Origin of the sequence: Rhodococcoides trifolii, from assembly GCF_014635345.1 — a bacterium.
Taxonomy (GTDB): Bacteria; Actinomycetota; Actinomycetes; order Mycobacteriales; family Mycobacteriaceae; genus Rhodococcoides; species Rhodococcoides trifolii.
In genome coordinates, this window is sequence record NZ_BMCU01000001.1 from 1,302,176 (window position 1) to 1,359,846 (window position 57,671).

At 65.5% G+C, this 57,671-nt stretch carries 50 protein-coding genes (2 of these 50 running past the window's edge); 24 read left to right on the forward strand and 26 right to left on the reverse strand.

Annotated features, from left to right (window positions below):
- The 10 genes from IEW02_RS06110 to IEW02_RS06155 form a co-directional block, all read right to left on the reverse strand.
- A protein-coding gene (locus IEW02_RS06110) for a PQQ-dependent dehydrogenase, methanol/ethanol family (protein WP_188543740.1) crosses the window boundary here: on the reverse strand, positions 1-1,133 show its 5' portion. Its footprint begins 571 nt before the window's first position; the window shows 1,133 of its 1,704 coding nt (coding positions 1-1,133); it begins with the start codon at positions 1,131-1,133; its stop codon lies off the left edge, out of view.
- Positions 1,134-1,145: 12 nt separating this feature from the next.
- Positions 1,146-1,625: an MSMEG_3727 family PQQ-associated protein gene (locus IEW02_RS06115; RefSeq protein ID WP_188543741.1), complete on the reverse strand. Its 480-nt coding sequence runs from the start codon at positions 1,623-1,625 to the stop codon at positions 1,146-1,148.
- Positions 1,626-1,936: 311 nt separating this feature from the next.
- Positions 1,937-4,162, reverse strand: a complete 2,226-nt coding sequence (gene katG, locus IEW02_RS06120) for a catalase/peroxidase HPI (RefSeq protein ID WP_188543742.1) — start codon at positions 4,160-4,162, stop codon at positions 1,937-1,939.
- A gap of 28 nt (positions 4,163-4,190) precedes the next feature.
- Positions 4,191-5,570: a DNA-binding protein gene (locus IEW02_RS06125; RefSeq protein ID WP_229745797.1), complete on the reverse strand. Its 1,380-nt coding sequence runs from the start codon at positions 5,568-5,570 to the stop codon at positions 4,191-4,193.
- A 130-nt stretch (positions 5,571-5,700) separates the two neighbouring features.
- Entirely contained in the window at positions 5,701-6,894 is a 1,194-nt protein-coding gene (locus IEW02_RS06130) for a dipeptidase (protein ID WP_188543744.1), read from the reverse strand.
- 158 nt (positions 6,895-7,052) lie between these two features.
- Positions 7,053-8,309, reverse strand: a complete 1,257-nt coding sequence (locus IEW02_RS06135) for an Nramp family divalent metal transporter (RefSeq protein ID WP_188543745.1) — start codon at positions 8,307-8,309, stop codon at positions 7,053-7,055.
- A 29-nt stretch (positions 8,310-8,338) separates the two neighbouring features.
- Complete coding sequence (locus tag IEW02_RS06140; protein WP_188543746.1) at positions 8,339-9,508, reverse strand: winged helix DNA-binding domain-containing protein; 1,170 nt, start codon at positions 9,506-9,508, stop codon at positions 8,339-8,341.
- Between the two features lie 54 nt (positions 9,509-9,562).
- Positions 9,563-9,883 carry a hypothetical protein gene (locus IEW02_RS06145; protein WP_188543747.1) on the reverse strand — a complete coding sequence of 107 codons (321 nt, stop codon included), beginning with the start codon at positions 9,881-9,883 and terminating at the stop codon, positions 9,563-9,565.
- Between the two features lie 16 nt (positions 9,884-9,899).
- Positions 9,900-10,412 (reverse strand): DUF3558 domain-containing protein, encoded by a 513-nt coding sequence (locus IEW02_RS06150; protein WP_268236702.1) that lies wholly within the window; start codon positions 10,410-10,412, stop codon positions 9,900-9,902.
- A gap of 85 nt (positions 10,413-10,497) precedes the next feature.
- Positions 10,498-10,767, reverse strand: coding sequence for a type II toxin-antitoxin system Phd/YefM family antitoxin (locus IEW02_RS06155; RefSeq protein ID WP_188543749.1), 270 nt, complete (start codon positions 10,765-10,767; stop codon positions 10,498-10,500).
- Between the two features lie 161 nt (positions 10,768-10,928).
- On the opposite strand from IEW02_RS06155, the gene IEW02_RS06160 reads away from it, so the two are divergent.
- On the forward strand, positions 10,929-11,537 hold the full coding sequence (locus tag IEW02_RS06160) for a ClpP family protease (protein ID WP_188543750.1): 609 nt from the start codon (positions 10,929-10,931) through the stop codon (positions 11,535-11,537).
- Positions 11,534-12,121 (forward strand): ClpP family protease, encoded by a 588-nt coding sequence (locus tag IEW02_RS06165; protein WP_188543751.1) that lies wholly within the window; start codon positions 11,534-11,536, stop codon positions 12,119-12,121. The genes IEW02_RS06160 and IEW02_RS06165 overlap by 4 nt, the downstream gene beginning before the upstream one ends.
- Here the strand turns inward: IEW02_RS06165 and IEW02_RS06170 are convergent.
- Positions 12,118-12,420, reverse strand: a complete 303-nt coding sequence (locus IEW02_RS06170) for a helix-turn-helix domain-containing protein (RefSeq protein ID WP_188543752.1) — start codon at positions 12,418-12,420, stop codon at positions 12,118-12,120. The two genes, IEW02_RS06165 and IEW02_RS06170, sit on opposite strands and share 4 nt — an antisense overlap.
- Before the next feature lie 78 nt (positions 12,421-12,498).
- Between IEW02_RS06170 and IEW02_RS06175 the strand changes: the two genes are divergently transcribed.
- Complete coding sequence (locus tag IEW02_RS06175) at positions 12,499-13,173, forward strand: DUF2332 family protein (RefSeq protein ID WP_188543753.1); 675 nt, start codon at positions 12,499-12,501, stop codon at positions 13,171-13,173.
- Between the two features lies 1 nt (position 13,174).
- Here the strand turns inward: IEW02_RS06175 and IEW02_RS06180 are convergent, their stop codons facing one another.
- Positions 13,175-13,594 carry a DUF1810 domain-containing protein gene (locus IEW02_RS06180; protein WP_188543754.1) on the reverse strand — a complete coding sequence of 140 codons (420 nt, stop codon included), beginning with the start codon at positions 13,592-13,594 and terminating at the stop codon, positions 13,175-13,177.
- Here IEW02_RS06180 and IEW02_RS06185 point away from each other — a divergent pair.
- Both IEW02_RS06185 and IEW02_RS06190 read left to right on the forward strand, forming a co-directional pair.
- Complete coding sequence (locus IEW02_RS06185; RefSeq protein WP_188543755.1) at positions 13,593-14,078, forward strand: nucleoside deaminase; 486 nt, start codon at positions 13,593-13,595, stop codon at positions 14,076-14,078. The two genes, IEW02_RS06180 and IEW02_RS06185, sit on opposite strands and share 2 nt — an antisense overlap.
- 158 nt (positions 14,079-14,236) lie before the next feature.
- Positions 14,237-15,310 carry an alkene reductase gene (locus tag IEW02_RS06190; protein ID WP_188543756.1) on the forward strand — a complete coding sequence of 358 codons (1,074 nt, stop codon included), beginning with the start codon at positions 14,237-14,239 and terminating at the stop codon, positions 15,308-15,310.
- Between the two features lie 54 nt (positions 15,311-15,364).
- On the opposite strand, the gene IEW02_RS25070 is transcribed toward IEW02_RS06190, so the two are convergent.
- From IEW02_RS25070 to IEW02_RS06225, 6 genes are all read right to left on the reverse strand, one after another.
- Positions 15,365-17,605 (reverse strand): FGGY family carbohydrate kinase, encoded by a 2,241-nt coding sequence (locus tag IEW02_RS25070; protein WP_229745798.1) that lies wholly within the window; start codon positions 17,603-17,605, stop codon positions 15,365-15,367.
- The gene (locus IEW02_RS06205) at positions 17,602-18,612 is read right to left on the reverse strand and encodes a LacI family DNA-binding transcriptional regulator (protein ID WP_188543757.1); all 1,011 of its coding nucleotides are present in this window, start codon (positions 18,610-18,612) and stop codon (positions 17,602-17,604) included. Before IEW02_RS06205 ends, IEW02_RS25070 begins: the two co-directional genes overlap by 4 nt.
- A 67-nt stretch (positions 18,613-18,679) precedes the next feature.
- Positions 18,680-19,420 carry an SDR family NAD(P)-dependent oxidoreductase gene (locus IEW02_RS06210; protein ID WP_188543758.1) on the reverse strand — a complete coding sequence of 247 codons (741 nt, stop codon included), beginning with the start codon at positions 19,418-19,420 and terminating at the stop codon, positions 18,680-18,682.
- Positions 19,417-20,268 (reverse strand): fumarylacetoacetate hydrolase family protein, encoded by an 852-nt coding sequence (locus tag IEW02_RS06215; RefSeq protein ID WP_188543759.1) that lies wholly within the window; start codon positions 20,266-20,268, stop codon positions 19,417-19,419. Before IEW02_RS06215 ends, IEW02_RS06210 begins: the two co-directional genes overlap by 4 nt.
- 29 nt (positions 20,269-20,297) lie before the next feature.
- The gene (locus IEW02_RS06220; RefSeq protein ID WP_188543760.1) at positions 20,298-21,122 is read right to left on the reverse strand and encodes an SMP-30/gluconolactonase/LRE family protein; all 825 of its coding nucleotides are present in this window, start codon (positions 21,120-21,122) and stop codon (positions 20,298-20,300) included.
- 14 nt (positions 21,123-21,136) lie between these two features.
- On the reverse strand, positions 21,137-21,946 hold the full coding sequence (locus tag IEW02_RS06225; RefSeq protein ID WP_188543761.1) for an SDR family NAD(P)-dependent oxidoreductase: 810 nt from the start codon (positions 21,944-21,946) through the stop codon (positions 21,137-21,139).
- A 47-nt stretch (positions 21,947-21,993) separates the two neighbouring features.
- Here IEW02_RS06225 and IEW02_RS06230 point away from each other — a divergent pair, with 47 nt between their 5' ends.
- Genes IEW02_RS06230 through IEW02_RS06240 form a run of 3 tightly spaced genes read left to right on the forward strand, consistent with a single transcriptional unit; the run spans position 21,994 to position 24,953 of the window.
- Positions 21,994-22,698: a GntR family transcriptional regulator gene (locus IEW02_RS06230; protein WP_229745799.1), complete on the forward strand. Its 705-nt coding sequence runs from the start codon at positions 21,994-21,996 to the stop codon at positions 22,696-22,698.
- A gap of 13 nt (positions 22,699-22,711) precedes the next feature.
- A complete protein-coding gene (locus tag IEW02_RS06235; protein ID WP_188543762.1) occupies positions 22,712-23,746 on the forward strand; it encodes a mannonate dehydratase in 1,035 nt (344 codons plus the stop codon).
- Positions 23,747-23,771: 25 nt separating this feature from the next.
- A complete protein-coding gene (locus IEW02_RS06240) occupies positions 23,772-24,953 on the forward strand; it encodes an HAD-IA family hydrolase (protein ID WP_188543763.1) in 1,182 nt (393 codons plus the stop codon).
- Here the strand turns inward: IEW02_RS06240 and IEW02_RS06245 are convergent.
- Together IEW02_RS06245 and IEW02_RS06250 are read right to left on the reverse strand one after the other, a co-directional pair.
- A complete protein-coding gene (locus IEW02_RS06245; RefSeq protein ID WP_188543764.1) occupies positions 24,935-25,945 on the reverse strand; it encodes a LacI family DNA-binding transcriptional regulator in 1,011 nt (336 codons plus the stop codon). The two genes, IEW02_RS06240 and IEW02_RS06245, sit on opposite strands and share 19 nt — an antisense overlap.
- Positions 25,946-25,971: 26 nt before the next feature.
- The gene (locus IEW02_RS06250; protein ID WP_188543765.1) at positions 25,972-26,697 is read right to left on the reverse strand and encodes an SDR family oxidoreductase; all 726 of its coding nucleotides are present in this window, start codon (positions 26,695-26,697) and stop codon (positions 25,972-25,974) included.
- A gap of 312 nt (positions 26,698-27,009) precedes the next feature.
- Here IEW02_RS06250 and IEW02_RS06255 point away from each other — a divergent pair, with 312 nt between their 5' ends.
- From IEW02_RS06255 to IEW02_RS06275, 5 genes are all read left to right on the forward strand, one after another.
- Positions 27,010-27,780, forward strand: coding sequence for an ATP-binding cassette domain-containing protein (locus IEW02_RS06255; protein WP_188543766.1), 771 nt, complete (start codon positions 27,010-27,012; stop codon positions 27,778-27,780).
- Positions 27,777-28,874, forward strand: a complete 1,098-nt coding sequence (locus IEW02_RS06260; protein ID WP_188543767.1) for an ABC transporter permease — start codon at positions 27,777-27,779, stop codon at positions 28,872-28,874. The genes IEW02_RS06255 and IEW02_RS06260 overlap by 4 nt, the downstream gene beginning before the upstream one ends.
- A 50-nt stretch (positions 28,875-28,924) precedes the next feature.
- The gene (locus IEW02_RS06265; RefSeq protein WP_188543768.1) at positions 28,925-29,890 is read left to right on the forward strand and encodes an ABC transporter substrate-binding protein; all 966 of its coding nucleotides are present in this window, start codon (positions 28,925-28,927) and stop codon (positions 29,888-29,890) included.
- Between the two features lie 70 nt (positions 29,891-29,960).
- Positions 29,961-31,442 carry a mannitol dehydrogenase family protein gene (locus tag IEW02_RS06270; protein ID WP_188543769.1) on the forward strand — a complete coding sequence of 494 codons (1,482 nt, stop codon included), beginning with the start codon at positions 29,961-29,963 and terminating at the stop codon, positions 31,440-31,442.
- A 112-nt stretch (positions 31,443-31,554) separates the two neighbouring features.
- Complete coding sequence (locus IEW02_RS06275) at positions 31,555-32,487, forward strand: type IV toxin-antitoxin system AbiEi family antitoxin domain-containing protein (RefSeq protein ID WP_229745800.1); 933 nt, start codon at positions 31,555-31,557, stop codon at positions 32,485-32,487.
- On the opposite strand, the gene IEW02_RS06280 is transcribed toward IEW02_RS06275, so the two are convergent.
- Entirely contained in the window at positions 32,420-35,653 is a 3,234-nt protein-coding gene (locus tag IEW02_RS06280) for a DEAD/DEAH box helicase (RefSeq protein WP_188543770.1), read from the reverse strand. The genes IEW02_RS06275 and IEW02_RS06280 overlap by 68 nt on opposite strands.
- A 48-nt stretch (positions 35,654-35,701) precedes the next feature.
- On the opposite strand from IEW02_RS06280, the gene IEW02_RS06285 reads away from it, so the two are divergent.
- Positions 35,702-36,367, forward strand: a complete 666-nt coding sequence (locus IEW02_RS06285) for a response regulator transcription factor (RefSeq protein WP_188543771.1) — start codon at positions 35,702-35,704, stop codon at positions 36,365-36,367.
- Between the two features lie 20 nt (positions 36,368-36,387).
- Positions 36,388-38,121 (forward strand): ubiquinone-dependent pyruvate dehydrogenase, encoded by a 1,734-nt coding sequence (gene poxB, locus IEW02_RS06290; protein WP_188543772.1) that lies wholly within the window; start codon positions 36,388-36,390, stop codon positions 38,119-38,121.
- Here the strand turns inward: poxB and IEW02_RS06295 are convergent.
- Positions 38,118-39,017 carry a DUF5996 family protein gene (locus IEW02_RS06295; protein WP_188543773.1) on the reverse strand — a complete coding sequence of 300 codons (900 nt, stop codon included), beginning with the start codon at positions 39,015-39,017 and terminating at the stop codon, positions 38,118-38,120. The genes poxB and IEW02_RS06295 overlap by 4 nt on opposite strands.
- Before the next feature lie 41 nt (positions 39,018-39,058).
- Between IEW02_RS06295 and IEW02_RS06300 the strand changes: the two genes are divergently transcribed.
- A complete protein-coding gene (locus IEW02_RS06300) occupies positions 39,059-40,960 on the forward strand; it encodes an alpha-amylase family protein (protein ID WP_188543774.1) in 1,902 nt (633 codons plus the stop codon).
- Here IEW02_RS06300 and IEW02_RS06305 read toward each other — a convergent pair.
- Positions 40,957-41,298 carry a VOC family protein gene (locus tag IEW02_RS06305; RefSeq protein WP_188543775.1) on the reverse strand — a complete coding sequence of 114 codons (342 nt, stop codon included), beginning with the start codon at positions 41,296-41,298 and terminating at the stop codon, positions 40,957-40,959. The genes IEW02_RS06300 and IEW02_RS06305 overlap by 4 nt on opposite strands.
- Positions 41,299-41,411: 113 nt before the next feature.
- On the opposite strand from IEW02_RS06305, the gene IEW02_RS06310 reads away from it, so the two are divergent.
- The 7 genes from IEW02_RS06310 (at position 41,412) to IEW02_RS06340 (ending at position 54,408) form a co-directional block, all read left to right on the forward strand.
- A complete protein-coding gene (locus IEW02_RS06310; RefSeq protein WP_188543776.1) occupies positions 41,412-41,987 on the forward strand; it encodes a TerD family protein in 576 nt (191 codons plus the stop codon).
- A gap of 54 nt (positions 41,988-42,041) precedes the next feature.
- Positions 42,042-43,103 (forward strand): DUF475 domain-containing protein, encoded by a 1,062-nt coding sequence (locus tag IEW02_RS06315; protein ID WP_188543777.1) that lies wholly within the window; start codon positions 42,042-42,044, stop codon positions 43,101-43,103.
- Positions 43,104-43,265: 162 nt separating this feature from the next.
- Positions 43,266-46,544 (forward strand): exodeoxyribonuclease V subunit gamma, encoded by a 3,279-nt coding sequence (gene recC, locus IEW02_RS06320; protein WP_188543778.1) that lies wholly within the window; start codon positions 43,266-43,268, stop codon positions 46,542-46,544.
- Complete coding sequence (locus IEW02_RS06325) at positions 46,541-49,816, forward strand: UvrD-helicase domain-containing protein (protein WP_188543779.1); 3,276 nt, start codon at positions 46,541-46,543, stop codon at positions 49,814-49,816. The genes recC and IEW02_RS06325 overlap by 4 nt, the downstream gene beginning before the upstream one ends.
- On the forward strand, positions 49,813-51,696 hold the full coding sequence (gene recD / locus IEW02_RS06330) for an exodeoxyribonuclease V subunit alpha (RefSeq protein ID WP_188543780.1): 1,884 nt from the start codon (positions 49,813-49,815) through the stop codon (positions 51,694-51,696). The genes IEW02_RS06325 and recD overlap by 4 nt, the downstream gene beginning before the upstream one ends.
- Positions 51,697-51,856: 160 nt before the next feature.
- Entirely contained in the window at positions 51,857-53,446 is a 1,590-nt protein-coding gene (locus tag IEW02_RS06335) for a MinD/ParA family ATP-binding protein (protein ID WP_188543781.1), read from the forward strand.
- Positions 53,447-53,475: 29 nt separating this feature from the next.
- On the forward strand, positions 53,476-54,408 hold the full coding sequence (locus IEW02_RS06340) for a hypothetical protein (protein WP_188543782.1): 933 nt from the start codon (positions 53,476-53,478) through the stop codon (positions 54,406-54,408).
- A gap of 6 nt (positions 54,409-54,414) precedes the next feature.
- On the opposite strand, the gene IEW02_RS06345 is transcribed toward IEW02_RS06340, so the two are convergent.
- A complete protein-coding gene (locus IEW02_RS06345; protein WP_188543783.1) occupies positions 54,415-55,089 on the reverse strand; it encodes an Rv1157c family protein in 675 nt (224 codons plus the stop codon).
- Positions 55,090-55,179: 90 nt separating this feature from the next.
- Positions 55,180-55,674, reverse strand: a complete 495-nt coding sequence (locus tag IEW02_RS06350) for a winged helix-turn-helix transcriptional regulator (protein WP_188543784.1) — start codon at positions 55,672-55,674, stop codon at positions 55,180-55,182.
- Between the two features lie 58 nt (positions 55,675-55,732).
- On the opposite strand from IEW02_RS06350, the gene IEW02_RS06355 reads away from it, so the two are divergent.
- Positions 55,733-57,130, forward strand: coding sequence for an MFS transporter (locus IEW02_RS06355; protein WP_188543785.1), 1,398 nt, complete (start codon positions 55,733-55,735; stop codon positions 57,128-57,130).
- Here IEW02_RS06355 and IEW02_RS06360 read toward each other — a convergent pair.
- Positions 57,073-57,671 carry the 3' portion of a DUF2079 domain-containing protein gene (locus IEW02_RS06360; protein ID WP_229745801.1) on the reverse strand. The gene runs 832 nt beyond the window's last position, so 599 of the gene's 1,431 nt are visible here — the last part of the coding sequence; its start codon lies off the right edge, out of view; it ends in the stop codon at positions 57,073-57,075. The two genes, IEW02_RS06355 and IEW02_RS06360, sit on opposite strands and share 58 nt — an antisense overlap.

A 57,671-nucleotide genomic window follows, 5' to 3' on the forward strand; every position in this document is an offset into this window, starting at 1 on the left:
GGAGTGACCTTGCCGTCGCGGGTGATGACGCCCCAGTCGATGCGGTCGACGAAGGGGGTGACGTGCTGCAGTTCACCGTTGGTGCGATCCAACACGAACATGTAGCCGTTCTTGTCGAAGTGCGCCAGCAGCTTCTTGCCGTCACGCTCGAAGAGCGTCATCTCCATCGTGGAGTCGTAGTCCCACAGATCGTGCGGCGTGAACTGGTAGTGCCACTTGATCTGGCCTGTGTCGACGTCCAGCGCAACGACGCTGTCGGTGTAGAGGTTGTCGCCCTCACGAACGCCACCGTCGAAGTCGGGCGCGGGGTTGCCGGTACCGGCGTAGTACAGGTTGGTCTCGGGATCGTATGTTCCGGTGACCCAGTGGTTTCCGCCGCCACGCTGCCATGCCTCGCCGTCGTCGGGCCATGTCTCCGAGCCGGGCTCGCCGGGCTTGGGAACGGTGTAGGTGCGCCACATCTGCTCGCCGGTCTCGAGATCCCAGCAGTCGATGTGTCCACGAACGCCGAACTCGCCGCCCGCGCTACCCGTGATCAGGGTGTTCTTGATGACGAGCGGTGCGAGAGAAGCACTTTCACCCGCGCGCACATCGCCGATGGTCTTCGTCCAGACCACGGAGCCGTTGGTGGCGTCGAGCGCCAGCAGCTGGGCGTTCGGGGTCACGAAGTAGACCTTGCCGTTGGCAATCGCGCAGCCGCGGTTGACGTTGCCGCAGCACAGCGATACATCGAACGGCACTGCGTGCTTGTAGGTCCAGAGCTGCTCACCCGTCTTCGCGTCCAGGGCCCAGAACCACCCGTCCCAACCGGTGACGAACATGATGCCGTCGACGATCAAGGGGCAGTTCTCGAAGGCGTACGTCGACGCGCCGGCGATGGTGCCGGCCGTACCTGCCTGGAAGATCCAGGCGGGTCCGATGTTCGCGACGTTCTCGGCGTTGATCTGGTCCAGCAGGCTGTACCGCTGGCCGTCGTAGGCGCCGTAGTACGTGAGCCAGTTCTGCGACTCGTTGCGGGCGTCGATGAGACGCTCCGAGTTGACGTTGTCCGTCACGGCGGGTGCGACACCGGGACGGGCGCTCAACGCTCCGTGGCTGATCGCTTCGCCGGCTTCGAGATATTCGACAGTCATATCTATTCCTTCTTAAGGCCGCGGCTGGTCGGGTCGATCGAGACGGGCTTCGGGCGGGACGTCGCCGAGGACGACGATGGCGGCGGTGAGGCCACGGCCTTCGTCGTTGCCGCCGGGCGAGCTGTACCAGTAGTAGCCGGGCCCATCGAGGTTGAGGGTGGCCGTACCGCGTGAGTGATTCATCAGCCACAGGAACTTGCTGTCCCCGTTGCTGGGAAAGAGAGCGGAGTGCGTGTTCGTGTCGTCGTTGACGACCGTCAGCTTGATCTCTCCGCCGTGGGGAAGGACCAGGATCGCAGGGTCCCACGCGCACGTGTCTTCGACGATCGTGACCGTCGCTTCCATCGTGCCGTCGGGCAGCTCTTTCGCCTTGGCGATGTTGCCGGTTCCGACGACTCGACCCATGGTCGCCCGGTTCTGAGCGTCCAGGCCGAGTTCCTGTAGCAGGTCTACGCGGTCCTGGGGCAGATCGTCTTCGATCACTGTGGTCATGGGCTTGCCTCCTCTGTTCTCGTTCGATTGATCCGGTTGATGCTGTGCCACATCTCGTGACGTACTACCGCACTCGTTCGATCTGTTCGATTGTGCGAGCGCCTGTTTCGAGCTTTGCGGACACCACGAACGTTACGAACAAACGACATCCCCGTAAAGCGGGGACCGCTGGACCGTCACGCTCTCCCGTTCGCACCCCGAGAGGCACCGTTCGTGGTGACGGGTGTCACAACGGGGTGCAGCACTGGTCCGCCTCGGAACACACGAAAGCCCTCCCCGCAGCTGCGGGGAGGGCTCACGGTCGTGCGTTGTCAGCGGCCGAACATGTCCAGATTCATGACCTTGTCCCACACGCGGACGAAGTCCGCTGCGAACGTCTCACGAGCGTCGTTCGATGCATATCGTTCTGCGAGACAACGCAATTGGGACGCCGACTCGAACACCATGTCGATACGGGTTCCGGTCCACGAGAGCTCACCGGTAACGCAGTGACGGCCCTCGTACACCGCCGCGTCCGTGGTGCTCGCACCCCAGACCATGTCGGGGTCGGTCAGGTTGACGAAGAAGTCGTTCGTCAACGTCCCCGGCCGTTCGGTGAACACCCCCAGGGGGGAGTGACCGTAATTGGCACCGAGCACCCGTAGGCCACCGAGCAGCACCGTCATTTCGGGTGCAGTCAGGGTCAACTGGTTGGCGCGCTCGAGAAGCAAGGCTTCGGGCGCCCAGCGGTTGCCCTTTCCCTCGTAGTTTCGGAACGCGTCCGACTTCGGTTCGAGTGCCGCGAACCACTCCTCGTCGGTCCATTCCTGAGTCGCATCGGTACGGCCCTGCCGGAAGGGGACTTCGATCTCGTAACCGGCGTCGGCCGAGGCCTTTTCGACCGCGACGCAGCCGCCGAGAACGATCACGTCGGCCAGCGAGACCTCGGTGTCGTCGCCTCGGGACTCGTTGAACGTCTCCCGGATCTGCTCGAGTGTGTTCAGCACGGAAGAGAGCGCCTCGGGCTGATTCACATCCCAGTTCCGCTGCGGTTCGAGACGGATGCGTGCGCCGTTCGCGCCTCCACGCTTGTCGCTGTCGCGGTAGGTCGAAGCCGACGCCCATGCCGTGAACACGAGATCGGAGACGCTGAGGCCGGACTCGAGAATCAGGTCCTTCAGTGCGGCCATGCCTGCGGCACAGATGGTGTCGTGTCGAGCGGGAGGCACCGGGTCCTGCCAGATCAGCCGCTCGGCGGGGACGAGAGAGCCCAGGTACCGCTCGGCCGGGCCCATGTCGAGGTGCGTCAGCTTGAACCACGATCGAGCGAACGCGTCGGCCAGCTGGTCCGGATGCTCGAGGAATCGCAACGCGATCTCTCGGTAGGCCGGATCCTCCTGCAGCGCAAGGTCTGTGGTGAGCATCGTCGGGACATGTGTCTTGGACGGGTCGTGGGCGTCGGGCACGGTGCCCTTGCCCTCACCGCCACGCGGAATCCATTGCCACATACCGCACGGGCTGAGCGCGACGTCCCATTCGTAGGCGAACATCGTCTCGAGGAAGCTGTTGTCCCACTTGGTCGGTGTGGGGGTCCAGGTCCCGTCGAGCCCACTGCTGATGGTGTCTTCGGCCTTGCCGGTGCCGTAGCTGCTCGCCCAGCCGATGCCCTGCGCTTCGAGCGGTGCATCCTCCGGTTCCGGCCCGTGGTGAGCACCCGGTTCTGCTGCCCCGTGGGTCTTGCCGAACGTGTGTCCGCCGGCGATGAGAGCGACGGTTTCTTCGTCGTTCATCCCCATCCGGGCGAACGTCTGACGGATGTCGCGAGCGGAGGCCCGCGGGTCGGGTGTCGTCGACGGTCCTTGCGGGTCCACGTAGATCAGTCCCATGACCGACGCCGCGAGAGGCTCGTCCAGATCGCGTACGCCGCAATGGCGTTCGTCGGCGAGCCAGGTGTGCTCGGGACCCCAGTAGATCTCGTCGGCAACCCACACGTCTTCACGGCCGCCCGCGAAGCCGAACGTCTCGAGCCCCATCGACTCCAGCGCGCGGGTGCCCGCGAACACCATGAGATCAGCCCAGGAGAGCGCGGCGCCGTACTTCTGCTTGACGGGCCACAGAAGCCTGCGTGCCTTGTCGAGGTTGACGTTGTCGGGCCAGCTGTTCAACGGCGCGAACCGTTGCATGCCTGCGCTGGCGCCGCCGCGGCCGTCGCCCATCCGGTAGGTGCCTGCCGCATGCCAGGCCATGCGGAGGAGCAGCGGCCCGTAGTGGCCGTGGTCGGCGGGCCAGAATTCCTGTGAGCGCGTGAGCATTTCGTCCACGTCGCGTCCGAGTTCGTCCAGATCCACGGACTGGAACGCAGTCGCGTAGTCGAAGTCCTCACCCATCGGGTTGGCGTTGTCGCTCGGGCGAGCGAGGTACTTCAGGTCGAGTTTCGTCGGAAGGCACCCGTGCTGATCTCCACGGATGGCTTTCTTACCGCGATGCGCAATCGTTTTGCGCGCACCCAAGGTCTGCCCGTAGTTGCGGGCTACGTAGGTATCTGGACTCGCCGGCATGCGATCACCTTCTTCTTCGCGCGGGGCCTCAGACGCCCAGCGCGGCGCGCACTGCGTGCGCGTTGCGTCGGGACACCGGCACCATGGTGTTTTCGGAATCGTCCATCACGAGAACCAGTTCGCCCTTGTCGCGACGTTCGATCTCGCGAACACGGCTGAGATTGACGACGTACTGACGGTGGACACGCAGGAACCCTGCGTCGCTCAGTTCGTTGTCGAGCTTGTCCAGGCCGGGCGACGCGGCGCGCATCCTGCCCTGGTCCGTGGACAGCCAGACGTCGTTGCCGTCCGACTCGGCCAGCATCACCTCGGGAAGCCGGAGCAACACCATTCGGTTTTCCCGAACTCCCACGACGCGATGAGCGGGGTCGCTGGACACGAGCTTCGCGTCGGGTGTCGGTAGCTGCGCACCCTCGGAGACGCCGAACGTGACCACGTGGCCGACCAGGTTCCCCTGTCGGAACACTGGGCGGATTCTGATCGGCGACGGTTCGTCCGTGAGGTGGGTGAAGATCTGACTCGTGCCGACCCAGTCGGGGTCGTGGGCGGCTCGTTTGCTGGCGTACTGGACGGCAGAAATGAACGCCGGAAGCTTCGGGTTCCACCGCAGCGCGGGATCGACGGCGGGAACGTTGTTGGGGACGCCGAGCAGCACGCTGGCGGTGTCGTTGGCGATGACGACCTTGCCCGAGGCGTCGACTGCGACAACCGGTTGCGCCGACCGGCCACGGGCGTGGTTGAAGGCACCGACCAGTTCGCTGCCACCGTCACGGGCATAGACGCGGAGCCGACTCTGGGTGTGGGCGGCGGCGTTGGCCAGCCAGCCGCTTGCCGCTGCGGGCATTTCGTTGCGCCAGCACGAGATGTTCAGGCTGGCGATGGGGGTTTTGGTCACCACGTCACGCACCGCAACGCCCGCGCACGTCCAGTCGTGAAACGCCTCGCACCAGTGCTCTTCGCGCTTGATGATCAACGGATTTCGGGTTCCGAGTGCGGTCCCGATGCCGTTGGTACCGACGGCGCGTTCCGACCAGTTGAACCACGGAGCCAGGTTGGCGTCGGCGGCGATCGCGAGAGTGGCCTTGTCGCCCCACTGGGCAAGGACTCGGCCGTCGGCGTCGGCGATGATGGCGATTCCACCGAATTTGGTGACTTCGTGCACGAGGGACGCGGTACGGAAGCCCAGCTCGGCGAACACGACGTCGTTCTCGAGCGGATGGTGGTCGACCTCTTCGACAGCCACCGGGGCTTCGGACAGAAACGGGTCGACGCGGAAGTGGTCACGAGAGCGCTGCCAGGACATCGCAACCTCGGGCCGGACGTCACCGACGTCGTTGTCGCCCTTGACGAAACGCTCCCATGCGCTGTACGCAGCATTACCCGTCAGCGTGCGAGGCATCGGCTTCATGCGCTGTGTACACAACATCGAGGACCGCCTTCGGTCGTAGATTTCTTCACTGCGTCTTCTCCGACTGACGAAGCAACAGTTACGAATTGACGCTCGGGCACGCCCCGCCAGCAGACTATTGTGACCTGCATCATAGGTTTACCTGCTCCGAGCGGTTCCTGCAAACTGCCACAGGTGGACACGCCGAGTTCGAGGCCGTGTCCGATCGGCGTGTCGCATTCCGAACAGCGTCGGTAGAAAACGCGTCCGCAACGCCCTCGGCTGCTCTGAGCACGCGAAGGATGTTCGCCCCGGCGAGCTTGTCCAGCTCGGTTTCCGACCAACCTCGACCGGCGAGGGCCGCGAACAGCATCGGGTATCTCGACACGTCCTCGAGGTCTTCGGGCATCGGCTCGCCGCCCATGTAGTCGCCGCCGATACCGACATGGTCGATCCCGGCAACATCGCGGACGTGTTCGATGTGCTCCACGACCTGCGACAACGTGGCCGAAGGCTGTGGCGACCGCTCTTCGAGCTCGGCCATGAGGGCGCTGTACTCGGGAGTGCGCTTGCTGATGTTCCGGAGTGTCGCCGTGGCCGTGGCGTCCGCGTGCCAGGCCCTGACGGCCGGTGAGACGAACGCCGGCAGGAAAGTGACCATGCAGATGCCGCCGTTGTCCGCCAGTGCCGTCAGGACGTCGTCCGGGACGTTTCGTGGGTGGTCGCACAGCGCTCGGGCGGAAGAATGACTGAAGATCACCGGTGCCGAGCTCACGCGGAGTGCGTGTCGCATGACGTCGGCGGACACGTGCGAGAGGTCGACGAGCATTCCCAGCCGGTTCATCTCGCGCACGACGCTCTCGCCGAACTCGGACAGACCGTTCAACACGGGAACGTCGGTGGCCGAGTCGGCCCAGGCAACGTTCTTGTTGTGAGTCAGGGTCAAGTAGCGCACGCCGAGCGCGTACATCATCCGCAGAACGGCGAGGGACCCGTCGATGCAGTGTCCGCCCTCCATGCCCACCAGAGACGCGATCCGGTGACCCGACGATTCGACCTCGTCGGCGGTGGTTGCCAGCACCAGTTCGTCGGGGAACCGTGCGACGAACCTCCTGACCAGGTCGATTTGTTCGAGTGTCGCGGTCACCGCAGAAGGGCCGGAGTAGGTGTCCGGGGAGACGTAGACGGACCAGAACTGCCCGGAGACCCCACCGACCTTCAAGCGGGGGAGATCGGTGTGCAGTTCGGGCACCGACCCGGCGAGGTCGACGGCATCGAGGTTCGACCCGTAGTCCTGACGAATTGCCCATGCGAGATCGTTGTGGCCGTCGACGATCGCCTGCACCTTCGTACCCCCTCAACCGTCCTGTTCTCGAACTGGTTTCAGGGCCTAATTTTATTGTTCAACTATCCGTCTGAACGCGTTTCGCGCAAATCGCCGTCCGTTCCGGCTTGGTGACCGCTCGATGGAAAACCCGAGCCGCTCGTGACGGGGGTCACGCTCTAGAGGTAACTGGTGATGACCGAGTGAACCTGGTCGACGGCGAGCCAGGCGAACAAGATGGTGCAGACACCGAGAACGATGTTCGTGAACCACCCGTTGCGCCACTGCGTCGGGACGCGGTCCGAGTTCAGGAGCCTGAGCAGAGTGACGGCCAGGAACGGCATGAACACTGCGCCGAGCACGCCGTAGGCCAGCACGAGGCCGATCGGCTCGTCGAGCCACAGCAGGGCCATGGGCGGGAATGTCAGCCATACGACGTACCACTTGAAGTACTTGCCGCCGACGCGTGTGTCCTCGTGGCCTTGCGGAAGTCCCTTCATGTTGCCGATGAAGTCGGCGAACATCAGGCTCACGCCGTTCCACACACCGATGAGCGACGAGAACGACGCCGACCAGAACCCGATCAGAAAGACGTAGCCGAAGACCGTGCCGTAGCGGTCGGCGAGGACGTCCGAAAGTTGGATCAGCCCTTGATCTCCGGTGCTGATGGCGATTTGCGACGAATAGAGGAGTTCGGCACCCACGATGAGCATCGCGAGCACGAAGATGCCGGAGATCACGTAGGCCATTGCGTTGTCGATGCGCATGACCTTCATGAACTTCGGTGTGATCCAGCCTTTCTCGCGCAGCCAGTACCCGTAGGCGGCGAGCGTGATGGTGCCGCCCACGCCGCCGGCCAGTCCGAGCACATAGACGATGGAGCCGTCGGGGATGGTCGGGACGATGCCCTTCACCACCGCTGGGATGTTCGGCACGGCGACGACGGCCGCACCGATGACCGTCACGAACATGATGCCGACGAAGACCGTGATGATCTTCTCGAAGAATCCGTAGCTCCCCAGCCAGATCAGCGCGAACCCCAACAGGCCGGAAATGATGGCCACGGCTTTGAGGTTCAACGACGGAAACAGCGCGACGATGGGAAGTGCGCTCGACGACATCGCCGCTGCGCCGTACACGAATCCCCAGATCACGATGTACGGCGCGAAGTACGCCGTCGTCCATTTGCCCAGCGATCGCCAACCCTGAAAGATCGTGTTGCCCGACGCCAACGTGTACCGCCCGGCGCCTTCGACGAGAACGACTTTCATGATGACGCCGACGATGATCACCCACAGCAAGGCGTATCCGTAGCGCGACCCGGCCACCAGTGTTGCGACGAGATCGGCCGCTCCGATACCCGTTGCGGCCACGACGAGTCCGGGGCCGACGACCTTCCATTTCGGTGGGGCCGATGACTCGACGTCTTCGCTCATGGCAAACACTGTGCCCCATTCGTACTGTTCTAGGAACGACCCCGAAGTTTTTTCTCGGTCGGGGTCGGGAAGGTCGGTACGACGGGCATGCCGTCGAGTACTGCCGTCAGCCTTTCGGCCTCGGCGTCGACCGCTGTGGCTGCGGCGCTGCCGATGTCGTCGAACAGCTCGGTCAGAACCTCACCGGTCGAGCTGACGGACCACCCGCCCACGATGCGACCGTCCGACCAGACGGTCGGCCCGATGTTGCCGAACGTGTCGAACAGCTTGGGTCCGTGATCGCCGAGGTACCAGTCGCGGCGTTTCCACCCCATCGGTGTGGGGTCGAGGGACGGCAGGAGTGCAATGCCGGGTGCCTTCCTCGGAAACTGCGTGTCGGGCAGCATGATTCCAGCGCCCTCGCTGAGTTCGACGTCGACGATGTCGATCGCCGATACCGCCGAACGCGTCTGCGTCTTGTTCCACCCGGTCCACCACTGCAGATCCTCGAACGTGGCCGGCCCGAACACCTCGAGCCAGCGTCGCGCCAATTCCGTTCGCGCAGTGGCTTCGTCGAGATGGGGGACGCCGTCTGGGTACCAGTGCTCGATCGGTGCCCACGTGTGATGGCGTGACGTCCACTTGCCGCGGGGCTCGGACCGGACCATGTGGCCTTCGGCGGCGAGCATGACGAGCACCTGCGAGGTGACGTTCTGCTTGACGTCGTAGGCCTTGTCCGTGGTGGGCAGCAGCGCGGTACGCAGGCCGGGGACCGCGGCGGACAGTTCGGCGCCGGTTGCCGTTCCGAGCTCTCGCAGTTTGGCAAGTGTGTCTCGCTCGACATCGGCGAGCCACGCGTCGACGTCGTCGACCACCGGATCGGTCGGCAGGGTGGTCACCTGCTTCACCAGCCGTGCGCGCATCACCCTGGCCACTCCCACACTGGCCGCGGAGTGAATCATCGGCACGTCGTCGTTGGCCACCACGAACATGGTTCTGCGCATGCCCATCATGCGAAGGAGGCTGCGCTGCTGGTACATCGACGCCCGGATGTCGTCGACGGTGATTTTTCGTGACCTCGCGAAGATCGACAAATACACGCTGGCAGGGTCGGTGGCGTGCAACGCGAGCAGGGCCGAGACGACATCTTCCGGCCGAGTCTGCTGGGCGAGGTGAGTGCGCGTCAGTCGTGCCCGTCGCTGGGCGTCGGTGATCTTCACGGTGTCAGTGTGACGGGTTCGGGGGTTGGGGGCGATAGTCCGACGGAGGCGCGCTTATTCGGAGTTCGTGAGCCTCTCGGCGTTCTGGGCCTCGGTCTCGGCGTAGGCGCGGCCAGCGGCGAGGAAGGTTTCGTGCATTCGGTCGGCGATGTCGATGTGCTGCTGGATCACCGATGCGAAAGACCGGTCGGAGCCGACTGCAAGCTGGAGGAACTTGTTGCCGAGCAGCTGGCCGGAGGGGAGGGTGCCGAAAGCGTCGAGCCGGACGAATCTGCTTGCCTGGTACTTGAGATCCCGAAGCTTGTCGCCATACTCCCTCCACGCATCAGCGCAGGTTTCCGCGGCGCCTGGCTCGATACTCAACGGTTCTGTCATGAATGCACCCTCAGTCTTATCTCCGGAGAACGGGGTCAAGTACGTTCGCAGATCGCACCGCAACAGCGCACGGGTCTTCAGCCTTAGCGAGCCCACCCTTGGTATCGATGCTGACGACGATTGCGCCCCGTGTCCATGCGAATGCCACTTCGCAGACGTCCCGGTTTGTATCACTTTTGTCGATGTAGCTCACTGCATCACGTGCGCCGACCGGAACGGTTTGAAAATCGTAGCTTTGCGGGTTGTCCTTGATTTGCTGAAATGTATGCGTCGTGGACAAGACGGTCAGGTAGAACCAACCCGCGTCCCAGCCGCACAAATCCCAATCCTCCGCCTCCACCCCGAAGTAATCCCTCGCCACCACGTCGTCCGGATCCGCCCCCGCCGCTCGCACCGACTCTGCCGGGATCTCGCACGGGTCGAACAGTTCGAAGCTGTTCGCGTCGACCACCGGTGTTCCGGCCACGGTCTGACCACTGCATCCCGCCACGAGAGCCAGGCCCACCACCGCAACGCCTAGTCGACGCATTCCCCACCCCCTGAGAACTTGGACGCATTGGGCACCGTATCGGTTCCCCGTGTTCTGCGCATGCAGGTCACCGCGTCCTGCAGCGCTAATCGTCAGTTTCTGAAGCGACGCCCTCGAGTTCTACAGATTCGACGTCGCCGCGACGCGCCTGGTTGATGCTCTCGTAGATATGACGGGCGTTAGTCGGGCTGGAAAGCAGGTGCAAAGTGGTCAGCATGGCGCCGTGATCCGACGTCGACATCAGCACGGCATCACCCGCGTCCGACTTGATGGCAATGGGTTCCGCACCGTTCGCGGCAGCGTCGACGAGGTCTTGGAAGTGGGTCAGTGCGTCGGCGAAGGTGACTGTCTTCATATAGATCTCCTGGTCTCGAATGGGCAGTAGAACAGATTTACACAGATCTGGAAGTTCGACCAGCCTTTGAGGCCTCACCTCGAGCCCTCTGCTCTGAGCAGACCCGCTGCCCACAGCAGAACCACTGGCGCACAACACAACCCGCATTCGACACTTGGGTCATGAGCGAATCACCGCGAATGTTCCCGCCCGAACTCCGTAATCAACTACTGCGCCACCGCGTCCTTGTCCTCGACGGTGTACTCGACGACGACAACGGAACTGTCCTCACTACTCACCTCCTCACCCTTGCCGCAGAGAATCCCTCGGCCGACATCGCGCTGTGGATCCATTCGCCCGGCGGATCGGTGCCCTCCATGCTGGCCATCCGCGACGTCATGCGTCTCGTCCCGTGCGACGTGTCGACCCTGGCTCTCGGATTGGCCTGCAGCGCCGGTCAATTCCTGTTATCGTCCGGGACACCCGGCAAGCGATTCGCCCTGCCGCACTCGCGGATTCTGATGCACCAGGGATCGTCCGGGATCGGAGGATCCGCCGTCGAGGTGGAGGTGCAGGCGAACGACCTGCGGCACACGCGCGACACCGTGCTCGGTCTGATTGCAGACGACACCGGCCAGACCCGTGAGCAGATCTTCGAGGACTCGCTGCACGACCGATGGTTCACCGCCGACGCCGCCCGCGACTACGGCTTCGTCGACGCCATCGTCGACTCGTTCGATCAAGTCATGCCCGCTCGACGGGCGTCCTTCGGAATGGCGGTGGCCCGATGAGCACGTACACGATTCCCAATGTCATCACGCGAGATTCGCGGGGCGAACGCGTCGTCGACGTGTATTCGCACCTGCTCAGCGAGCGAATCGTCTACCTCGGAACCGGCATCGACGCGGGCGTTGCGAACGCGTTGATCGCGCAATTGCTGCACCTAGAGGCGGATTCTCCCGACCAAGAGATCTCGATGTACATCAACTGCGAGGGCGGCGACACCGCCGCGATGCTCGCTGTCTACGACACCATGCAGTTCATCGGATCACCGGTTGCAACAACATGTGTGGGGCAAGCGGTCGCGGCGGGAGCGGTACTGCTGGCCGCAGGAGCGCCGGGACGACGATCAGCGCTCACGCACAGCCGGGTGGTATTGCACCAGCCTGCGGCGCAGGGTCGCGGCACCATTCCGGACCTCATCCTCGCCGCCGACGAGGTGGTTCGGGTGCGCTCGGAAATGGAAGCGATTCTGGCCAAGCACACGGGCCGCGATGCGCAGACGCTCCGTCACGACACCGACCGCGACCTGGTGCTGACGGCATCGGCCGCACTCGCCTATGGCGTCGTCGATCAGGTATTGGAACGCCGCTAAGCGGCGAGAAGGGTTGCGCCACCGCGCGATAGATCCTGGTGCGCCTGGCCGGCGATCTCCGCCATGGACGTCCCCAGCGCGCCGACGACGGCCGCGAGGATCTCGCTCGACGCATCCTTGCGGCCCCGTTCGAGTTCGGACAGGTACTGCGGCGAGATGCCGGCCCGCGCTGCGGTCTCGGTCAAGGTGCTTTTCCGACTCTGCCGGCGCTCGCGCAATCGTTTGCCGACAACCTCGCGCCAGAGGGGTTCGACGGTGCGCGCTGCTCGACGTTCATCGATTCGAATGACCTCGCCCATGACCGAACCCTAGCCCCGACGCCCCGAACTGGTCGGCCGTTCTGCTCACAGCAGAGACACGGCGCCTAGGGTCATCGGGTGCCCACGTCGAAGAAGGTCCGCGCCGTGTCGGGTCGCCATTCCGTGCTGTATCCGGCCATCGTCGAGGCGGCGCGACGGGTCGACGCGACCGCGGTGGGATTGATCGACGTCGAATGCGGCGCGGGTCTGAATTTGATCGTCGACCGTGTCGGCATCTCGTACGGCAGCGGACACACGTTGGGCGACATGGCCTCTCCCGTTCAGGTGTCGGCTCGGGTCGTCGGCGAGCGTTCTGTGCCCAGCGGTTCGATTCCGCCGGTGGTTGCTCGAATCGGTGTGGACTCTGACCCGGTCGACACCGGCGGATACCCGTCCGCCGAGGCAGAGCTGCTCGCGTCGACTCCTCATCTTCTGTTGCGCTCCAGCGTGTCCGATGCGATCGGCAGGGTGCCGGTCGATGCGATACCGATCGTGACGACGACGTGGGCGCTGTCGCGGTTGTCGCGTGAGCACCGGCTGCGTTTCCTCGAGGAACTGCGGGGGGCGAGTCGCCCGCTGGCGTGGGTGTCGGCAGAGGGAGTCGGCGTCGCCCCTGATGTTCCGACGCTCGGAGACCGTCCGGCATCCGGTCACAGCATCATCGGGGTGGCCGTCGTCGATGACGGAATGGTGCACGCAGAGGCAGTGGGTCGGTGCTGGTCGAAGGGCGCTGTGCTGTCCTGGCTGGTCTGAGTCAGGTATCGAGAAGTTCGAGCGTCCGGGAATCGGGACCGTCGTAGAACTTGGCGATGACGTCGTCGAGCAGCGTCTCGTTCTCGGCTACCTGCGCGAACAGCGTCATGGATGAGCGCAGTTTGAGGTCGTCTGGTGAGCCGAGAATCGCCGAAATATTGGTGCTCGTGCTGTCCAACAACGCCTGGCTGCACTCCCGTAAGCGAGCTCCCAGAATCGGATGTGCAAGGTACGCAACCGCTTCTGCTTTGTTTGCGATGGCGAAGAATTGGGATGTCGCCGTCATCCCGAGGCCGGCGATCTGCGGGAAGACGAACCACATCCAGTGGCTTCGCTTGCGCTCGGCTTTCAGCTCCGCGAGGGCCGTCTCGTAGACGGTCTCCTGCGCGTCGGTGAATCGGGTGATGTCGACGTCGGTCATGGCACTCTCATCGTATGGAGCAGAGCAGTTGAGCACCACCGACCACCTGGCCCGCAGTATCGAGCTCGCGGCGGAAGCGGGCGGGCATGGAAACCGCCCGTATGGCGCGGTCATCGTTGCGGCGTCCGGCGATATCCTGGCCGAGGGCCGCAACGAGGTCGCTGCGACCGGTGACGTGACCGCCCACGCCGAGCTGATGGCGATTCAGCAGCTCACGGCCGGTCAGCTCGCGGGTGCAACTGTGTACGCCAGTGGCGAGCCCTGCCCGATGTGTGCGGCGGCGTGCGTGTGGGCAGGTGTCGCTCGAATCGTCTTTGCGGCGTCGGCGTCGGCGTGCGCCGCGGTTCTGTCGGAGGGGCCGCGGATCGAGCTGTCGTGTGCGGATGTTGCCGGCGCCTACGTCGAGGTCGAAGGCCCCGCCCGGGAGAGCGACGCGGTGGAGGCGATGCGGGCGTCGATCCTTACGCCAACTGAGCAGACGTAGGCCGACGCTGTAGCGCACGCGTACGTCTGGCCAGTGCGCGTACTGATCGGCGACCTCCACCGACGTGATCAACCTCTCGATCCGGAATAGCTCGACCCGTCCTGGAAGTTACCGACAGTAATTGTCCAAACTTCAATGACGGAAAGAGTTCGAACCACATGAAGTTGTTTACCCCGTTGGAGCTCGGTGACCTGAAGCTGGCGAACAGGCTGGTCATGGCGCCACTGACCCGTACACGATCCGGCCAGGACGGAATTCCCGGCCCGCTCGTCGTCGAGCACTACCGTCAGCGTGCGTCGCTCGGACTGATCGTGACCGAGGGGACGTATCCCACTCACGCAGGTCAGGGCTTCCCCGGACAGCCAGGACTCGTCACCCCCGAGCAGATCGAGGGATGGCGGAACGTCGCGGAGGCAGTGCACGCCGAGGGCGGATTGATCGTCGCCCAGGTCATGCATGCGGGACGGGTGACGCACGAGGCGACGACGGGTGGCCGCGAGGTCGTCGGTCCGAGCGCCATCGCCATCGAGGGCGAGACTCACACGTACGAGGGCAAGAAGCCGTACCCGGTGCCGCATGCGCTGAGCGCAGACGAGCTGCAGACGGTGATCGCGGACTTCGTGCAGGCGTCGAAGAACGCGATCGACGCAGGCTTGGACGGTGTCGAGATCCATTCCGCGAACGGTTACCTCCTTCACGAGTTCCTTTCGCCGGCCTCCAACGTTCGCGACGACACGTACGGTGGCTCGCCCGAGAACCGTGCGCGACTCGTGGCCGAAGTGGTCGAGGCGGTAGTGGCGGAACTCGGCGCAGGACGCGTCGGCATTCGCATTTCCCCCGAACACAACATTCAGGACGCGCTGGAGACGGACCGAGACGACGTGCGGGCGACGTATCGCGCGCTGGTCGACCGGATCGCGCCGCTGGGACTCGCGTACCTCAGTGTGCTGCACAAGGATCCGAAGGGCGCACTGGTGCAGGACCTGCGCCAGGCCTTCGGCGGTCCTTTCCTGGTGAACAGTGGCTTCGGTGAGATCACCACCCGTGACGAAGCAGTGGCTCTCGCGGAAGACGGGATCGGCGACGCAATCGTCGTCGGACGTCCCGCGATCGCAAACCCGGACTTGGCATACCGGTGGCGTGAAGATCTGCCGCTGAACGCGCCGGACCAGAACACGTTCTACACCGACGGCGCAAAGGGTTACACGGATTACCCTGCCCTGCAGCACTGACGGATGACGACGCGACGGCCCGCACCACCACAGGGTGCGGGCCGTCTGCGTTTGTCAGCCGTTGACTGCTGCGCGCAGTTCGTTCAACCGCGGCAGTGCACGGTTCGTCAGCAGGTCTTCACGCGTCTCGGCGGAGACCGCCATGCTGTCCTTCCAGAGTGACCGACCGGCCATGGCGCCGCTGGCACCGTTGGCGACCGCGGTGCGGACCTGCTCGATGAAGGTTTCGTGATCGACGCCTGCGGAGAGGACGGCCCACGGAACACCCTGTGCCGCTTTGGTGACCGCGGCGCAGGCGTCGGCGGAACCCGGGTACGGAAGCTTGAGCACCTTGGCGCCGCATTCGACGGAGATCTGCGTTGCGTCGGCGATCAGGGTGGGGAAGACGGCCTTGTAGTCCTCGTCCGGTTCGCCCTCGAGCTTGTACGTGAGGATTTCGACGATCAGCAGCAGACCCTCGTCGGTGCACGCCTTGACGAGTTCGCGGATCTCGTCGCCGACGCGGGAATCGATGGTTTGCTTGTCCGAACGCATGTACCACAGCATTTTTGCCGCGGACCCACCGAGATCGCGCACCTTGCGCGGGGTCATACCCTCGACGAAACGAGTGAAGCGGATGCCGTCGACTTCCTCGAAACCGGAGGCGTCCATGCCGACGACCAGGGCGGTGTCACGCGAGAGGACGTCCTCGTCGACGATCTGGGGGAGCGCAACCTCGGGATCGAGAAGGATTGCGGGTGCGTGGTTTCCGAGGAAGCGAACCAGATCGGCCTTGGCGTCGGCGAGCTGCTCCTTGGTGATCGAGCCCGGTCCGTCGACGGCGTCGGTCATGACGGCCTTCATTCCGTTGCGCTGGTCGCCGGCAACGATGAGCATGTTGCCCTCGTCGGTGGAAATTGCGGCCATTCCGCGGCGTTCGAGAGTGGTGAGCTCGTTCATGGTCTTCTCCTGTTGTTGTGGTGCGGGTTCGGGGGTGAGTAGCCGTGCAGCGAAAAGGGCTGCACCGTAGGCGGTGTCCTGGGATCGGGTGGAAACGGAGACGTCCGGCAGTACAGCTGCGCGGGTGTCGCGGACGCTGGCCATGTCGGCCCAGCCGCCAGTCAGAAGGGTGCTGCGCGCCGCCGGCACTTCGGCGTCGAGAGCCTCGATGAGCCGGGCGATCTCGTCGTTGCCGTGCAGCAGGATGGCGCGGAACAGTTCGGCGGAGTCGACGCCGTCGGTGCGGATCGTCACGGAGAGCACACCGTCGTCGTTGCGCGCGCCGGTGATCTCGACGCCGCCGTCGGAAATGGAGTCGACGGGCAACGCGGCGATTCGGGCGTCGAGAGCGTCACGGCCGGCGCGGTCATGAATGTCGCTGAGCTGGAGTGCACGCCGCATCAGCAATCCGGTTTTCACTCCGGCGACCAGAACATGTTGTCCCGGAACGACATGACGGACCGCATTGATGAGGTGATCGGCGAGCCGGGTCCGTGCAGCACGGTTCAGGGGAGCGTCGACGACGCGCAGCAGGACCTCGGCGGTGCCCATCGACACGTGGTACCGGTCGTTCGGAATCGCACCGCCGGAGACAGCCGAGACCAAGTGGTCATGGCCGGCGACGGTCAGCCGTGCACCGGACACCGACTCGGGAAGCGCAGGGGCGGTGGCGCATCCTAGGTCGGCGCCCGCAGCGACGAGGGGCGGTAGGAAGTCGGGACCGACGCCGATGTAGTCGAGCATCTCGGTCCACGGCTCGCCCGAGTCCTGATCGAGCAACCCGGTGCGTGAACTGAGCGACAGTTCGCTGACGGCGTCGCCGCCGAGTGAGAGCACGACGAACTCGGGCAGGTTGAACCAGCGGAGACCAGCGAGGTCGAGTCCGGTGTCGCGAAGGTGGAGGATTTTGACCACCGACACCTGCACCCCGACGGGAAGTCCTGTCACCCCGGCGAACTCGTCCGTGAGCGAGGAGGGGAGCGCGTCGACTTGCTCTTGCCCCCGCGGGTCGAACCACGCGAACGCCGGTGCGGTGACAACGTTGTCTCCTGAGACAAGGAAACCGGTTTCGCCCATGCCGGACACCGCGATGGCGTCGATGCGCGACCCCTCCGGAAGCTCGGCCGCCACATCGTCGAGCAATGCAGAGATGGTGGCGAGCAGGTCGGCGGCCAACAGGTCGGTCGTGCCGCCCGCGCCGTGACGCCACGGCGTCGGCCGCTGCTCGATCAGCACTTCCTCGCCGTGCGCATCGGTCACGAGGACCTTGACACCGGTGCTGCCGAGGTCAAGTCCCGCAACGTATCTGGGGCTCACAGTGATTCTCGTTTCGTGGGAGTGATGGTGTGTGAATCTCGTTCCATCAGAACGGTGGGTGCAACTTGTTCGGTGACGTCGAGGTAGGGGTCGTCGAAGCGGTGGACCAGTCGGTCGAAGGCCAGGTTGCCGATGCGATACGGGTCCTGGTCGATGCACGTGACCGACGGTGTGACGGCCCCGGCGAGAGCGAAGCTGCCGAACGACACCAAGGCGACATCGGTCCGGTTCAGCTCGTGAAGCAGCGACACCACGGCGGTGGCGTGACGCGCGTTCGCGACGAAGAACGCCGTCGGTGGATCGGGAAGCAGAAGCAGGCGCGTCACCACCGGGCGCACGGCGTCGGCCGCGTGTGACACGGACGGGAACAATTGTGGGTCCGGTGTGACGCCGGCTTGGTTGAGAACCTGCAGATACGCATCCCGCCTGAGCCGAGCGGTCTGCAGTCGATCGTCGAAGCCCACCAGCGCAATCCGACTGTGCCCGCTCTCGACCAGTTTCGAGACGGCCTGCCGAGCTGCACCGAAATCGTCGACGATCACCGAGTCGAATCCGGAAATCGCGCGGTCGATCGTCACGGTCGGCAAGGTCCGGCGTCGCGGTTCGAGGAAGTCGCGGTGGTCACCGACAGGCGCCAGGATGATGCCCCGAACGTGTTGGCCGGCCATGCGTTCGAGCTGATCGCGTTCACGGTCCGCGTCGAAACCGGTGCTGCCGACGATGACCGCCAGACCGTGCTCGAGTGCGCGGTCCTCTACCGCGCTCACGAGCGATGCGAAGAACACGTCGTCGATCGAGTCGACGACGATGCCGATCGTATTGCCCGATCCGGACTTGAGGGAGCGAGCAGCCGAGTTGGGTACGTAGTTCAGTTCGATCACCGCGGCCTCGACCCGCTCACGAAGCTCGGGGAGGACCGTGTCGACGCCGTTGACGACGCGGGACACGGTCTTGAAGCTGACGCCGGCCAAGGCCGCGACGTCTTTGATGCTTGCTCGCTCTGACACTGACTTCTTACTGCTTGGGGGCGTGAGACAACGTTGTCTCCAATGATCCAGGCAAGCCCCGCCAGTGTCAAGACCCGACCCTGATTCCGCTCATCCCCCCGTCGACCGCGAGCATCGTTCCGGTCGTCGATCCCGCCGCAGGACTCGCCAGGTACGCGATGGCCGCAGCGACCTCGGCCGGAGTGACGAGTCGACCCATCGGTTGACGTCCGCGCAGAGCGGCAGCCGCCTCTCGGGCGTCGGGCGCAGCGTCCAGCAGTCGCTCGACCCACGGCGTATCGGCGGTGCCCGGGGTGACACCGTTGACCCGGATGCCCTCCTTGACGTGATCGGCCGCCATCGCCAGCGTGAGGGCCTGCACTGCGCCCTTGCTCGCGGAGTACAGGGCGCGCTGCGGCACACCGACGTTGGCGACCACCGAGCAGGTGTTGACGATTGCCGCGTGCGGCGACCGGCGCAGCTCGCCCAGAAGTGCACGGGTGACGAGCGCGATGCTCAGCACGTTCACCCGCATGACCGTGATCCACTCGTCCTCGTCGTTGGCCGAGACGTCGCCCACCGCACCGATTCCGGCGTTGTTGACGAGGATGTCCACGCCGCCCAGGAACTCGACGGCGCGAGCAGTTGCGGGACTGATCGATGTCGCATCGCCGACGTCGCAGGGGATGTCGCCGTCCACGTCTCCGGTGTTGGACAGGTCGAGCGACGCCACCCGGGCTCCACGAGATCGAAGCAGTTCCACGGTGGCAGCTCCGATTCCGCTCGCCCCACCGGTCACCACCGCGCGTAATCCGTCGAAGTCGTTCATCGCGGGCCGACCACGTTCTGGCGCTGGTGTCCGAGTCCGTCGATCGACAACTCCATCACGTCGCCCGGTTGCAGCCACACCGGCGGTTTCATGCCGAGTCCGACGCCGGGCGGAGTGCCGGTGTTGATCAGGTCGCCGGGCTCGAGCACCATGAACTGGCTCAGATAGTGCACGATCACGTGCGGATCGAAGATCATCGTCGACGTGGATCCAGTCTGACGACGAATTCCGTTCACGTCCAACGACATCGACAGGTTCGTGGTGTCGATCTCGTCCTCGGTGGCCAGCCACGGACCCGCCGGGTTGAACGTCTCGGCGGATTTTCCTTTGCACCACTGGCCGCCGCGCTCCATCTGGAACGCTCGCTCGCTGACGTCGTTCACGAGTACGTAGCCCGCAATCGAGGCACGCGCCTCCTCGACGGAGTCCAGGTAGCTGGTTCGGCGTCCGATCACGATACCGAGCTCGATCTCCCAGTCCGGTTTGGTGGACCCGCGCGGAATTCGCACGTCGTCGTCGGGGCCGACCAGGGTGTTCGGCGACTTGGTGAACAGGATGGGCTCGTCCGGCACCGGCTGCCCGGTCTCGGCGGCGTGATCGCTGTAATTAAGCCCGATGCAGAGGATCTGGTGAGGTCGAGCGATCGGGGCACCGATTCGCTCGCCTCGGAACGGGAGCACTTCGTTCCGACGCTCGGCGACGAGGTCGCGCAAGCTGTCGAGGCCGCCATCGGCGAAAAATTGCTCGTCGAAGTCACGGAACGTGTCGGAGACGTCGATGTAGTTGTCCTCGTCGACGCGGACCACGGGGCTTTCGGCACCGACCGGTCCAATGCGCATCAGTTTCATCGGGTGTCACTTTCTGTTCGTGGTGTGGTTCATCCGGCGTAGCGAGCGACGGGAACACCGCGCGCGCCGAGTTCGTGGACGGCCAGAACGGAGCCGTCGATTCGTGAGGGGGACTGCAGTCCGTCACGGGCCGACGTGACGATCAGGACGTCGAGCTCCGGCCCGGCAAAGGCGCACGAACTGGGTTGCTGCACTGGCACATCGATACGGCTCAGCTCGACCCCCGCGGGCGACAGCCGGCGCACCGAGCCGCCTCCCCACATCGCGACCCAGATACAGCCGTCCTCGTCGATGCAGAGACCGTCGGGTAGTCCGTCGGCATCCTCGAAGCGGGCAAGAGTGCGCTGGTTGTCGACAGCTCCCGTGTCGAGATCGAAATCCCATGCGTGCACGGTGTGTTCGACACTGTCGACAAGGTAGAACGTGTCGTTCGCCGGACTCCAGCCGAGACCGTTGGGAAGCGAGAAACCCGTGGCCGCCGTGCGCACGCCGAGCTCCGAGTCGAGGACGTGCAGAACGCCGGCTCCCGCCGAGAACTGTTGGTGGCAACTGCCGGCCCACAGCCGCCCCCGCGCATCGCATTTGGCATCGTTCATGCGGTGGTCTCTCGGAAGGATCGGGTGCGTGACCTCGAGTTCGTCGCCCACGACAGTGCCGAAACCCTCGCCGATGGCGACCACGTAACCGGGTCCGGACGAGCGCGGAATCGCGGCGCCGACGGTGGTCGGAACATGAGTCGTCGTGGTGTGGCCGTCGGTCCGGTGGATGAGCCCGCGGGGGATGTCCACCCAGTGCAGGATTGCCTCGCGCTCGTCCCAGAACGGACCTTCGCCCACCTGAGCGTCGGCGTCCACGAACTCGACGATTCTCACCGATCGGCCAGCGACACAGCGAGTCTCGCGGTCAGTCCGCCGTCCACGGGCAACGAGATCCCGGTGATGAAGCTGGACCGTTCGCTCGCAAGATAAGCCACGGCGTCACCGATCTCTGATGCGCGTGCGACGCGGCCCAGTGGGTGCGCTGCGCCCCATTGGTCGACGACGGCCTGCTCGCCGGCATCCGTTCCGTCCGAGAACTGCCGTGCGCTGGCGCGCAGCATCGGGGTGTCGACCGACGCGGGGCAGACGGCATTGGCCCGGATGCCGTGCACTGCTTCGTCGACGGCAATCGAGCGGACCAGGGCATTGAGCGCGGCCTTGCTCGTCGAGTAGGCGGCAACGTCGGATTGACAGGCGAAACCCTGAACCGACGACACGAGCACGATCGAACCGCCGCGCCTCGAACGGAGGTGCGGAACAGCGTATTTGACAGCGAGGAACGCTCCGGTCAGGTTGACGTCGAAAGTGCGTTTCCAGGCTGCGAGATCGGTGTCGGCGGCGCTGCCGTACGTCTGGATCCCGGCTGCGCAGACGAGCACGTCCAGTCCGCCGAAGTGGTCGGCGGACTGATTCACGAACGTGCTCAGTCCCACCTCGTCGGTCACGTCGACGGTGCTGCCGTGCACACGGTCCGCTCCGTACGCAACCTCGAGACTCTCGACGCAGGATCGGGTCACGTCGTCGCCGACGCCGCACACTGCAACGGACGCTCCGGCGGCGAGCAGGGCTTCTGCACTCGCACGGCCGATTCCGCTGGTTCCGCCGACCACGAGAGCGACCTTGTTCACCATCTCCGCCATGGTTCGAATACTTGCATACAAGTTGTGACCTGTGCAACTATAAACCGGTGAACACCGACGCGGAGCTCGAGCTTCCCGCGATCCGTCGAGACGCGAGTAGAGCGCGTACCTCCGATCTCGTCTTCGACGAACTGATGGCGGCAATCCGGGACCTGCGGCTGGCGCCCGGTCGAGAACTGTCGGAGAGTGCGCTGACGTCTCGGTTCGGCGTCAGTCGAACGCCGGTACGCGAAGCGCTGGCACGACTGGTGTCGGCCGGGCTTGTGCACGTGATTCCACAGGTGGGGACACAGGTTGCGCGTATCAGTGCGGCCGGTGTGCTCGAATCACAGTTCGTCAGAGAACATCTCGAACTCGGAGCGTTCGAGGCGGCCTGTGCCCGAGACGGCGTCACCACGGACCGGCTGGAGTATTTGCTCGACGAGCAGAACACAGCTTTTCAGGCGGGCGACGACGAGATGTTCTTCGCCAGTGACGAGCAGCTGCATCGGACGATCTTCGAATTGGCAGGATTTCCCGGTGCGTGGGAAGTGTGCCAAAGCTCGAAGGTCGACCTCGATCGACTGCGTCGACTCACACTCCCCGAGCGCGACACGACCCGAGATCTGATCGCCGAGCACACCGCCATCGTCGACGCGCTCCGGGACGGTCGGGCGTCGGACGGGCGAGACACCATCTGCGTTCACTTGCGCCGCGCTGCGGCCGAACTGCCGCGGCTTCGGCGCGAACATCCCCACTACTTTCAAGCGTAACGGAGCAGATTCCATGGCCATCCGCCTCTCACTCGGGCACATCGACGAGTTCGACGACACCGTCGCACAATTCGCCGTTCAGCTCGGTTTGCCGAGCGTTCAGTTCCACACCCCCAGCAACCTGGCGGGAGACACGCCGTACTGGGGAGTCCCGGAGCTCCGTGCGCTGCGCGAGCGGTGCGATCGTGCGGGTCTCGCAATCGAAGGGTTGGAAAACGTTCCAGCCGAACAATTCTGGAAGATCCAGCGCGGAGTCGACGGTCGAGACGAGCAGATCGAGAACTACCATCGGACCATTCGGAACATGGCCGCCACCGGCTACTCGCTCCTCGGCTTCAATTTTCTTCCGACCTACGTCTGGCGCACCGACATGAATGCAGTCGGACGGGGTGGGGCCGGCGTGACGTCGTTCGATGCAGCGGATGCGCATCGAGGGAACGCGTTGGCCGGGTACAAACTGTCGTCGGCTCCGCCCATCGAGGAGGTCATCGACGCCGACCGGATGTGGGAGAACTACCAGTACTTCCTCGACGCCGTACTGCCGGTGGCCGAGGAAGTCGGGATGCGGCTCGCGCTGCATCCGGACGATCCACCGGTACGCGACGCCCTCGGCGGCGCCGAACGAATCTTCATCACGCCGGCGGCGATCGCAGAGGCAGCACGGCGCGCCGGCGGGAGTCCGTCGTGGGGACTGAACTTCTGTCTCGGAACGGTGTCCGAGATGGGTGGTGAACCCGCGATAAACGAGGTGATCGATCTTCTGGGGCCGAAGGGGCAGATCTTCTACGTTCACTTCCGGGATGTGTCCGGGACTGTGCCCAGATTCTCCGAATGCTTCCTGGGCGAGGGGAACTTCGATCCTGCGCGGGTCATCAGGCGTCTGGCGTCGGTCGGGTTCGACGGTTTCATGATCGACGACCATGTGCCGGCGATGGTGGGCGACATCGCGACGTGGGGTGACACGTCTCCTGAGGCCTACTGCAGCCGAGGCCGTGCGTATGCGATCGGCTACTTGCAAGGGGTGCTCAACGCGATCTCCGGTGACTGACAACGTTGTCTTGTATCCTTCGTCTATGCAGAGCACTGTCGAATCGGCGTCCACCATCGTCGTTGCCGGTGTCGCGGGCAGCGGAAAGAGCACGCTCGGAAAGGCATTGGCGCGCAGACTGAGGCGACCGTTGCTCGATCTCGACACCGCGACCAACCCACTGCTCGAGCGCCTCGAAGGGCCGCAGTGGAATACTGCCGGTCCGCGAACCGAGCTGATCCGCGACGGTCGGTACGCGGCACTGCGATCTATTGCCCGAGAGCTGATCGACCTCGATCAGTCTCCGATCCTGGTAGCGCCGTTCACCCGCGAACTCGCCGGCGGCGACGACTGGAATGCTCTGACCGAACTGGGAGATATCGCGGTCGTCTACGTCGATGGAAGCCCGGAACTGCTGCACTGCAGGCGGACTGCACGTGGTGAATCGCGGGACGCGCACCGCGCTCCCGACGCACCGGCGCCGGTTCCGACCGTTCCCCACCTGCGCGTCGATGCCACCCTGAGCACGGACCAGCAGCTTTTCCGCGTGCTTCGGCATTTGGGCATCGTTGCCCCGATCGACCGCGGCAACGACATCTTCGCCGCAACCTTCGACGCAGTCATGTTCGACCTCGACGGCACTTTGGTCGACTCGACCGCTGCGGTGCACCGCAGTTGGGACCGGTTGGCGCGCGAATTCGGTTTCGACCTCGACGCGATCGGACATGGCATGCCCGCTGCGGCATCACTGGCACTGGTGCTGGATCCGGATCGAGCAGCGGCAGCACTGGTACGCATGACCGAGCTCGAGACCACCGACGTCTCCGATATCGTTCCGATTCCAGGCGCGATCGAATTGCTGAACTCGTTGCCGGACACCGCGAAAGCTGTTGTCACATCAGGTTCACCGCCCATCGCCCACGCCCGGATGGCGGCAGGTGGCGTCCCGGTACCAACGCGGGTCGTCACGTCGGCCGACATCACCAGGGGAAAGCCTGATCCCGAGCCATTTCTGCTGGGAGCGGCGAAGTTGGGTGTCGACCCGACGCGGTGCTTGGTGATCGAGGACGCGCCTGCCGGAGTCACGGCCGCGAAGGCAGCGGGATGCACAGTGCTGGCGGTGGGTGGGACGTCGGGTCCCGAGGGTCTCGACGCGGATCTCTACGTCGAATCGCTGTCGCCGCTTCGGTTCGAGAAGGCGGGGGACGGCTATCGTCTGGTGCTGTGATGCTCTGTCGGAGAGCATGACTCGCGCACGACGAGGTCGACCGAAAGCACATTTCGTCGACGGTACCGGCGGTTGGGGTTCTCGATCCGCCCGATGATCCGCTCGATTGCCTGCCTGCCCAGTTCGGCCGGGTTCTGATCGATCACGGTGACCGGCGGGCAGACGGCGTCGGCGAGTGGAAAGTCTCCGAAGCCGACGAATGCCAAGTGGGACAGCTTCATCTGCTGAAGGACGGGCACGCACGACATCGACACTCTTGCGTTCGACAGGAAGAGGGCAGTCGGCGGATCGTCCAACGCCATGAGTCGACGCAGCGCCGCCGCGGCGTCGTCGCGGCTGAGAACGCCGAGAACGACCAGTGATTCGTCGAAGTCGATGCGGCCGCGCTCCAGTGCGTCGCGATACCCTTCCAGCCGGTTTCGGCTCGTCGGGATGGACGCACTGTCTCCGATGATGGCAATGCGCGTGTGCCCCAGCTCCATCAGGTGCTCGGTGGCCATGACCGCACCACTGAGGTCGTCGTCGACAAAGCTGTCCGCGGTGAGGCCGTCGGGCGCCCGGTCGACGAACACGGTCGGGGTTCTGTCGATCCAGCGCTTGAGGTAACCGTGGTCGGTTCCGATCGGCGCGATGATCAGCCCGCTCAACTGTCGTCGAAGCAAGGACTCGACCAGCGACTGTTCCTGGCTGCCGTCGTGACCCAGGCTGGTCACGAAGACCGCCATGTCCTCCTCGCGGGCACGGACCTCGATCGCGCGGGCGATGGACGCGAAGAAGGGGTCGTCGATGTCGGGAATGGCGACGCCGATCGCCGCCGATTGACCGGTGCGGAAGGACGTCGCCATCGTGTTCGGGACGTAGTTCAGCGACTCCAATGCGGCGGTGACGCGAGCCCGGGTCGCGGGATCGACGTGTGGGTCGTCGTTGTAGACCCGTGACACCGTCTTCGCGCTCACCCTGGCCAGGGCGGCCACGTCTTGCATGGTGGTCATCTGTTCACTTCCCTACCGGTCGGCAGTCACGCGCAGGTGTAGCCACCGTCGATGGGCAACGAGACTCCCGTGATCATCGATGCATCGTCGCTGAGCAGGAATGCGATCGGCGCGGCGATTTCGTTCTCCGTGGCCCATCGTCCCAGAGGCATCTGCTTGAGGAAGGGCTCCTCGATCTCGGGACGTCCCCAGTAGAACGCGGACATCTCCGTCATGACGACGGTCGGGTTCACGCTGTTGACGCGAATACCGTGTCCGCCGAGCTCGAGTGCAGCGACTCGGGTGATGTTGTCGAGCGCGGCCTTGGACGAGCCGTACGAGATGTGCCCCGGAAGTGCGACCAGGCTGGCCTGACTCGACACGTTCACGATGGACCCCGCGCCGGCCTCGATCATCGCCGGCGCCGCGTACTTGATGACGAGAAGACTGCCGCGGGCGTTGATGCTGATGACCTTGTCGAAGATCGAGATGTCCGTGTCTTGCGGGGTGGCGATTTCGCCGCCGAACCCACCGCAGTTGACGACGCCGTACAGCGACAGCCCGGTGAGCGCCTCTTTGACGCTGTCCTCCGAGGTGAGGTCGAAAGGCAACGGACGCGCGCCGGTCTCGGCAGCGAGTTTGTCCAACGCGTCCATCGACTGGCCCGACGCAATGACGTCGGCGCCGTCGGCGACCAGCCGCCGTACTGTCGCGGAGCCGATGCCGCCGCTGGCGCCGGTTACCAGAATGGTGCGGCCGTCGAACCGAGTCATGGGTTGTCTACCTTCTCTTCGCTGATGATGACACCGATGTCATGGGGAGGTTTGGGGAGTGTGGATGACATCGGTGTCATGGACGGTACAACAGGGCCGTCGATCGAAGACGAGAATCGGCGAAATACCACGTTGAAGGCCGATTTCGACCTGCTGTGCAGGCCGATTCGAGACGCATAGGACGCGGCGTCATGTCACCGGTGACATGAATTTTCGGAAAACAGTGACAAACGGCAGTCGCGTAGGTCACACTCGTCTTCATCGAGCCTCAGGCGAGGCGCACGGCAACGCAGCCATCAGCAAGGAGTTCGCATGACAACCCCGCAGACACCGATTCTGGAAGCGAGGGCGCTGACGAGAAGTTTCGGCAACGTGCGTGCTCTCGACGGCGCGGACTTCGACATCTACCCCGGTGAGGTGGTCGCTCTGATCGGCGACAACGGCGCCGGTAAGTCGACCATGGTCAAGGCCTTGTCGGGCAGCCTCGCGCTCGACTCGGGCGAGATCCTGTTCAACGGGTCGCCCGTCGACCTCGACAGCCCCACTGCCGCAGCAGACCTCGGAATCGAGACGGTGTTCCAGGACCTTGCACTGGCTCCGCACCTCAATGCCGCGCAGAACATGTTCCTCGGACGTGAAAAGCCGGCGAAGGGCATTCTGGGTCGACTCGGCTTCATGGACGCACCGACGATGCGCAAGGAGTCGCAGGCGGCGCTGGACATGCTCGGTGCCACCGTTCGCAGCCTGACCGACCCGGTCGGCGCGATGTCGGGTGGACAGCAACAGGCCATCGCGATCGCCCGTGCCGTCGCCTGGGCCAAGGGCGTCGTGTTCCTCGACGAGCCGACCGCCGCACTCGGCGTCGTGCAGACCCGCAACGTTCTCGACACGATCCGCCGCGTCGCCGACAACGGCGTCGCCGTGGTGTTCATCAGCCACTCCATGCCGCACGTGATGGAGGTGGCAGACCGAGTTCAGGTGCTGCGCATGGGAAAGCGCGTGGCAACCCTCGAAGCCAAGAAGACGTCCATGGAAGAACTCGTCGGCGCAATGACCGGCGCAACGGTCGGAGCCACGTCATGACCAACCAGACCATCTCGCCCTCGCTCGAGCCGAAGCAGCCGAGCGACCGGCCGGCCAAGCACAAGTTCGCTCTCGCCGATTCCCTCGGAAAACTCGCCCGCATCCAGGTGTTCCAGATCGTGCTGGTCTTGATCGCCATCTGCGTCGTGTTCTCGATCCTGGCTCCGAACAGCTTCCCCGAGTGGGGCAACGCCCGTCAGATCATCCAGAACGTCTCGATCCTGGCGGTCCTCGGAATCGGTATGACGTTCGTGATCGTCACCAGCGGCATCGACCTCTCGGTCGGATCCGTGCTCGTCTTCTCCGGGGTGGTTGCGGCAAAAGCCATGCGCGCCATCGGTGGTGACGGGTGGGGAGTGGCCACCGTCGGCATCGTCGTCGCCGTGCTGTGCGGCCTTGCCTGGGGCCTGCTGAACGGATTTCTCATCGGTAAGGCGAAAGTGCCTCCGTTGATCGTCACGCTGGGTACGCTCGGCGGCGCACTGGGACTGTCCCAGGTGATCACCGGCGGCGTCGACATCCGCGACGTCCCGCCGGTACTGGTCGACACGATCGGCTACGGCAACCTTCCGTCCACCACGCTTCCACTCATCTCCGTGATCGCCCTGATCTTCGTCGTTGTATTCGGAATCATCCTGCACCGCACGAAGTTCGGTCTCTACACCTTCGCCGTCGGTTCCAAGGAGCAGTCCGCTCGCCGCGTCGGAATCAAGGTCGATCTGCACCTGGTGAAGGTCTACGCATTGTCCGGAGCTCTCGCGGGCCTCGCCGGAATCCTCTCGCTCTCCCAGTACGGCACCACGGCCATCGCCGGCCAGTCGCAGACCAACCTGAACGTCATCGCGGCCGTCGTGATCGGTGGAACATCGCTCTTCGGTGGTGTCGGAACCATGTTCGGAACGGTCATCGGACTCTTCATTCCCGCCGTTCTCCTGAACGGCTTCGTCATCATCGGCGTGCAGCCGTTCTGGCAGCAGGTCGCTGTCGGTGCCGTGCTGATCGTCGCCGTCTACTTCGATCAGCGTCGAAGGGACGCAGCCAGCCGCGGGCAATCACCCAACTCGTTGAAGAAGCTGTGGTCGAAAAGCCCATAGCCGTTCTCGTGAAACAGCTTTACCCAACACCCCTCAGTAGAAAGACAGACATGATCAAATCTCGCAAGGCCGCCGTCGCACTGACCGTCGCGTCCGTGTCCGCCGTCATGCTCGCCGGATGTTCTTCGGACTCCGGTAGCGGCAGTGGCAAGATCGCCTTCATCCAGGGCGTCAGCGGCGACGAGTTCTACATCAGCATGCAGTGCGGAATCGAAGCTGCGGCAAAGGATGCCGGCCTCACCGTCGACACCCAGGGCCCGGCGAAGTTCGATCCCACCCTGCAGAAGCCGATCGTGGACTCCGTCGTCGCATCGCGTCCGTCGGCCATCCTCATCGCCCCGACGGATGTTGCTGCAATGCAGGCACCTCTCGCCGCCGCCGCGAACGCCGGCATCAAGGTCGTCCTCGTCGACACCACTCTCGACGATCCGTCGATCGCCGCCTCGGCCATCTCGTCCGACAACGTGGGCGGCGGCGCCGAGGCGTTCAAGGCCATCGAGTCGCTGAACCCGAACGGCGGCAAGGTTCTCATCATCTCCACCGATCCCGGCGTCTCCACCGTCGACGCTCGCGTCAAGGGCTTCGAGGACGCTGCGGCGGAGAACTCCTCGTTCGACTACCTCGGCGTGCAGTACAGCCACAACGATCCGGCCGAGGCGGCCAAGCTGGTTTCTGCCGCACTGGCCAAGGACCCCGACATCGTCGGTGTGTTCGCCACCAACACGTTCTCCGCTGAGGGAACGGCAACCGGCGTCCGTCAGGCCGGTAAGCAGGACCAGGTCAAGATCGTCGGCTTCGACGCCGGCCCCGCGCAGGTCAAGCAGCTCCGCGAAGGCACGGTCCAGGCGCTCATCGCCCAGCAGCCCGACACCATCGGCAAGGACGGCATCGAGCAGGCCAAGGCCGCGATCGACGGCGGCGAGGTCACCAAGGACATCTCCACCGGTTTCCACGTGATAACCGCCGACAACATCGACGGTGAAGGCGCGCAGTACATCTACAAGTCCGCCTGCTGATACTTGCGGTGGCGCTTCCTGACTCTCGGAAGCGCCACCGTATTCCACTTTTGTACCGAGGAGACCGACCATGACCGAGTTGCGTCGAGACACGCTCGCCGAACTGTCACCGACGGTCTCCGTCCCTACCTATCGTGCCGAGCGTCCCTGCGGCATCGTGCATTTCGGAGTTGGCGGATTCCACCGAGCCCATCAGGCCATGTACGTCGATCGGTTGCTCGCCGCCGGGCACGGTGATTGGGCCGAGTGCGGAGTCGGAGTGCTGCCCGGCGACGCACGGATGCGGGACGTTCTTCGCGCGCAGGACAACCTCTACACCCTGGTGACCGTCGACCCCGACGGCCGACGCAACGCCCGCGTGGTCGGTTCCATCACCCGGTACGTGTTCGCACCGGACGATCCTCGAGCCGTGATCGAGCTGTTGGCCTCTCCGACAACGCGAATCGTGTCGTTGACCATCACCGAAGCCGGGTACGGCGTCGACGATACGACCGGTGAGTTCGACCCACGCGACGACGACGTTCTGCACGATCTCACCAGCATCTCCCCACCCACCAGCGTATTCGGCTATCTCACTGCGGCATTGGCCCTGCGCCGCTCGCGCGGGATGGCGCCGTTCACGGTGATGTCGTGCGACAACATCACGCACAACGGCTCGGTTGCCCGCACCGCGTTGACCAGCTTCGCGTGGCACCACGATCCCGAGTTGGCCTCCTGGATAGACGAGAACGTCGCCTTTCCCAGCTCGATGGTCGACCGCATCACTCCTGCAACGACACCCGGAGTTGTCGACGATCTGCGCGTCGAATTCGGAGTCGAGGACGAGTGGCCCGTGCGGTCCGAATCGTTCGCGCAGTGGGTTCTCGAAGACTCGTTCTCCGACGGACGTCCGCCCTTCGAAGACGTCGGCGTGCAGGTGGTCGACGACGTGCTGCCGTACGAGCACATGAAGCTGCGGCTGCTGAACGCCTCACACCAGGTGATGAGTTACCTGGGTGTCCTGGCCGGCCACACCCACGTGCACGACGTGATGGCCGATCCCGAACTGTCGGCCTTCGTCGAGTCCTACATGCGCCGAGAGGCCGCGCCCACCCTCGGTCCGGTGCCGGGAATCGACGTGTCCGAGTACATCGATCAACTCCAAGAACGGTTTTCGAGCTCTGCGCTGCGTGACACCCTGGAACGGCAGATCGTCGACGCGTCCACCCGCATGGCGAAGTTCGTCGTACCGGTCCTACGAGATCGGTTGTCGCACAACCAATCTATCGATCACATCGCTCTCGTCCTGGCCGCGTGGTGCGACGTGTACGACCGCGCGTCGGTGCCCATGGTCGACTCGGACGCGGACCACCTCAGACGACTGTCCTGGGCCGATCACGACAACCCCGGTGCCTTCCTCGACAACCGTGCCGTCTTCGGCGAGCTCGCCACCAGTCCGCGGCTGCGGGGTGCGTACCAGCGGGCGAAGCGCTTACTGCAGGACCTGGGGCCGCGGGGGGCGGCGGGTGCGGTGGCCATTGCGTCAGCGGGAGAGCGCACACGGGTTTCCTAAACCGCACACCCCTTCCAGTCGGCCGAAACCCGTGTGAGGTCGACAGAACCCGTGTGCGCTTGCCTGTGGATAAAGATCAGCGAGAAACCACGGCTCCGTTCCAGTCTGAGGGATGCCTGAAATCATCCGCCGTGCCGATGCGATCGCCCGAGGTGTCACCGATTCCGAACTGAGGAGCTACTGCCGGACGGGCACGTACCGACAGCTGATCCGAGGTGTCTACGTCGAACGCGCCGAGTTCGACGCCCTGACGCCGAGCGCGCAGCACAGACTCACTGCGCGAGCGGTCCTTGCGAGCGACGCTGCGGTCCTGAGCCACGTGACCGCGGCTGTCGTTCACGGCATCGACGTCTGGAACATCCCGCTCGATTACGTCCACGTCACCAGAAACCGGAGTACCGGCGGACGCTTGGAAGGTGCTCGCCACGTGCACTCGTCGCCCTACAGCGACGACGAAACAGTCGTGAAGGATGGACTCCGCATCACTTCCGTCGCCCGCACCATCGCCGATATCGCCCGCACCGTGCCGTTCGAGGAAGCCGTCTGTGCCGCGGATTGCGCGGCCAGACGCTTCGGCCTCACCCGCGAACACATCGAAGAATGCCTGGACCGCCGACCCACTCACCCTGGCAATCGCAGGGCACGCCGCGTCGCTGCGTTCATGGATCGGCGGTCGGAAAGCGTGGGCGAGTCGAGAAGCAGGGTGATGTTGGCCGACTTCGAACCGTCGTTGCAGGATGAGTTCCCCTGCGAAGGTCGAATGGTGCGAGTCGACTTTCTGATCAAGAAGCGCGTAGTTGGAGGGTTCGACGGGCGCATGAAGTATCAGGGGAAAGATGCCGACGACGTCCTGTGGGCGGAGAAGCGGCGAGAGAACGCGTTGCGCGGCTTGGGGTTGGAAGTGGTGCGCTGGACGTGGGCCGATCTCTACACACCCGACGTCGTCATCGAACGGATACGCCGAGCCCTCGCGAGAACTACTCCACCAACCCCCGAATATCGTCCGCCGACAGGCTCGACCCGAAGGCCGCCCCGTCGTCCATGACGCTGCGGAAGAGGGCCGCCTTCTTCTCCTTCAGGGCCATCACCTTCTCCTCGATGGTCCCGCGCGCGACGTAGCGGTTCACGAACACGGTCTTCGTCTGGCCGATGCGGTGGGTTCGGTCGACGGCCTGCGCCTCGGTGGCGGGGTTCCACCAGGGGTCGAGGACGAAGCAGTAGTCGGCTTCGGTGAGGGTCAAACCGACACCGCCTGCCTTCAACGAGATCAGGAAGACCGGCGCCGAACCCTCGCGGAATCGTTCGATGACCGACCCGCGGTTGCGGGTGCGACCGTCGAGGTATTCGGTCTCGATGCCGCTGTCGGACAACCGCTCTCGCACGCGCGTCAGATAGCTGGTGAACTGGCTGAACACCAGCGCCCGGTGCCCACCGGCGATGACCTCTTCCAGTTGATCGACGAGTTCGTCCGTCTTGGAGCTCGGAATATCGTAGTGGGCAGGGTCGATCAGGACAGGGTCCAGAGCCAGTTGGCGCAGCAAGGTCAACGACGTCAGAATGGTGAAGCGATTCTTGTCCAGCTCGCCCAGCAGTCCGAGGATCTTCTGCCGCTCGCGGTTGAACGTGACGTCGTAGAGCCGTTGGTGCGCCGGGTTCAGATCGACTTCGACGGTCACTTCCTGCTTCGGGGGCAGATCGGTGGCGACGAACTCCTTGGTGCGGCGCATGACGAGCGGCCGTATCCGTCGACGCAGACGAGCGAGAACGTCACTGTCACCGTCGTTTTCGATCGGTCGGCGGTACATGTCCGTAAACACCTTAGGCGACGGGAACAACCCGGGTGACGTGATGGACAGCAACGACCACAACTCCATGACGCTGTTCTCCATGGGTGTACCGGTGATGGCCAGCTTGAACGGCGTGTCCAGCCGACGCGCACACTGATACGACTTGCCCTGGTGGTTCTTGACCGACTGCGCTTCGTCCAAGACGAGTCCCGACCATGTGCGGGAATCGAAGTCGTCGAAATCGATGCGAAAAATGGTGTACGAAGTGACGACGATGTCGGCGCCCTCGGTGATGTCGGCGACGCTCTGCCCGCGCCGGGCCATCGTCTCCGACGCGGTGACCACACGCAGGCCGGGGGTGAAGGTGGCAGCTTCGCGCGCCCAGTTGTGCACGACGCTGGTGGGCGCGACGATCAGGAACGGAGACGCCAACGTCGACGTCTCCGAGAGCGTCTGAACGAGGGCCAACGTCTGAATGGTCTTGCCGAGTCCCATGTCGTCGGCCAGAATTCCGCCGAGACCGTGGTTGTAGACGAACGAGAGCCAGGTCAACCCTTCGAGCTGATAGGTGCGCAGCGTGGCATCCAGCCCCAGTGGCGGCTTCACCGGCTCCACCTCGTCGAGCGTCAGCAGCCCCGACACCTGCGCCTGCCAGGCTTCCGCCTGTGAGGTCACGACACCGAGTGCGGCGAACTCGTCCCACAGCCCGACCTGAAACCGGCTCAAGCGCAACGAGTTACCGGGCGCATCCTGCAGCGAGCGCGCCTCCTCGACCAGGGCACGCAATCGCGTCAAGTGCTCCGACGCGAGATCGAAGTACCGACCGTCGTTCAGGATGAGGTGCGAATCACCGCGCGCAATTCCCGAAATGACCTCGGCCACGGGCACGCTGGTTCCGTCGACCACGACGTCGATGCCGAGGTCGAACCAGTCGTTGCTGCCCTTGATCGAACTGGTGCTCACCGAGATCGCCACGTCGTCGCTGACGTCCTCGAAGGACGGCGGCTCCCCGGTCACGATCACCGTGACACCGTCGATCGCGTCCAACGCGGGAACTCCGTGCGAAATCAACTGCGCTGCATCGAAACCCGTTCGCACGAACGATCGCAGCATGCCACCGAGCGACGGGACGTCGAGAATGTCCGCGACGGCGGTGAGCAGCGCGAGTTCGGCGGAGGTGTTTCGGTTCGCGTCGGCGACGGGTGCACGTTCGGTCGAGACGTACATCGGCACGGTATCGATGGTGTAGTGCCACTGTCCCGACACCGTCACCCGGTGCCCGGGGGTGTAGGTCATCACCAGATCCAGTGCAGGACCGGTGATCACGGGCTCGCGGAACGACGAATCAGACGAGACCACCGACGTCGTCCGTCTGATGGCGGGTAGGTAGCGAGAGGAGAAGGAGTCGCGGTCCTCGCGCGGGACCATCAGCCCACCCTCCGTCGTCGCGATCGAGATCAGCGCCGACGGAACGGGAGTGGACATGCGGGCCAATCGAAACGGGCGTTTCGCGAGCTCGTCCGTCGTCGACGGGTCCCAGTGGACCAGACCCGTGCCGTCGTCACCGACGAACGAGAACGCCGAGCTGGGGAGGGTCGCGTCGTCCACCGCGGTGCGCCCCGTGACGGTCAGCGAACCCGAATCATGGGACACCACATCGACTTCGAAGGTGGCAGTCTCGATGGGCGGGATGTCGCCCAGCGTGCGCGTGGCGTGCATCAGTGGCAATCCAGCGTCGTGCGCACTGTCCAACACGCTCCACATCGACCGGCCGGGCAGATCGCCGAGGTCGAGGTTGCCGATCTGTTGATACGAATAGCGTGAGCGCCCTGCACGCGACTTCACCAGATGCAGCGAGTAGAGCTCCTCGAGAATCTCGAGTTGCTCGGCGAAACCGCGTTCCTGCGAGTACGGCATTCGGTCCCACGCGATGCCCGTGGTGGCCCATGCGCCGGTGCGTCCCCGTCGCAGCGGACGGGCGAGAAGACGGACCGAGCCGGCGTGCTCCTTGGTCGTCGCCAACGAGAGCTGCAAGGCCAGATGGGGCTGCTCGCTGTCCTCGTCGACAAGCGGTTCGAGGACCTTGGTCCAGTGCGACGGCGCGGGAGCGGTGGTGACCGCCGAGCGGATGGCGTGCAGCACGACGGCCGCGGCGTGCTTGCAGCGAACCTGCATCGGGCACGAGCACGAGGTGCGGGCGATCCCGGTGAACGCGTCGTTCTCGACGATCACGTCCACGCGAGTCTCGTACGGCACCGCGCGCTGCCCACGCACTCGGGCGCGCAGCGACGTCCCGTCCCACTCCAACGCGGACACCCGACCGGCGCGGGCGTACGCGTCGCCGCGGGAGTAGCTGTCACCGGTGAAGGTCCGCTTGATTGCGGTGGGTGCGGTGACGGAGAGGCGAGGCAGAGAAGAGGTCATCGCCCACGACACTAGGCGAGAGCGTGAAGGGTGCGACAGAATCACCGGATGCACCGACAGGAACTGGGCGCGCGGGTACTGCGGATCGGGGTCGTCGACGACCATCACTCGATCGTTCGGGGCCTCGCGTCGATCGCCGACGAGCACGAGGACATGTCGGTCGTGGCCGGCGCGGAGACCGTGGCCGAGCTACTGACCGAAGTCGACGACCTGGACCTGGTGGTGCTCGACCTCCGACTGGCCGACGGTTCCTCCCCGCGAGCGAACGTCGAACGCCTGCGCGATGCCGGGATGAAGACACTGGTGTACACCTCGGGAGACGAGCCCTACCTGGTGCGTCAGGCCGCCGCCGCGGGTGTGCTCGGGGTGCTGCGGAAGTCGGCGCGCCCGTCGGAGATCGTCGACGCCATCCGGTGCGCGGCGGCGGGGGAGCAGTTCGCCACGATGGACTGGGCCGCGGCCATCGATTCCGACGAGGACTTCGTCGATCTTCCGCCGAGGTTGCGTCAGGTCCTGGAGCTGTACGCGGCGGGGGAGCCGACCAGTCGGGTGGCCGCGCAGACGGAGCTGTCGACGGAGACCGTCAACGCGTACGTCGGGCGAATCCGCGCCAAGTACAGCGCGGTGGGGCGTCCCGCGCCGACGAAGACAGATCTGTACAAACGAGCGATCGAGGACGGCTGGCTGCCCATTCCGCGGCGCTTCCGGCGCTGATCTGCCGCATACTGTCGGCCATGGCAACCGTCGCAGACCATTACGTCCAGACCCTGACCGAGAGTGGCGTGACCCACGTCTACGGTCTTCCCGGAGATTCACTGAACGGCTTCACCGACGCGATCCGTCGGCACGAGGGCATGACGTGGCAGCACGTCCGCAACGAGGAGACCGCAGCGTTCGCCGCCGCCGGTGACGCCGCGATCACGGGCGAACTCGCGGTGTGTGCCGGTAGTTGCGGACCCGGCAACTTGCATTTGATCAACGGGTTGTTCGACGCGCACCGCAGCCGCGTGCCGGTCCTGGCGATCGCCGCCCACATTCCGCGCAGCGAGATCGGGTCGCAGTATTTTCAGGAAACGCACCCGCAGAGCCTGTTTCAGGAATGCAGCGTCTTCTGCGAACTGGTCAGCGACCCCGACATGGCCGAGCATGTTCTCGCCATGGCGATGCGCGCCGCCATCGAGGAGCGCGGCGTCGCGGTCGTGGTGGTGCCGGGCGAAATCTTCCTCGCGCACGCCGAGCAGAAGAAGGCGACGCCGGCCATCCGCGCCACCACCTCGCACGTACGCCCCGACGACGCGTCGCTCGATCACGCTGCCTCGATCCTGAACGCGGGCAGCAACATCACGATTCTGGCCGGCGCCGGTGTGGCCGGAGCGCACCAGCAGTTGCTCGACATCGCCGGTGCGCTCAACGCCCCGGTAGTGCACGCCCTGCGCGGCAAAGAGCATGTGGAATACGACAATCCGTACGACGTCGGTATGACGGGTCTGCTCGGCTTCGCCTCGGGATACCGCGCCATCTCCCACGCCGATGTACTGCTGATGCTGGGCACCGACTTTCCCTACCGCAACTTCTACCCCGACGACGCGAAGATCATCCAGGTGGACATCCGCGGGCAGAATCTAGGCCGCAGAGCAACGTTGGACGTCGGTCTCGTCGGGACCGTGGCCGACACCGTCGACGCGCTGCTGCCGCGCATCCACGCGAAGACCGACCGGGAACATCTGGACAAGTCCCTGAAGCACTACCGCAAGACACGAAAGAACCTCGATTCCTTCGCCGTCGACGATCGACACCGCACCCCCATACGGCCGGAGTATTTGGCGCGCTTGGCAAACGAGCTCGCCGACGACGACGCGGTCTTCACCGTCGACGTCGGCTCGCCCGTCGTGTGGGCCGCGCGGTACCTCACGATGAACGGCAAGCGCCGACTCCTCGGATCCTTCAACCACGGCTCGATGGCCTGCGCGCTGCCGCTGGCCATCGGAGCGCAGACGGCGCAGCCGGGCCGACAGGTGGTGGCGTTCGCCGGTGACGGTGGACTGACCATGGGCTTCGGTGAGCTGATCACGTTGATGCAGAGCGGGTTACCGGTCAAGGTGATCATTTTCGACAACTCGTCGCTGAACTTCGTCGAGCTGGAGATGAAGGCCGCCGGCATCGTCAACTACGGCACCGATCTGAAGAACCCCGACTTCGGTGCGGTCGCCAGGGCGCTGGGGATGTTCGGTCGGCGGGTGGAGAAGCCGCAGGATCTCGAGGCCGCTCTCACCGAGGCGTTCGCGTACGACGGGCCGGCCGTGATCGACGTCGTCACCGCGGCGCAGGAGCTGTCCATTCCGCCCAAGATCACCTTGGAACAGGCAAAAGGCTTCACCCTCTACGGCATTCGGACGATTCTGTCCGGGCGCGCGGACGAGCTGGTCGACCTTGCCGACACCAATGTCCTACGCCGCATCTTCGACTAGAAGATCACCGCGTCCGACCACTCACCGAGTTCGGCGGCCACGCGGTAGGTCGATTCGAGGAACTCCATCAGGAGCGCATCCGGGTCGGCCGCCGCGCGGACTTCGGCGTAGGGAAGCACGTATTCACCGAGCGCATTGTCGTAGAAAGCAGCGTCGGGGGTGATGGTGCGCGCGTCGAACCCGATCGGCGACGGGTACGCGTACGAGTAGAAGACGCCCTCGTCCGCGCCACCCGGCCAGTAGCCGCAGCTCGAGACCTCGTCGCTGTACGCCTCGGTCATCACCCAGTCCGGGCAGTTGGGGATGCCACCGGGGTGCGGCTCGGCTTTCCGTCCGGAAAAGCGCGTGACGGCCAGATCGAAAGCGCCCCAGAAGAAGTGCACCGGGCTCGCCTTTCCACGGAAGCGTCCGCGGAAGTCGGAGAACACGCGATGCGCACTGACCAACGACGTCCAGAAATCCGTCATGGCGTCGGCGTCGTAGCTCGCGTGTTCGGTGTCGTCCTCGAATGGGATTGCGTGTACCAGTTCGACCGGAACGGGATTGATGGCCACGTCGATGTCGAGATCGGCCAGCAGCGAACGGAATTCGGCGTAGAAGTCGGCCACGGTGCGCGGCGCGAGCACCATGCTGCGTGATCGACCGTCCGTCGTCAGGATGGTCAGGGTGTGCGCGCGGAAATCCATACGTATCTCGATGCCGATGGACTTGTAGGGCATCAGTGAGGTCGTCAGCCCCGTGGCGTCGACGTAGAGGGGGACGCCCCACCAGTGGTTGACGTCCGGGGCCAGCGCGAGGCGCACCTTCCCGACGATCTGAGTCCACAGGTGAACGGTGTCGCGGGTGGCGATCCAGTTTTCGACGGGAAGTGCGGGCCAGGCAGCGTTCTCGGTCATGGCCCATACTCTGGCACGTCGACCCGTGAAATGATCGCTTCATGGCAACTCCCGACGCGGTGTACGACGCAGTGCGCGACATCCTTGCCGATGCCCCGGTCCATCAGCGCAAGTCGTTCGAGTTGCGGCTCGAGCGATGGTGGCCCGACCTGCACGATGCCGTCACCGCGCTGTATCCCGACCCCGACCACGTCGCGCTGCGATTGGTGTCCGTCGCAGCGCACGGGTTCGTCGCCCGACCGGCAGACCTGCACCGCCTCGACGAGCGCCGACTGCTTCGCCCCGACTGGTTCCAGCGGCCCGACATGTTCGGGTACGCCTGCTACGTCGATCGCTACGGCGGCACCCTCGCCGGAGTGGGCGATCGACTCGACCACCTCACCGATCTCGGCGTCACGTACCTGCATCTGATGCCTCTGCTGACGCCGCGGCCGGGAGACAACGACGGCGGGTACGCCGTCATGGACTACCGCACCGTCCGCTCGGATCTCGGCACGAACGACGACCTGTCCGATCTGTGCTCGAAGCTTCGCGAGCGTGGTATCAGTCCGGTCATCGACCTCGTACTCAATCATGTAGCGCGTGAACACGAGTGGGCTGTCGAGGCGCGTGCGGGTGACGCCGCGCGCCGTGACTATTTCCTGCTCTATCCGGACCGGACGACACCCGATGCGTACGAGCGCACTCTCCCCGAGGTCTTTCCCGATTTCGCGCCGGGGAGTTTCACTCTCGACCCCGATCTGAACGAATGGGTCTGGACGACGTTCAACGAGTGGCAATGGGACCTGAACTGGGCCAATCCAGCGGTTCTCGTCGAATTCGCCGACATCGTCATGCATCTCGCGAATCTCGGTGTCGAGGTGTTGCGCCTCGACGCCATCGCGTTCCTCTGGAAGCGGCTCGGAACCAATTGCCAGAACCAGCCCGAGGTGCACGCCATCACGCAGGCGCTGCGGGCCACTGCTCGGTTGGCGGCGCCCGCGGTGTTGTTCAAGGCCGAGGCCATCGTCGGCCCACGCGAGTTGCTGCCGTATCTCGGAGCCGGTCGACACACGGGGCGAGTGTCCGACATCGCCTACCACAACAGCCTCATGGTGCAGGTGTGGTCGATGCTGGCCACCGGGCGGACCGATCTGGCGGTGCACGCACTGTCGTCGCTGCCGCCGACCCCGCCGAGCGGCACCTGGGTCACGTACGTCCGCTGTCACGACGACATCGGGTGGGCCATCGACGACGCCGACGCCGCGGCCGTGGGGGTGTCCGGGTTCGGGCACCGCAGCTTCCTGGCCGACTGGTACTCGGGCGAGTTCGACGGGTCCTGGGCCGAAGGGCTTGTCTTTCAACACAACCGGGAGACCGGGGACCGTCGGATCAGCGGTGCTGCCGCGGCGCTGGCCGGACTGCGGACCGACCGGGACCACGCTCTGGCGCGACTGTTCCTCGCGCACGCGATCATTGCGGTCTGGGGCGGGATGCCGGTCGTGTGGAGCGGCGACGAGATCGGCCACCTCGGTGATCCAGACTGGGCGTCGGAAGACGGCCACTCCGGCGACAACCGGTGGGTGCACCGCCCACGTGTCACCGACGCCGACCGCGCCCGACGGCTCGAACCGGGGACCGACGCGGGCCGCGTGTTCGACGGCCTCGCCCACATCGCCCGGATCCGCGCCGATCTGCCGATGCTGCACGCCGAAGCGCCCGTGGAAGTGCTGACCGACGCCCCCGACGGGCTGCTTGCCGTTGTCCGGCGCCATCCGAGTGGGACCCTCGTCGGCCTGTTCAACGTGACCACGCGGCCGCTCCCGTTCCCGCGGTACCGATTCGACGACTATGCGGTGTTCGAGCCGCGTGAGGTGCTCTCGCAGCACGATCCGACGACCGACGCGGACGGGATGGTGTGGGTGCCCCCGTATGCGGCGTGGTGGGTGGTGGAGAGCCTCTAGTACTCGACGCGGAATCCGCCGAGGAACGTGATCTGGTTCCCGTCGGGATCCGAGACCGTGCAGAGCCGAACGCCCTTGTTCGCCTCCACGATCTCGCCGCTCATTCCGACCTCACGGAGATGCGTGTCCAGGTCGTCCACGGCCAGGTTGAGCTGGCCCCGGCCGGCGCGGTTCTCGTCGACCGTCACCTGCACCCACGCCTGTGGCAAGACCTGCCATTCGACCAGGCTCGGCATCGGATTGTTGTCGGCGTCGCGGCCGAACAGTTGCGCGTAGAACGAGCGCGCCGCGTCGATATCACTGACCGGCACCACAGCAAGGACATGTTGGATAGTCATGACGTTGTGACTGGAAGCGAAGCGGAAATTCATCGGGCACAGTGGTCTCATCGGGCCCAGTGGTCTCATCGGGCACAGTGGTGAGGACTCGGCAAACACGGAAGAGGTGCGGCATGGCAGTGACCCTCGCCAAAGGTGGCAACGTCTCGTTGAGCAAGGAAGCGCCGGACATGACCGCGGTCAGCGTCGGGCTCGGGTGGGATGTGCGCTCCACCAGCGGCGGCGACTACGACCTCGACGCCAGCGCGATCGGTCTGAACCCGTCGAAGAAGGCCCTCGGAGACCTGTGGTTCGTCTTCTACAACAACCTGAAGTCCCCCGACGGAGCGATCGAACACACCGGCGACAATCGGACCGGTGAGGGCGACGGTGACGACGAGGTGATCAACATCGACCTCCGCGCGCTCTCACCCGAGGTCGATTCGATCGTGTTCCCCGTCTCCATTCACGACGCCGATGCGCAACGGCAGAACTTCGGACAGGTGGTGAACGCGTTCATTCGCGTGGTGAACCAGAACGACGGCAAGGAGATTGCCCGGTTCGATCTGTCCGAGGATGCGTCGACCGAGACCGCGATGGTGTTCGGCGAAATCTACCGACGCGGCGGCGAATGGAAATTCCGGGCGATAGGGCAGGGATACGTCTCCGGCCTCGCCGGTATTGTCCGTGACTACGGGATCAACGTCTGAAAAGACACCCCCGCAGGGTAATTCGGGCAAAACCGACAAAAGGGTTCTTCGACAATGGTGCTCCGCATCTTCGGCATGTCCATCGTGTTCACCGTGCTCGCCGTCGTCGTGGGGTTCGTCTACGGAGGACCGCAGGCAGCGGTCCTCGTGTTGATCCTGGGCGTGCTGGAGATTTCGCTCTCCTTCGACAACGCGGTCATCAATGCGACTGTGCTGCAACGGATGAGCGACTTCTGGCAGAAGATCTTCCTCACCGTCGGCGTGCTGATCGCGGTCTTCGGCATGCGCCTGGTGTTCCCGCTCGTCATCGTCTGGGCGGCGTCGGGTCTCGGACCCGTTGCCGCACTGGATCTTGCGCTCAATCCACCGGCGGACGGCGCCGCGACCTTCCCGGACGGCAGCCCCAGTTACGAGACTCTGCTGACGGACGCGCACCCGCAGATCGCCGCGTTCGGTGGCATGTTCCTGCTGATGCTCTTCCTGGGCTTCGTCTTCGAGGAGCGGGACATCACCTGGCTGTCCTTCGTCGAGAAGCCGCTCGCGAAGGCGGGAAAGCTCGACATGCTGGCGGTGGTCGTCGCGGGAATCGCCCTGGTGCTGACCGCCGAATTCCTCGCGCCCGAGGACAAGGTGTCGACCGTCATGGTCGCGGGTGTGCTCGGCATGGTCACGTATATCGCCGTCAACGGGCTCGGTGAGTTCTTCGACACCGGCGACGGTGACGGGCCCTCCGAACTGGCGAAAGCCACCGGCAAGGCCGGGTTCTTCCTCTTCCTCTATCTGGAAGTGCTCGACGCGTCGTTCAGCTTCGACGGTGTCATCGGAGCGTTCGCCATCACCGCCGACCCGATCATCATCGCGTTGGGTCTCGGCTTCGTGGGCGCTCTCTTCGTCCGATCGCTGACGGTCTACCTGGTGCGCAAGGGAACCCTCTCCGAGTACGTGTACCTCGAACACGGTGCGCACTGGGCCATCGGCGCACTGTCTGTCATCCTGCTGGTCTCCATCGGAGTCGAGATCAACGACATCATCACGGGTCTGGTGGGCGTGGTGCTCATCGGCCTGTCGTTGATGAGCAGCGTGCGACGGAACAGGACCTTGGCGGCAACCTCCTGACCGATCGACACGACGGCCGGCGCGCTCAGCGTTCGTGAGCGAGCGGCGCCGGCCGCCGCATCTTTCTCCCCCCACTCTCTTCGACGCACGCGCACCCCGAACGGTTCCGTCGACCCTCGAATGCGTGGAAGCCTGTCCGACCCACCGGCTACGGTGCAGGGCATGTTGATTCTGCATCGCGCCGAGCGTTCCGGAACGCTCGCCGATGCCCTGGGACAGGTGCTGTCGACGCCACTCGCAGATCCCTTCACTCGGGAGATCGTTTCCGTACCGGCCAAAGGCGTCGAGCGGTGGCTGAACCAACGGCTGTCGACGGTGCTGGGTACGTCGACCGGGGACGGCATTGCCGCCAACATCGACTTCCCGACGCCCACCCGACTGGTCGACACCGCGATATCCGCTGCGAGCGGCCTCGAGGCAGACGACGATCCGTGGTCGCCGGGTCGGGTCCTGTGGGCCACGCTGGCGGTCATCGACGACAGTCTCAGCGAACCGTGGTGCGCGGTGTTGGCCAGGCACCTCGGGTACGACTCCTCGACGGGCTCGACCGAGGGGTACCGCGCGGGCCGACGGTGGGCCACCGCAGCACACGTCACCGATCTTCTCCGTGGCTACGCCGCTGCTCGCCCCCAGATGCTGATCGACTGGTCCGCCGGTGCGTACACGGACGGTGTGGGGGAGTCGTTGCCGTCCGACCTCCTGTGGCAGGCGGAGTTGTGGCAACGACTGCGCACACGCATCGGTAGCCCGAGTCCGGCCGAACGCCTGGGAGAAGCGTGCGATGCGCTCCGTCGTCAGCCCGACCTGGTCGACTTCCCCGAGCGGCTGTCGCTGTTCGGTCCGACTCGCCTGAGTGCCGATCAACTGCAGGTGGTGTCCGCGCTGGCGACCGGTCGAGATGTGCACCTGTGGATTCCCCATCCCAGCCCCGCCATGTGGACGTCCCTGGCCACGAAGCCGACTCACCTCCGCCGATCCGCCGACAACACCGCTCTCGACGTCCCGCACCCGCTCTTGTCCTCGCTCGCGCGAGACGTCCGCGAACTTCAGGTGCGCCTCGGCTCGCTCGACGTCGAGGACGTTCATCACGAGGCTGTCGACGCGCCGGCCACGTTGCTGGGCCGCATTCAGGACGACATTCGCCTCGACCGCACGCCGACGACCAGCGCCACCCTGGACGGCACCGTTCAGGTGCATGCGTGCCACGGGGCGCCGCGCCAGGTCGAGGTGCTGCGAGAGTGCTTGCTGCACTTGTTCACCGAGGACCCGACGCTGGAACCGCGGGACGTGCTCGTCCTGTGTCCTGACGTCGAGACCTATGCGCCGCTCGTACGTGCAACCTTCGGGCAGGGTCTGTTGGGGCATCCCGGGCATCGGCTGCGCGTGCGACTCGCCGATCGCGGTCTGCGTCAGACCAATCCGCTGCTCGCCTCCGTTGCCACGTTCCTCGAACTGGCCGAGGGCCGTGTGACTGCCAGCCAGGTACTCGACCTCGCCACGAGTGCGCCCGTGCGCACCATGTTTCGCTTCACCGACGACGACCTCGAGCGGTTGCGGGAGTGGACGCATGCGTCGGGCGCGCGGTGGGGAATCGGATCGAGACAGCGCGAGGCCTACGGACTCGGCGACTTCCCGCAGAACACGTTCAACACCGCTGTCGATCGCATTCTGCTCGGCGTCGCGGCGGACGAGACCGACAACAGCTGGCTCGACCTCGCGCTCCCGCTCGACGACGTCGACGGCAACGACATCGATCTGGCCGGCCGGTTCGCCGAGATGGTCGATCGCCTCGCCGTGGTCCTGCGCGATCTGCAAGGGCCGCAGACGGTCTCGGACTGGATACGGGTGCTGCGCCGCTCGCTGGATCTACTGACCGACGTCCGCGTCGCGGACCAGTGGCAGGTGGCGGGGGCGCACCGAGAGCTGGCCGACGCCACCGAACACGGCGCGACGACCGAGCTGCGCCTCGCCGACGTGCGGGCCATGTTGGCGAGCCGGTTGGCGGGTCGCCCGACACGGGCCAATTTCCGCACCGGCGAACTGACGGTGTGCACCATGGTCCCCATGCGGTCGGTGCCGCACCGCGTGGTGGTCCTGCTCGGGTTGGACGACGACGTCTTCCCGCGCACGAGCAACACCGACGGAGACGACGTCCTGGCACGGAATCCGCTTGTCGGCGAACGAGATCTGCGCAGCGAGGATCGTCAGCTGCTTCTCGATGCCGTGATGTCCGCGAGCGATCGACTGCTGTTGTTCTACACGGGCGCCGATCCGGTATCGGGGGTGTCGAAGCCGCCCGCCATTCCGCTGAGCGAGTTGTTGGACGTGGTCACGCTGACCGCGGGGGCCGACCCTGTCCAGCGCCACCCGTTGCAGCCGTTCGACCCTCGCAACTTCGACGCGGTGACGCCATTCAGTTTCGACACCGGTGCGCTGGCGGGTGCGAGAGCCAGTCGACGGCCTTCCGAGCCGATTCCGCCCTTCCTGCCGTCGCCGTTGCCCGAGATGCCGACCGGCGACGTGAACCTCTCCGACCTGGTTGCCTTCGTACAGAACCCGACGCAGGCATTCCTACGACAGCGGCTGCGATTCCGTGTCCCCGAAGTCGACGACGACATTGCCGACGCGCTCGATGTGGAGTTGGCGCCGCTCTCCCGGTGGAACATCGGTGACCGGATGCTGTCCGCGGTGCTCGGCGGCACCGAACTGTCCGAGTTCGCCGCCGCAGAATGGCGGCGCGGAACACTGCCCCCGTTCAAACAAGGTGCGCGGCAACTGAACTTCATCGAGAGCGGCGTCATGGCGCTGGCGGCGGCGTCGCGGTCGGTGCACGTGGGCGCTCCGACCAGCGTCGACGTCGCCGTCGACCTCGGTGACGGCCGCCGCATCACCGGAACGATCCCCGGCATTCACGGCTATGTGGTTGCGCGGACCCGCTATTCGACGCTCGGCCCCAAACACCGGTTGGAAGCGTGGGTTCATCTGCTGGCGTTGTCGGCGTATGCACCGGACGGCATCTGGGAGGCTGTCACCACCGGCAAGGGCAAACGCAGCATTCCTATCTCCCGGTCGACGATGTCCGCACCGGCGCACGCGGTCGACATTCTGCGGCAACTGGTCGACCTCCGCGACCGAGGAATGGCGGCTCCGCTGCCGATGGCCACCGACTCGACTGCCGTGTACGCGGAACGCCGAGCGAGAGGGGTGAACGCCGATGCTGCCCTCACGGCAGCAAGTGAGACGTTCTCGGACAAGTTCGGCGACAACACCGATCGCAGCATCGTCTACGTCTACGGAAAGTCCCCAACGCTCGCGTCGCTCGGCGATGGGCCACCCGAGGGTGACGAAGCTTCGTGGAGCGACGATCCGACGCGATTCGGCGCCTTGGCCTTCCGCCTGTGGCGTCCACTTCTGGACCGGGAAACGCAGGGACAGCCATGAACTTCGACCTCACCGCACCGCTCCCGACGGGCACGACAGTCCTGGAAGCGAGCGCCGGCACCGGCAAGACGTACGCCATCGTCGGTCTCGCGACCCGCTTCGTCGCCGAGGGCGTCGCCGACGTGTCCCAGCTTCTCCTCGTGACGTTCAGCAAAACGGCCACCCAGGAACTTCGCGATCGCACTCGCTCCCGGTTCGCCTCGGTGTCAACGGCATTGGCCGACATCGAGACTGCGCGCACGCACGCCGACGAAGTAGTGCGCTGCCTTGCCGACACCGATCCGGCGGAGGTCGAGCTGCGGCGGCGACGCCTCACCAAAGCGCTGTCGGATTTCGACTCCGGCACCATCGCCACGACGCACAGCTTCTGCCAGCGGATGCTCGACGGGTTGGGCATCGGCGGTGAACGCGAGCCCGATTCGGTGTTCGTCGAGGACCTCGACGACCTCGTAGCGGAAGTCGCCGACGATCTGTACCTACGGACGTACTCCCGATCGGACGCCCCGGCCACCATCGAACCGAAGGAGGCTCGCTCGGTCGCGATGGCCGCCGTCGGGGACCGGCAGGCCATTCTGGTGCCGGAGGAGAACGAGGACTCCGTCGCGGGCCACCGAGTCATCTTTGCGCGGAAGGCGCGCGCCGAGGTCGAGAGGCGCAAAAGAGTTCTGGGCGTGCGTGATTACGACGATCTACTCCAGATGCTGCGCGACGTGATCGTCGACCCGAACCACGGCGACGCGGCCTGCGCGCGAATCAGCAACCGGTTCCGTGTCGTGCTCGTCGACGAGTTCCAGGACACCGATCCGTTGCAGTGGGAGATCCTGGAACACGCGTTCCACCGCAGCAGCACCTTGGTCCTGGTCGGCGATCCGAAGCAGGCCATCTACGCGTTCCGCGGCGCGGAGGTACTGAGTTATCTGGAGGCTTCTCGCATAGCGGACAGCCATCAAGAGCTCACCACCAATTGGCGCAGCGACAAGCCCCTGCTCGATGCCCTGGAGCACGTCTATCAAGGTGCCGCGCTGGGCCACGACGACATCGTGGTGCACCACGTGGACGCGAACCACCCCGAATCGCGCATCCCGTCGGTGGTGCCGTTGCGAGTCCGCTACCTGCCGCGTACCGGAATGGGTCCGCTGAATCGGTCGGGTTTTCCCACGGTCGGGCCTGTACGCGAGCGGGTCGCGGAGGACGTGGCGGCGGACATCGTCGAATTACTCACCAGTGCAACCACAGTGGAGCTCCACGGAGAGTCTCGACCGGTAGCGCCGGGTGACGTCGCCGTGCTGCTGCGGACGTGGCGACAGGTGGGCCTCGTGCGCGACGCGTTGGATCGGGCCGGTGTGCCCTCGGTGCTCGCCGGCGGAACGTCGGTGTTCGCCACCGCCGGCGCCACCGACTGGCTGTGGGTACTGCAGGCTCTGGAACAACCGCACAGATCCGATCGGGTGCGGTTGGCCGCTCTGACACCGCTGCTCGGATGGACTGCCGCCGATCTCGACTCCCGCGGCGACGACGCGGTCGCCGCGGTGAGCAACCAGCTTCGTAACCTTTCGATGTTGTTCGCGCAGGCGGGTTTTGCGGCCGTCTTCGAGCGCATGTCCTGGGAGGCGCACCTGGAAAGTCGGCTGCTCGCACTCGACGCGGGGGAGCGGCACCTGACCGACCTTCGGCACATCGCGCAGTTGCTGAACAAGGCCGCGGTGGAGGAGTCGTTCGGCCTCACGGCACTGACACGGTGGTTGACCGATCGCGTAAAAGATCCCTCGGGCGGCCCCGCAGACCGCAGCCGTCGGCTCGACAGTGACGCCGCCGCCGTTCAGGTCGCGACCATTCACGCCACCAAGGGCCTCGAGTTTCCGATCGTCTACGTCCCGTACGTGTGGGACGCGTTCTCCATGTACGAGCCTGCGTCACTCCTGCTGCACGAGGACGACGGGCGGCGCGTGCTGGACGTCGGCGGGTCCACCGGGCCGGGGTACTCGGGCCGGAAGTCGATGCACGACACCGAGCAAGCGGGTGAGGAACTGCGGCTGTTCTACGTCGCCCTCACCCGCGCGCAGTGCGCCGTCACCATGTGGTGGGCCCCGAGCTGGGGAACGCGCGACTCACCTGCGCACCGGTTGCTGTTCGGCCGACTGCCGGGCGTGCGCACACCCGAGCCGAAACCGAAAGTCCCGGCCGACGACATCGTGCAGTCTCATCTCGAAAACTGGGCCGGTGACGGTCCGGACGGCGCGATCTCGGTCGAATTCGTCGACACCCGCGCAGTGCCCGAGGCGCACTGGGCGCCGACCGCGTCGCAGACGGGTTCCCTGGCGGCCGCCCGATTCGACCGCATCCTCGACATGGCGTGGCGCCGCACGTCGTACTCGGCCCTCACGGCCTCCGCGCACGAGACCCCCGGTGTCGGCAGCGAGACCGAACGTGAGGAGAAGACCGACGAGCCCGACGGGGAGCCACCCGTCGAGGACGTGCTGACAGGGATACCGTCGCCGATGAACGGAATGCCTGCCGGCGCGGCGTTCGGGACCCTGGTGCACGAGGTGCTCGAACACGTCGACACCGGAGTCGAGGATCTGAACGCAGAGGTGGTGCGGCGTTGCCGAGAAGCGGTGGCATCTCGCTTGGCCGACGTCGATCCGGAGGCTCTCGCCGCCGCGCTGATACCGGTGCTCCACACGCCGCTGGGCTTCGGAACACTGGCCGACATCGGGCCGGCGGATCGTCTGGCCGAGCTGGATTTCGAACTGCCGCTCGTCGGTGGCGACGATCCCGAGACCGAGCTGGTCACCGTGAAGAACATTGCTGCGCTTGTTCGTTCGCATCTGCCGGCCGACGATGTGCTGGCCCCGTACGCCGACATGCTCGACACCCTCGCGGCCGTTCCCCTGCGCGGGTACCTGACCGGCAGCATCGACTCGGTGCTCCGCGTCGACGGAGAGCGGTTCGTGATCGTCGACTACAAGACCAACCGCATTTCGCGCGGTGACCTCACTGTGGCCCATTTCAGTCGTGAGCGGATGGCGGGGGAGATGATGCGGTCCCACTACCCGTTGCAGGCCTTGCTGTATTCGGTTGCACTGCATCGGTATCTGCGGTGGCGACTGCCCGGTTACCGCGCCGATCGACACCTGGGCGGGGCGCAGTATCACTTCGTGCGCGGGATGGTCGGCCCCGAGACTCCAGCTGGGTGCGGGGTATTCGACTGGAATCCGCCGGCTGCGCTCGTGTCGGAACTGTCCGACCTCCTCGCCGGGGTGGGCGCGTGATCACCGCGACGGTGGCCCAGCGTGGCAAGGGCGTTCTGCGCGAGTTCAACGAGGCCGGGGTGCTCGCCGCGGCCGACGTCCACGTCGCGCTCCGGCTCGCGCACCTCGGCGGCGAGGCGTCGGAGGACGTGTTGTTGGCCACGGCGCTGGCGGTGCGCGCCGTCCGATCCGGCTCGGTGTGTCTGGATCTCAACAGGTTTCGGGACGTCACGGTGGACGACGAGTCGGAGGTCGACGTCGACGCTCTGCCGTGGCCGGACGTTGCCGACGTCACGGCCGCGCTGCGCCGCAGCCCTCTGATCATCGGGGGCGAGCGGGGGCCACTGCGGCCGTTGCGCCTGGTGGAGACGGACGAGGGGCTGTTGCTGTACCTCGACCGATACTTTCTGCAGGAGCAGATGATTCGGCAGGTGCTCGACCAGCGGTCGGCGTCACATCCCGAGGTGGACGTCGATGCCTTGGCGTCACAACTGACGCTGCGGTTCGGAGATGCATCGGCGCCCGACCGTCAGCGCATCGCCGCGGCCCTCGCCGCGACCACCTGGACGACGGTGATCGCCGGCGGACCCGGCACCGGCAAGACGCACACCGTGGCACGCATTCTTGCGATCCTCGTTGCGGCACAGGGGAAGTCGTTACGGATCGGACTTGCTGCGCCCACCGGGAAGGCTGCCGCACGCCTACAGGAGTCCGTAAGCGAGCAGTCCGCGGAACTGTCGCTGCCGCCCGACCTGTCGGCGATGACGCTGCACCGTTTACTCGGGTGGCAACCCGGCAGCAAATCCCGGTTCAAGTACAACGCCGGCAATCGATTGCCGTACGACGTGGTGGTGGTCGACGAGACCTCGATGGTGTCACTGACGATGATGAGTCGGCTCCTCGAAGCGGTCCGTCCGGACACCCGTGTGCTGCTGGTGGGCGATCCCGACCAGTTGACGTCCGTCGACGCAGGGGCCGTGCTGGCCGATCTGGTGGCGCGGCCCGTGACCGGTTCTCTCACACCGGCTCTGACGTCCCTCGTCGGACACGACTTGGACGCCGCCGACGATCCCGACGAGAAGGCGCTGACCGCGGTCGAGCGCGACCGTTTGCGCAGCGGGGTGGTGCGATTGAGCCGGGGCCGGCGGTTCGGTGGTGAGATCGCCGACCTGGCGGTGGCCGTGCGCGACGGCGACGCCGATGCCGTGCTCCGCCTGCTCGGCGGCGCGTCGTCGAACTTGTCGTTCCACGGTCCCGAGGATCTGGTCGGCGTCAGGAAGGATGTCGTCGACACCGCTGCCGTGGTGACCGAGGCCGCCCTGCAGGGTCGCGCGGTCGAGGCACTGGACGGACTCGAACGACATCGCCTGCTGTGTGCGCACCGAGACGGTCCGTACGGAGTGCAGCGGTGGGCCCGCACCGCGATGGAGTGGGTCGGTGAGGCGCAGGGAACGATTCTCGACCCCGCGCGCTGGTATCCGGGCCAGCCGTTGCTGGTGACGGCGAACGATCACGAAACGCGCATCTACAACGGCGACACCGGCGTCATCGTGCAGGGAGAAGACGAACGAGCCGACGACCCGGCCGTCCCCGGGCCTGCCCGCCTGTGGGCCGCATTCCAGCGCGGCTCCACACCGTTCTTGCTGCACCCGAGTCAATTGTCGGCAATTCAGACGGTGTACGCCATGACAATTCACAGAAGCCAGGGCAGTCAGTACAACACCGTCACAGTGTTGCTACCGGCGGAAGCATCGTCGCTTCTCACTCGCGAGCTCCTGTACACGGCGATTACCCGCGCCCGGAAGCACGTTCGGGTGATCGGAACGGAGGCCGCTGTGCGTGCAGGGGTCGAGCGGCAGGTTCTGCGAGCCAGTGGCTTGAGGCGCACGTTGCGCGAGTGACTCGTGATTCGAGTTGTGGATTAACACATAACTGCGAGTGCGGTTATCTCCCACGCCATTAATCGGTGCGCTAATATTCGGACGGTTTCGGGCGTAAAGATTGTTTTGCTGCGGAAACCGGTACGTGAGGGGGATAGCCCGTCCGCGGAGGGAATCAGGCATGGCAACTTCGGTAGAGCCCGAGCGCGGCGTACGTCGCGTTCGTTCCGGCACGCCCGACGCCCCGCCTGTCGAAAGCGGACCGGCCCGGTGGGGCCTGCGCGGCAAGGTGAACGAGCTGTTCGGCGGCGCGTCGCTGCTCTCGGCCAGTGCCGCCGAACTCGAGGCTCGGGACGACATCAACGCCATTCGGTGCGCGCTCCCGGCCCGCCAGTCGATCGTCGTCGCGAACACCGAAGGCGGCATGGGTAAGACGCCGACCGTCGTCATGCTCGCCAACCTCTTCGGGCGTCATCGCGGAGGCGACGTCGTCGCGTGGGACATCGCCGGAGTCCGAGGAAATCTCGGTCAACGCTCCGCCACCAACACCGCCGACGGCCACACCGTGTGGGGGTTGCTCGCCGACACGAACGAAGCGCAGTCCGCCGATTCCGGGTTGTCGCGTTACCTGTGTCGACAGCCCACGGGCGACGAGATCCTGGCGTCCGATCGCGCAGCCCGGCACATGGAGTCGATCACGACACCCGAACTCGTCGCGATCGGGAACACGCTGGCACAGCACCGCCAGATCACCATCTTCGACACCGGCAACGACGATCGCGCGACCGCGTGGAAGTGGGCGACGTCGTCGGCGGATCAACTGGTGATTCCGATTCCCTACCGCCGCGGCGCCGCGTCGTCGGTGACATCCATGCTTGCAACGCTCAGCGCGCGCGGTCTCGACGATCTCGTCGAGCGCGCCATCGTGATCGCCTCCCCGCCCCCACGCGGAGCGCCCGCGGCCGTCGTCGACGAAGTGCGTCGGCGTCTGACCGAATGCGGAGTGCGCACCATCGTCGACGTACCCTTCGAGCCCGCGCTGGCCTCGTGGGAGCGCATCGACCATGCCGCCCTTCCCGAGGGGACGTTGCGGGCATGGACGCATGCCGCTGCAGTGATCGCGCACTCGATGGCCACCGGACCCTCTCGCTCCGATGCCGTTGCTGCGACCGAGGATTCGCAGTCCTTCGACGTGACCACCGCTGCCCTGCGGCAGTGGTCGACGCGGGGCGGCTCCGCTCCCGTCGACGATCACGACCCAACGCCGCGACGTTTCCCGGTTCGCGGCGTGGTGGCGTGCGCCACGGTGGCGCTCGCGGCGGTGAGTGCAGTCGGTGTGTTCCACCTCGCCGATCGATCGGATGCGGACACGGTGTCGCCCACTGCCGTTGCTGCGCAATCGGTTCCGAGCCTGGACGCAGCGCGCGCGAGCGGACCCGCGGTCATTCAGGCGTACGACGACAGGTACTACACCGATCGCAGCGCGGACGGGGCCGCGTCGCTGTGGACTCTTCCGGAGGTCTCACCGGCCGACGCCGCTGCCCGGACCGACGAGTTGCAGAAGACCATCGACGCGGTCGATCCGGCCATGCAACACCGGTTGGCCGTCACGCCGACGTCGGATCCCTCCGTGTTCGATGCGGTTCTCACCCTGACGACGTCCGACGGCGTCGAGCATCCGTACAACCAACAATTCACGGTCGCCGAGAACGACGGCATCTACTCGATCGTGTCGAAGACCGATTGTGAGCAGCAGTGCCCTGCTCCGTAACTGCGCTCAACCGAAGGGGTTCCCGGACTGTGTCCGCCAACAAGCCTGTGTCCGCCAACAAGCCAGTGTCCGTCGACAAGCCTGTGTCGCTGCCGTATTGGAAATCGATGGTCATCGCCGGGTTGGGTGTGGCGGCAGCTGCGACCATCGGTCTGGTCGGCCCGTCGACGGCGTGGGCTGCTCCCACCGACGACGACAAGCCGACCGGTGCTGCCGCCGTCGAGAAGCAGCGGCAGGACCAGAACGAGAAGCTCGACAAGATGAGAGCCGACGCCAAGGCGGCGCAGGATGCGAAGGACGCGGAGGCAGACGCCCAGCGCGAGGAGCGGCAGAAGGAGCAGCGCGAGGAGGATCGGCAGAGCTCGGAAGCAGCCGCTCCGCCGCCGCCCCCGTGGGTCCCGCCGGTGTTCGTCCTACCGGAGTTGCCGTTCGAGATTCCCGGTTACGTGCCGCCCGTAGAGCAGGCACTGGTCGAGCAGGCTCCTGTCGAGCAGGCACCTGCACCGCAGCAGCCGCCGCCTGCACCCGAGGTCGTCGCACCCGCAGTGGTGGCGCCGCCCGAGCCCGAGCCGGAACCCGTCACGCAGACCCCTCCGGCGGCGCAGACGCCTGCGCCGCAACCGCCGAGGCGAGACCCGGATCCCGAACCGGCGCCTGTCCCCGCACCGCAACCGGCTCCGTTGCCCGCGCAACCGCAGGTGCAGTCCGCACCGACGCATCAGCCGACGCCGGGGCCGGGCCCCGATCCCGAGCCCGACCCGGAACCTTCGGATCCGCCTGTGCCGCAGCAGCATTCGCAGGCCGATTCGACACAGATGGCCAATCCCGCCCCGACATCCGAGCCCGCGCCGCAGGCACCATCACCGTCGGACGAGCCGACGGTCGGCATGATGACGAATCCGTCGCCAACGGTGGAGAAGGCTGCGCCCGCCGGGCCCAACCTGGGTAACCCGACGCCCTAGCTGGGGCTACGGGGCGTTGACGACTCCCGCGACCGGCAGGTAGTCGCACTGCGTACCGAAGATGGTCTGGGTCGAACCGTGAATCACGGCCGCGACGAGGCCGGGTCCGGTCGGGACGGTCACGGACAACGTCTCCGGACCGGTGGGCAGGCCGGCGAGCTGCTGCGCAACCCAGGTGCGCTCGCTGCGCAGGGGCGCGTCGCCGCGCTGGCCGTTGGCGAGGTTGAACCAGGTGACCCACAGCGTGTCGGTCTGCTTGCCCATGTCGATCGGGGTGTCGATGCCGAAGAACATGAAATGGACACTGCCGGGCTCGATGAAGTACGGCAGCGTCGGATCCGCCGCAGGTCCGGAGACGCCCCACGCGCGACCCTGTGACGAGTTGCGCAGCGGGTTGCGGTTGTTGTAGTAGCCGGTGCAGCTGTTCGCGAAGGTGTCGTAGAAGAACTGCTGCTGCGGTGCGAGCATGTTCGTTCCGAAGGGAACCGGGATGGGGTAGGCGGCAACGTCCGTCTGCGCCCGCTGGACGCCGGACTGCGCAGCCGCGATCGCTGCGTCCAGCGCGATGTCGACGGGAGACTTCGGCGGTGCGGGAGCCGGCTCGGCGGCTGCGGTAGTGGAGCCGGTCAACGCGATCACAGCAGCCATCACGCCACACGCCAGCAGTTTCGTACCCTTCATGGCGATGATGTTAGCGGGTCTACGGGCCTCACCACGCCGCGCGAGTATCGATACGGAGTCGGTCTGATGACTCCTCGTTACCTCTTCTCGCTACCGGAACGGCGTCAACAGTCGGCGCGGGCTTCTCAACGCGACCGAGATCATGTCGGACCGAATCGCTGGATCCGCTCCTGGTCCGGCCCGCATGTCGACCCGATCGGGCGTCGGCGACACCTCGCATCTCGGGCACCGACCTGCGTCCAGATCGGTTCCGCAGTCGGCGTGTGTGAAGACGCGGCGGGGTCCGTTCGGTGATCGACGTTCCGCCCATGACGTCAACGCGACCAGTGCCGGCCACAGAGCGAGTGCATCGTCGGTCGGGAGGTACTCCTCGCCCGTCTTGACGAGCAGTCCGTCGTCGACCAGGGAAGTGAGTCGCGTGGTCAGCACGGCCTTGGAGATGTCGAGGTGCACCTGGAAGTCGGTGAAGCGCCGGACCCCGAAGACGCTGTCGCGCAGGATCAGCAAGGTCCAACGTTCGCCGACCGTCTCCAGTGCGCGGGCGAGCGAGCAGTCCTGTCGCGTGTAGTCGACTCCGAGTGCCATGCGACCGATCCTACGCATCGGTCTGTTCACCAGACCGAATAATGCTACGTTGACCGTCATGAATCGCTCGCACGCACTGGCCGTGTCTGCACTCGGCACAATGCTGACGCTCGTCGCGTTCACCGCACCACTGGCCACGTTGAACGCCACGGCGTCCACCCTCGGCGCCGACACCGCGGGCAGGACGTGGATCCTGAGCTCGATGGCCATCGGCCTCGGTGCCGCGTTGCTCTCGAGCGGCACGATCTCCGACGACTTCGGCCGCCGCCGCGCGTTCGTGATCGGCTGCGCGGTCCTCGCGATCGGGTCCCTCGCCTGCGCTCTGGCACCCACCACGCAGGTGTTCGTCGGCGCCCGCGTCGTGCAGGGTCTCGGTGGCGCTGCCATCGTCGCCGCCAGCCTCGGAATCATCGCGCATGCGTTCCCTCCCGGTCCGGAACGCGCGGCGGCATCGGGGGTGTGGGGTGCCAGCGTGGGCGGCGGTATCGCACTGGGGCCGCTGGTCTCGGCGACTCTCGATCGGTTCGCGAACTGGCGGGACGCGTACTGGTTGCTCGTCGTCGCTGTCGTGGTTCTCGCCGTCGCGGCAATGCGCGTCGTCGAGGAATCGCGGGCGGACAACCGACGTGGGCTGGACCTGACAGGAACGATCCTGCTTGCCGCCGGCGTCAGTACGTTGCTGGCGACGCTCGTCGAAGGACGTCAGGGGTGGGTGCAGGTACACGTCGTCGTCCTCGCAGTCGCAGCCGTGGTTCTGCTCGGATTGTTCGTGGTGGTCGAATTACGAAGCGACACAGCGATGCTCGATCTCGGCCTGTTCCGTCAGCCGCCGTTCGTGGCCGCGACGGTCGCGGCTCTGGCGACCGGCGCCGGGATCATTGCGCTCATGTCCTACATGGGTGCGTTCCTCGGCGGGGCACTCGGCATCTCGGCCCTGGGAGGAGCGTTTCTACTCTTCGCGTGGTCGGGGTCGAGTGTCGTCACCGCCCTGTTGGCGCGACGCATCCCGCCGCGCTTCGGCGGTCGGCCGCAGCTGGGTGTCGGGTTGATCGGCGTGGCCGTCGGCCAGTTGGCGCTGGTGGGCATCTCCGCCGACTCGACGTGGGTGCGTTTCCTGCCCGGACTTCTCGTCGCCGGTGTTGCCAGCGGTGTGCTGAACGCGGCACTCGGACGTGAGGCCGTCGCCAGCGTTCCGGCCGGACGCGGCGGTCTCGGCAGCGGCGCAAACAACACCGCTCGATACGTGGGGTCGGCCATCGGGGTCACGGTCGTGGCCGTCATCGCGGCACGGCCGGGGTCCGGGCCGGCCGTGGCGGCGTCTCTCGCCACCGGGTGGAATCACGCAGCCGTGGTCACAGCGGTCATCTCACTGGTCGGCGCGGCGGCGGTGTTCTGGGCTCACCGAGCGACGCGTTCGAGCACTTCGATTCCGTCGACGTCGGCAGTCAACACATAACCGTCGGCCAGGGCGTCGCTGATCGCCTTGTCGTCGCCGACCCGGTCGAGGGGCCAGCCGGGCGGGTGGGCTCGGTTGACCACTATCCAATCGGGTGTCGAGGTATCGGCCGGTCGCTGCGGAAACACGGTCACGTCATGGGTCGAGACGAATTGCGGCACCAGGTTGTTGGACGCGGCGATGGAGTCGCCGGCGGGGATGCTCGACGCGATGTCGGCGGCCGTGACGGCCTGCGGATCGACGCGCCAACCGTCGGCGTTCGCCAGGCGCGAGAGCGGGGTGAACGGGAGCGACCCGATGGCCACGACTGCGACCGCACCGAAGATCACCCGCTGAGCGCGACGCGACAGGTGCATATCTCGTCGACCGCGGATCACGGCGTCGATCAGCGCCGCGAAGAGAATTGGCATCAGGATCGCGTTGTAGTGGTAGATCGGCACCCAGTAGTTCGAGTTGCCGCTCAGGAAGCGCCACGCGACGGTCGGGGCGGCGATCAGGGTGAGCGGTGACCGCAGTGCCGCAAATCCGGTGATGGCGAGAA

Excerpts from the sequence above, each read along its gene's own strand:
- IEW02_RS06115 (WP_188543741.1), bottom strand. The coding sequence starts at position 1,625 with ATGACCACAGTGATCGAAGACGATCTGCCCCAGGACCGCGTAGACCTG.
- katG (WP_188543742.1), bottom strand. The coding sequence starts at position 4,162 with ATGCCGGCGAGTCCAGATACCTACGTAGCCCGCAACTACGGGCAGACC.
- IEW02_RS06125 (WP_229745797.1), bottom strand. The coding sequence starts at position 5,570 with ATGAAGCCGATGCCTCGCACGCTGACGGGTAATGCTGCGTACAGCGCA.
- IEW02_RS06135 (WP_188543745.1), bottom strand. The coding sequence starts at position 8,309 with ATGAGCGAAGACGTCGAGTCATCGGCCCCACCGAAATGGAAGGTCGTC.
- IEW02_RS06145 (WP_188543747.1), bottom strand. The coding sequence starts at position 9,883 with ATGACAGAACCGTTGAGTATCGAGCCAGGCGCCGCGGAAACCTGCGCT.
- IEW02_RS06150 (WP_268236702.1), bottom strand. The coding sequence starts at position 10,412 with ATGCGTCGACTAGGCGTTGCGGTGGTGGGCCTGGCTCTCGTGGCGGGA.
- IEW02_RS06155 (WP_188543749.1), bottom strand. The coding sequence starts at position 10,767 with ATGAAGACAGTCACCTTCGCCGACGCACTGACCCACTTCCAAGACCTC.
- IEW02_RS06160 (WP_188543750.1), top strand. The coding sequence starts at position 10,929 with ATGAGCGAATCACCGCGAATGTTCCCGCCCGAACTCCGTAATCAACTA.
- IEW02_RS06165 (WP_188543751.1), top strand. The coding sequence starts at position 11,534 with ATGAGCACGTACACGATTCCCAATGTCATCACGCGAGATTCGCGGGGC.
- IEW02_RS06170 (WP_188543752.1), bottom strand. The coding sequence starts at position 12,420 with ATGGGCGAGGTCATTCGAATCGATGAACGTCGAGCAGCGCGCACCGTC.
- IEW02_RS06185 (WP_188543755.1), top strand. The coding sequence starts at position 13,593 with ATGGCACTCTCATCGTATGGAGCAGAGCAGTTGAGCACCACCGACCAC.
- IEW02_RS06180 (WP_188543754.1), bottom strand. The coding sequence starts at position 13,594 with ATGACCGACGTCGACATCACCCGATTCACCGACGCGCAGGAGACCGTC.
- IEW02_RS06190 (WP_188543756.1), top strand. The coding sequence starts at position 14,237 with ATGAAGTTGTTTACCCCGTTGGAGCTCGGTGACCTGAAGCTGGCGAAC.
- IEW02_RS06210 (WP_188543758.1), bottom strand. The coding sequence starts at position 19,420 with ATGAACGACTTCGACGGATTACGCGCGGTGGTGACCGGTGGGGCGAGC.
- IEW02_RS06215 (WP_188543759.1), bottom strand. The coding sequence starts at position 20,268 with ATGAAACTGATGCGCATTGGACCGGTCGGTGCCGAAAGCCCCGTGGTC.
- IEW02_RS06225 (WP_188543761.1), bottom strand. The coding sequence starts at position 21,946 with ATGGCGGAGATGGTGAACAAGGTCGCTCTCGTGGTCGGCGGAACCAGC.
- IEW02_RS06235 (WP_188543762.1), top strand. The coding sequence starts at position 22,712 with ATGGCCATCCGCCTCTCACTCGGGCACATCGACGAGTTCGACGACACC.
- IEW02_RS06240 (WP_188543763.1), top strand. The coding sequence starts at position 23,772 with ATGCAGAGCACTGTCGAATCGGCGTCCACCATCGTCGTTGCCGGTGTC.
- IEW02_RS06245 (WP_188543764.1), bottom strand. The coding sequence starts at position 25,945 with ATGACCACCATGCAAGACGTGGCCGCCCTGGCCAGGGTGAGCGCGAAG.
- IEW02_RS06250 (WP_188543765.1), bottom strand. The coding sequence starts at position 26,697 with ATGACTCGGTTCGACGGCCGCACCATTCTGGTAACCGGCGCCAGCGGC.
- IEW02_RS06255 (WP_188543766.1), top strand. The coding sequence starts at position 27,010 with ATGACAACCCCGCAGACACCGATTCTGGAAGCGAGGGCGCTGACGAGA.
- IEW02_RS06260 (WP_188543767.1), top strand. The coding sequence starts at position 27,777 with ATGACCAACCAGACCATCTCGCCCTCGCTCGAGCCGAAGCAGCCGAGC.
- IEW02_RS06265 (WP_188543768.1), top strand. The coding sequence starts at position 28,925 with ATGATCAAATCTCGCAAGGCCGCCGTCGCACTGACCGTCGCGTCCGTG.
- IEW02_RS06270 (WP_188543769.1), top strand. The coding sequence starts at position 29,961 with ATGACCGAGTTGCGTCGAGACACGCTCGCCGAACTGTCACCGACGGTC.
- IEW02_RS06275 (WP_229745800.1), top strand. The coding sequence starts at position 31,555 with ATGCCTGAAATCATCCGCCGTGCCGATGCGATCGCCCGAGGTGTCACC.
- IEW02_RS06280 (WP_188543770.1), bottom strand. The coding sequence starts at position 35,653 with ATGACCTCTTCTCTGCCTCGCCTCTCCGTCACCGCACCCACCGCAATC.
- IEW02_RS06285 (WP_188543771.1), top strand. The coding sequence starts at position 35,702 with ATGCACCGACAGGAACTGGGCGCGCGGGTACTGCGGATCGGGGTCGTC.
- poxB (WP_188543772.1), top strand. The coding sequence starts at position 36,388 with ATGGCAACCGTCGCAGACCATTACGTCCAGACCCTGACCGAGAGTGGC.
- IEW02_RS06295 (WP_188543773.1), bottom strand. The coding sequence starts at position 39,017 with ATGACCGAGAACGCTGCCTGGCCCGCACTTCCCGTCGAAAACTGGATC.
- IEW02_RS06300 (WP_188543774.1), top strand. The coding sequence starts at position 39,059 with ATGGCAACTCCCGACGCGGTGTACGACGCAGTGCGCGACATCCTTGCC.
- IEW02_RS06305 (WP_188543775.1), bottom strand. The coding sequence starts at position 41,298 with ATGACTATCCAACATGTCCTTGCTGTGGTGCCGGTCAGTGATATCGAC.
- IEW02_RS06310 (WP_188543776.1), top strand. The coding sequence starts at position 41,412 with ATGGCAGTGACCCTCGCCAAAGGTGGCAACGTCTCGTTGAGCAAGGAA.
- IEW02_RS06315 (WP_188543777.1), top strand. The coding sequence starts at position 42,042 with ATGGTGCTCCGCATCTTCGGCATGTCCATCGTGTTCACCGTGCTCGCC.
- recC (WP_188543778.1), top strand. The coding sequence starts at position 43,266 with ATGTTGATTCTGCATCGCGCCGAGCGTTCCGGAACGCTCGCCGATGCC.
- IEW02_RS06325 (WP_188543779.1), top strand. The coding sequence starts at position 46,541 with ATGAACTTCGACCTCACCGCACCGCTCCCGACGGGCACGACAGTCCTG.
- IEW02_RS06335 (WP_188543781.1), top strand. The coding sequence starts at position 51,857 with ATGGCAACTTCGGTAGAGCCCGAGCGCGGCGTACGTCGCGTTCGTTCC.
- IEW02_RS06345 (WP_188543783.1), bottom strand. The coding sequence starts at position 55,089 with ATGAAGGGTACGAAACTGCTGGCGTGTGGCGTGATGGCTGCTGTGATC.
- IEW02_RS06350 (WP_188543784.1), bottom strand. The coding sequence starts at position 55,674 with ATGGCACTCGGAGTCGACTACACGCGACAGGACTGCTCGCTCGCCCGC.
- IEW02_RS06355 (WP_188543785.1), top strand. The coding sequence starts at position 55,733 with ATGAATCGCTCGCACGCACTGGCCGTGTCTGCACTCGGCACAATGCTG.